Source organism: Noviherbaspirillum autotrophicum (assembly GCF_000818395.1).
Lineage (GTDB): Bacteria > Pseudomonadota > Gammaproteobacteria > Burkholderiales > Burkholderiaceae_D > Noviherbaspirillum > Noviherbaspirillum autotrophicum.
On record NZ_JWJG01000028.1, the window covers coordinates 1422414 to 1476499 of the forward strand.

General features: G+C 57.9%; 64 protein-coding genes (2 of these 64 cut by a window edge). 22 read left to right on the forward strand and 42 right to left on the reverse strand.

The genetic code is table 11. The features are described from left to right. Together TSA66_RS07780 and TSA66_RS07785 are read right to left on the reverse strand one after the other, a co-directional pair. Positions 1-1030 carry the 5' portion of a homoserine dehydrogenase gene (locus tag TSA66_RS07780; RefSeq protein WP_040039636.1) on the reverse strand. The gene continues 293 nt to the left of window position 1, outside the view, so the window shows 1030 of its 1323 coding nt (coding positions 1-1030); the start codon lies at positions 1028-1030; its stop codon lies beyond the left edge, outside the window. A gap of 73 nt (positions 1031-1103) precedes the next feature. Continuing rightward, positions 1104-2333, reverse strand: a complete 1230-nt coding sequence (locus TSA66_RS07785; RefSeq protein WP_040039637.1) for a pyridoxal phosphate-dependent aminotransferase — start codon at positions 2331-2333, stop codon at positions 1104-1106. 187 nt (positions 2334-2520) lie between these two features. Here TSA66_RS07785 and TSA66_RS07790 point away from each other — a divergent pair, with 187 nt between their 5' ends. The 10 genes from TSA66_RS07790 to TSA66_RS07835 all read left to right on the forward strand — a co-directional run bounded on the left by TSA66_RS07790 (position 2521) and on the right by TSA66_RS07835 (position 12386). Beyond that, positions 2521-2901 (forward strand): Mth938-like domain-containing protein, encoded by a 381-nt coding sequence (locus tag TSA66_RS07790; protein WP_040039638.1) that lies wholly within the window; start codon positions 2521-2523, stop codon positions 2899-2901. Continuing rightward, on the forward strand, positions 2898-4580 hold the full coding sequence (locus TSA66_RS07795) for a glycosyltransferase family 39 protein (RefSeq protein ID WP_040039639.1): 1683 nt from the start codon (positions 2898-2900) through the stop codon (positions 4578-4580). The genes TSA66_RS07790 and TSA66_RS07795 overlap by 4 nt, the downstream gene beginning before the upstream one ends. Continuing rightward, a complete protein-coding gene (locus TSA66_RS07800) occupies positions 4577-4948 on the forward strand; it encodes a DMT family transporter (protein WP_040039640.1) in 372 nt (123 codons plus the stop codon). Before TSA66_RS07795 ends, TSA66_RS07800 begins: the two co-directional genes overlap by 4 nt. A gap of 23 nt (positions 4949-4971) precedes the next feature. Then, positions 4972-6096, forward strand: coding sequence for a DegT/DnrJ/EryC1/StrS family aminotransferase (locus TSA66_RS07805; RefSeq protein ID WP_040039641.1), 1125 nt, complete (start codon positions 4972-4974; stop codon positions 6094-6096). Positions 6097-6108: 12 nt separating this feature from the next. Further along, positions 6109-7068: a glycosyltransferase gene (locus TSA66_RS07810; protein WP_040039642.1), complete on the forward strand. Its 960-nt coding sequence runs from the start codon at positions 6109-6111 to the stop codon at positions 7066-7068. Beyond that, complete coding sequence (locus TSA66_RS07815; protein WP_040039643.1) at positions 7068-7973, forward strand: formyltransferase; 906 nt, start codon at positions 7068-7070, stop codon at positions 7971-7973. Before TSA66_RS07810 ends, TSA66_RS07815 begins: the two co-directional genes overlap by 1 nt. Before the next feature lie 30 nt (positions 7974-8003). After that, the gene (locus tag TSA66_RS07820; protein ID WP_040039644.1) at positions 8004-9059 is read left to right on the forward strand and encodes a bifunctional UDP-4-keto-pentose/UDP-xylose synthase; all 1056 of its coding nucleotides are present in this window, start codon (positions 8004-8006) and stop codon (positions 9057-9059) included. Next, the gene (locus TSA66_RS07825; RefSeq protein WP_040039645.1) at positions 9060-10010 is read left to right on the forward strand and encodes a polysaccharide deacetylase family protein; all 951 of its coding nucleotides are present in this window, start codon (positions 9060-9062) and stop codon (positions 10008-10010) included. It begins immediately after the preceding gene. Positions 10011-10038: 28 nt separating this feature from the next. After that, complete coding sequence (locus tag TSA66_RS07830; RefSeq protein WP_198358741.1) at positions 10039-10527, forward strand: peroxiredoxin; 489 nt, start codon at positions 10039-10041, stop codon at positions 10525-10527. A 203-nt stretch (positions 10528-10730) separates the two neighbouring features. After that, positions 10731-12386 carry a PhoH family protein gene (locus TSA66_RS07835; protein ID WP_198358743.1) on the forward strand — a complete coding sequence of 552 codons (1656 nt, stop codon included), beginning with the start codon at positions 10731-10733 and terminating at the stop codon, positions 12384-12386. A gap of 65 nt (positions 12387-12451) precedes the next feature. On the opposite strand, the gene TSA66_RS07840 is transcribed toward TSA66_RS07835, so the two are convergent. From TSA66_RS07840 to TSA66_RS07850, 3 genes are all read right to left on the reverse strand, one after another. Continuing rightward, on the reverse strand, positions 12452-13459 hold the full coding sequence (locus TSA66_RS07840; RefSeq protein WP_040039647.1) for an inorganic phosphate transporter: 1008 nt from the start codon (positions 13457-13459) through the stop codon (positions 12452-12454). A 33-nt stretch (positions 13460-13492) separates the two neighbouring features. Continuing rightward, the gene (locus TSA66_RS07845) at positions 13493-14119 is read right to left on the reverse strand and encodes a DUF47 domain-containing protein (RefSeq protein ID WP_040039648.1); all 627 of its coding nucleotides are present in this window, start codon (positions 14117-14119) and stop codon (positions 13493-13495) included. A gap of 115 nt (positions 14120-14234) precedes the next feature. Then, entirely contained in the window at positions 14235-15659 is a 1425-nt protein-coding gene (locus tag TSA66_RS07850; protein WP_198358745.1) for a replicative DNA helicase, read from the reverse strand. 260 nt (positions 15660-15919) lie between these two features. Here TSA66_RS07850 and TSA66_RS07855 point away from each other — a divergent pair, with 260 nt between their 5' ends. From TSA66_RS07855 to TSA66_RS07870, 4 genes are read left to right on the forward strand one after another with little or no spacing between them, the layout of a single operon-like run. Further along, a complete protein-coding gene (locus TSA66_RS07855; RefSeq protein WP_052452177.1) occupies positions 15920-16279 on the forward strand; it encodes a MarR family winged helix-turn-helix transcriptional regulator in 360 nt (119 codons plus the stop codon). 30 nt (positions 16280-16309) lie between these two features. Then, on the forward strand, positions 16310-17794 hold the full coding sequence (locus TSA66_RS07860; protein WP_052452178.1) for an efflux transporter outer membrane subunit: 1485 nt from the start codon (positions 16310-16312) through the stop codon (positions 17792-17794). A 42-nt stretch (positions 17795-17836) separates the two neighbouring features. Beyond that, a complete protein-coding gene (locus TSA66_RS07865) occupies positions 17837-19012 on the forward strand; it encodes an HlyD family secretion protein (RefSeq protein WP_040039651.1) in 1176 nt (391 codons plus the stop codon). A gap of 9 nt (positions 19013-19021) precedes the next feature. Continuing rightward, positions 19022-20590 carry a DHA2 family efflux MFS transporter permease subunit gene (locus tag TSA66_RS07870; protein ID WP_040039652.1) on the forward strand — a complete coding sequence of 523 codons (1569 nt, stop codon included), beginning with the start codon at positions 19022-19024 and terminating at the stop codon, positions 20588-20590. Positions 20591-20659: 69 nt separating this feature from the next. Here TSA66_RS07870 and rplI read toward each other — a convergent pair whose 3' ends face one another. Genes rplI through rpsF form a run of 4 tightly spaced genes read right to left on the reverse strand, consistent with a single transcriptional unit; the run spans position 20660 to position 22128 of the window. Continuing rightward, entirely contained in the window at positions 20660-21112 is a 453-nt protein-coding gene (rplI, locus tag TSA66_RS07875) for a 50S ribosomal protein L9 (RefSeq protein WP_040039653.1), read from the reverse strand. Between the two features lie 27 nt (positions 21113-21139). Beyond that, positions 21140-21424: a 30S ribosomal protein S18 gene (rpsR, locus tag TSA66_RS07880; RefSeq protein ID WP_007882558.1), complete on the reverse strand. Its 285-nt coding sequence runs from the start codon at positions 21422-21424 to the stop codon at positions 21140-21142. 15 nt (positions 21425-21439) lie between these two features. Continuing rightward, positions 21440-21742 (reverse strand): primosomal replication protein N, encoded by a 303-nt coding sequence (gene priB, locus TSA66_RS07885; protein ID WP_040039654.1) that lies wholly within the window; start codon positions 21740-21742, stop codon positions 21440-21442. Between the two features lie 17 nt (positions 21743-21759). Further along, a complete protein-coding gene (gene rpsF, locus TSA66_RS07890) occupies positions 21760-22128 on the reverse strand; it encodes a 30S ribosomal protein S6 (protein WP_040039655.1) in 369 nt (122 codons plus the stop codon). Positions 22129-22377: 249 nt separating this feature from the next. Here rpsF and lexA point away from each other — a divergent pair, with 249 nt between their 5' ends. Then, positions 22378-23043: a transcriptional repressor LexA gene (lexA, locus tag TSA66_RS07895; RefSeq protein ID WP_040039656.1), complete on the forward strand. Its 666-nt coding sequence runs from the start codon at positions 22378-22380 to the stop codon at positions 23041-23043. A gap of 55 nt (positions 23044-23098) precedes the next feature. On the opposite strand, the gene TSA66_RS07900 is transcribed toward lexA, so the two are convergent. Next, complete coding sequence (locus tag TSA66_RS07900; RefSeq protein WP_040039657.1) at positions 23099-23866, reverse strand: RNA methyltransferase; 768 nt, start codon at positions 23864-23866, stop codon at positions 23099-23101. A gap of 109 nt (positions 23867-23975) precedes the next feature. On the opposite strand from TSA66_RS07900, the gene TSA66_RS07905 reads away from it, so the two are divergent. From TSA66_RS07905 to TSA66_RS07915, 3 genes are all read left to right on the forward strand, one after another. Further along, positions 23976-24770, forward strand: coding sequence for an inositol monophosphatase family protein (locus tag TSA66_RS07905; protein ID WP_040039658.1), 795 nt, complete (start codon positions 23976-23978; stop codon positions 24768-24770). Between the two features lie 456 nt (positions 24771-25226). After that, positions 25227-25403, forward strand: a complete 177-nt coding sequence (locus TSA66_RS07910) for a hypothetical protein (protein ID WP_157691541.1) — start codon at positions 25227-25229, stop codon at positions 25401-25403. Between the two features lie 47 nt (positions 25404-25450). Then, positions 25451-25738 (forward strand): hypothetical protein, encoded by a 288-nt coding sequence (locus TSA66_RS07915; protein ID WP_040038614.1) that lies wholly within the window; start codon positions 25451-25453, stop codon positions 25736-25738. Here TSA66_RS07915 and TSA66_RS07920 read toward each other — a convergent pair. Beyond that, positions 25735-26478 (reverse strand): GDSL-type esterase/lipase family protein, encoded by a 744-nt coding sequence (locus TSA66_RS07920; RefSeq protein WP_040038615.1) that lies wholly within the window; start codon positions 26476-26478, stop codon positions 25735-25737. The genes TSA66_RS07915 and TSA66_RS07920 overlap by 4 nt on opposite strands. A gap of 164 nt (positions 26479-26642) precedes the next feature. On the opposite strand from TSA66_RS07920, the gene TSA66_RS07925 reads away from it, so the two are divergent. After that, a complete protein-coding gene (locus TSA66_RS07925; protein ID WP_198358656.1) occupies positions 26643-27215 on the forward strand; it encodes a hypothetical protein in 573 nt (190 codons plus the stop codon). A 23-nt stretch (positions 27216-27238) separates the two neighbouring features. On the opposite strand, the gene TSA66_RS07930 is transcribed toward TSA66_RS07925, so the two are convergent. The 30 genes from TSA66_RS07930 to TSA66_RS26090 form a co-directional block, all read right to left on the reverse strand. Then, the gene (locus TSA66_RS07930) at positions 27239-27694 is read right to left on the reverse strand and encodes a DUF2514 family protein (protein ID WP_040038617.1); all 456 of its coding nucleotides are present in this window, start codon (positions 27692-27694) and stop codon (positions 27239-27241) included. Positions 27695-27779: 85 nt separating this feature from the next. Then, on the reverse strand, positions 27780-28295 hold the full coding sequence (locus TSA66_RS07935; protein ID WP_040038618.1) for a glycoside hydrolase family 19 protein: 516 nt from the start codon (positions 28293-28295) through the stop codon (positions 27780-27782). Then, the gene (locus TSA66_RS07940; RefSeq protein WP_052451979.1) at positions 28282-28563 is read right to left on the reverse strand and encodes a hypothetical protein; all 282 of its coding nucleotides are present in this window, start codon (positions 28561-28563) and stop codon (positions 28282-28284) included. Before TSA66_RS07940 ends, TSA66_RS07935 begins: the two co-directional genes overlap by 14 nt. Then, positions 28560-28922 (reverse strand): restriction endonuclease, encoded by a 363-nt coding sequence (locus TSA66_RS07945; protein ID WP_157691542.1) that lies wholly within the window; start codon positions 28920-28922, stop codon positions 28560-28562. The genes TSA66_RS07940 and TSA66_RS07945 overlap by 4 nt, the downstream gene beginning before the upstream one ends. A gap of 71 nt (positions 28923-28993) precedes the next feature. Further along, positions 28994-30922, reverse strand: a complete 1929-nt coding sequence (locus TSA66_RS07950) for an SGNH/GDSL hydrolase family protein (protein WP_040038619.1) — start codon at positions 30920-30922, stop codon at positions 28994-28996. 54 nt (positions 30923-30976) lie between these two features. Then, entirely contained in the window at positions 30977-33754 is a 2778-nt protein-coding gene (locus TSA66_RS07955; protein ID WP_157691543.1) for a host specificity factor TipJ family phage tail protein, read from the reverse strand. Further along, a complete protein-coding gene (locus TSA66_RS07960) occupies positions 33751-34116 on the reverse strand; it encodes a hypothetical protein (RefSeq protein WP_040038621.1) in 366 nt (121 codons plus the stop codon). The genes TSA66_RS07955 and TSA66_RS07960 overlap by 4 nt, the downstream gene beginning before the upstream one ends. Further along, on the reverse strand, positions 34116-34622 hold the full coding sequence (locus tag TSA66_RS07965; RefSeq protein WP_040038622.1) for a DUF1833 family protein: 507 nt from the start codon (positions 34620-34622) through the stop codon (positions 34116-34118). Before TSA66_RS07965 ends, TSA66_RS07960 begins: the two co-directional genes overlap by 1 nt. Next, entirely contained in the window at positions 34622-35113 is a 492-nt protein-coding gene (locus TSA66_RS07970) for a hypothetical protein (RefSeq protein ID WP_040038623.1), read from the reverse strand. Before TSA66_RS07970 ends, TSA66_RS07965 begins: the two co-directional genes overlap by 1 nt. Next, positions 35113-38100: a phage tail length tape measure family protein gene (locus tag TSA66_RS07975; protein ID WP_040038624.1), complete on the reverse strand. Its 2988-nt coding sequence runs from the start codon at positions 38098-38100 to the stop codon at positions 35113-35115. The genes TSA66_RS07970 and TSA66_RS07975 overlap by 1 nt, the downstream gene beginning before the upstream one ends. 44 nt (positions 38101-38144) lie before the next feature. Beyond that, complete coding sequence (locus TSA66_RS26540) at positions 38145-38435, reverse strand: DUF1799 domain-containing protein (protein WP_040039659.1); 291 nt, start codon at positions 38433-38435, stop codon at positions 38145-38147. Between the two features lie 17 nt (positions 38436-38452). After that, the gene (locus tag TSA66_RS07985; RefSeq protein ID WP_040038625.1) at positions 38453-38842 is read right to left on the reverse strand and encodes a phage tail assembly chaperone; all 390 of its coding nucleotides are present in this window, start codon (positions 38840-38842) and stop codon (positions 38453-38455) included. A 68-nt stretch (positions 38843-38910) separates the two neighbouring features. Next, complete coding sequence (locus TSA66_RS07990; protein WP_232429368.1) at positions 38911-39495, reverse strand: phage tail protein; 585 nt, start codon at positions 39493-39495, stop codon at positions 38911-38913. 189 nt (positions 39496-39684) lie between these two features. After that, positions 39685-40041 (reverse strand): DUF3168 domain-containing protein, encoded by a 357-nt coding sequence (locus TSA66_RS07995; RefSeq protein WP_040038627.1) that lies wholly within the window; start codon positions 40039-40041, stop codon positions 39685-39687. Continuing rightward, on the reverse strand, positions 40038-40517 hold the full coding sequence (locus TSA66_RS08000) for an HK97-gp10 family putative phage morphogenesis protein (protein ID WP_052451982.1): 480 nt from the start codon (positions 40515-40517) through the stop codon (positions 40038-40040). Before TSA66_RS08000 ends, TSA66_RS07995 begins: the two co-directional genes overlap by 4 nt. Further along, the gene (locus tag TSA66_RS08005) at positions 40510-40824 is read right to left on the reverse strand and encodes a phage head closure protein (RefSeq protein ID WP_040038628.1); all 315 of its coding nucleotides are present in this window, start codon (positions 40822-40824) and stop codon (positions 40510-40512) included. Before TSA66_RS08005 ends, TSA66_RS08000 begins: the two co-directional genes overlap by 8 nt. Before the next feature lie 14 nt (positions 40825-40838). Further along, positions 40839-41408, reverse strand: coding sequence for a head-tail connector protein (locus TSA66_RS08010; RefSeq protein ID WP_040038629.1), 570 nt, complete (start codon positions 41406-41408; stop codon positions 40839-40841). A 3-nt stretch (positions 41409-41411) separates the two neighbouring features. After that, positions 41412-41687 (reverse strand): hypothetical protein, encoded by a 276-nt coding sequence (locus tag TSA66_RS08015; RefSeq protein WP_040038630.1) that lies wholly within the window; start codon positions 41685-41687, stop codon positions 41412-41414. 81 nt (positions 41688-41768) lie between these two features. Next, positions 41769-42986, reverse strand: a complete 1218-nt coding sequence (locus TSA66_RS08020; RefSeq protein ID WP_040038631.1) for a phage major capsid protein — start codon at positions 42984-42986, stop codon at positions 41769-41771. Positions 42987-43057: 71 nt separating this feature from the next. Continuing rightward, complete coding sequence (locus TSA66_RS08025; RefSeq protein WP_040038632.1) at positions 43058-43753, reverse strand: head maturation protease, ClpP-related; 696 nt, start codon at positions 43751-43753, stop codon at positions 43058-43060. Continuing rightward, complete coding sequence (locus TSA66_RS08030) at positions 43722-44975, reverse strand: phage portal protein (protein ID WP_157691544.1); 1254 nt, start codon at positions 44973-44975, stop codon at positions 43722-43724. Before TSA66_RS08030 ends, TSA66_RS08025 begins: the two co-directional genes overlap by 32 nt. 74 nt (positions 44976-45049) lie before the next feature. Further along, entirely contained in the window at positions 45050-46717 is a 1668-nt protein-coding gene (locus TSA66_RS08035; protein ID WP_040038633.1) for a terminase large subunit, read from the reverse strand. Continuing rightward, a complete protein-coding gene (locus tag TSA66_RS08040; RefSeq protein ID WP_198358658.1) occupies positions 46714-47238 on the reverse strand; it encodes a P27 family phage terminase small subunit in 525 nt (174 codons plus the stop codon). The genes TSA66_RS08035 and TSA66_RS08040 overlap by 4 nt, the downstream gene beginning before the upstream one ends. Positions 47239-47387: 149 nt before the next feature. Continuing rightward, positions 47388-47798 (reverse strand): HNH endonuclease family protein, encoded by a 411-nt coding sequence (locus TSA66_RS08045; protein ID WP_040038634.1) that lies wholly within the window; start codon positions 47796-47798, stop codon positions 47388-47390. Between the two features lie 202 nt (positions 47799-48000). Next, on the reverse strand, positions 48001-48372 hold the full coding sequence (locus tag TSA66_RS08050; RefSeq protein WP_040038635.1) for an antiterminator Q family protein: 372 nt from the start codon (positions 48370-48372) through the stop codon (positions 48001-48003). Then, entirely contained in the window at positions 48369-48596 is a 228-nt protein-coding gene (locus TSA66_RS08055; RefSeq protein ID WP_052451984.1) for a hypothetical protein, read from the reverse strand. The genes TSA66_RS08050 and TSA66_RS08055 overlap by 4 nt, the downstream gene beginning before the upstream one ends. Before the next feature lie 286 nt (positions 48597-48882). Further along, positions 48883-51129, reverse strand: coding sequence for a VapE domain-containing protein (locus TSA66_RS25450; protein WP_052451985.1), 2247 nt, complete (start codon positions 51127-51129; stop codon positions 48883-48885). Continuing rightward, the gene (locus tag TSA66_RS08065) at positions 51119-51451 is read right to left on the reverse strand and encodes a hypothetical protein (protein WP_040038637.1); all 333 of its coding nucleotides are present in this window, start codon (positions 51449-51451) and stop codon (positions 51119-51121) included. Before TSA66_RS08065 ends, TSA66_RS25450 begins: the two co-directional genes overlap by 11 nt. Before the next feature lie 2 nt (positions 51452-51453). Beyond that, on the reverse strand, positions 51454-51996 hold the full coding sequence (locus tag TSA66_RS08070) for a phage regulatory CII family protein (protein ID WP_232429369.1): 543 nt from the start codon (positions 51994-51996) through the stop codon (positions 51454-51456). Between the two features lie 116 nt (positions 51997-52112). Continuing rightward, positions 52113-52388, reverse strand: coding sequence for a transcriptional regulator (locus TSA66_RS26090; RefSeq protein WP_084199166.1), 276 nt, complete (start codon positions 52386-52388; stop codon positions 52113-52115). Positions 52389-52470: 82 nt separating this feature from the next. Between TSA66_RS26090 and TSA66_RS08075 the strand changes: the two genes are divergently transcribed. After that, on the forward strand, positions 52471-53181 hold the full coding sequence (locus TSA66_RS08075; RefSeq protein WP_040038639.1) for a LexA family protein: 711 nt from the start codon (positions 52471-52473) through the stop codon (positions 53179-53181). 15 nt (positions 53182-53196) lie between these two features. Here TSA66_RS08075 and TSA66_RS25455 read toward each other — a convergent pair whose 3' ends face one another. Next, entirely contained in the window at positions 53197-53451 is a 255-nt protein-coding gene (locus TSA66_RS25455) for an Arc family DNA-binding protein (RefSeq protein WP_040038640.1), read from the reverse strand. A 78-nt stretch (positions 53452-53529) separates the two neighbouring features. Between TSA66_RS25455 and TSA66_RS08085 the strand changes: the two genes are divergently transcribed. Further along, positions 53530-53808 (forward strand): hypothetical protein, encoded by a 279-nt coding sequence (locus tag TSA66_RS08085; RefSeq protein ID WP_157691545.1) that lies wholly within the window; start codon positions 53530-53532, stop codon positions 53806-53808. A 190-nt stretch (positions 53809-53998) separates the two neighbouring features. Then, on the forward strand, positions 53999-54086 hold the 5' portion of the coding sequence (locus TSA66_RS08090; RefSeq protein WP_157691546.1) for a hypothetical protein. 137 nt of this gene lie beyond the right edge of the window; the window shows 88 of its 225 coding nt (coding positions 1-88); the start codon lies at positions 53999-54001; its stop codon lies beyond the right edge, outside the window.

A 54086-nucleotide genomic window follows, 5' to 3' on the forward strand; every position in this document is an offset into this window, starting at 1 on the left:
TCATCGCGTCCGGCTGGAACGCGAGATGCGGCACGCGGTGCTCCGGGTCGGCCGTCGCCAGGCGCGTAATGTCGACCAGGTCGGCAATCACGGCCGATGCAGTCGGCTCGGAACCTGCACCCTTGCCGTAATACAGCGTCGCGCCAACGGCGTCGCCCTGCACCAGCACCGCATTCATCGCGCCTTCGACATTGGCGATCAGGCGCTTGGCCGGGATCAGCGTCGGATGCACGCGCAATTCAATTCCTTCGCTGCCGTTGACCTTGGTCCGCTTGGCGATGCCCAGCAGCTTGATGCGGTAGCCCAGCTGCTCGGCGTATCGGATATCGGTTGCCTGCAGCTTGGTAATGCCTTCCACATGCGCCTTGTCGAACTGCACCGGGATGCCGAAGGCGATGGCCGACATGATGGTTGCCTTGTGCGCAGCGTCGACGCCTTCGATGTCGAAGGTCGGATCGGCCTCGGCGTAGCCCAGGCGCTGCGCCTCCTTCAGCACGACATCGAAATCCAGACCCTTGTCGCGCATTTCAGACAGGATGAAGTTGGTGGTGCCGTTGATGATGCCGGCGATCCACTCGATGCGGTTGGCGGTCAAGCCTTCGCGCAGCGCCTTGATGATCGGGATGCCGCCAGCCACTGCCGCCTCGAACGCCACCATCACGCCCTTTTCCTGCGCAGCCTTGAAGATTTCGGTGCCGTGCGTGGCCAGCAGCGCCTTGTTGGCGGTAACCACATGCTTGCCATTGGCAATCGCCTTCATCACCAGATCCTTGGCGATGCCGTAGCCGCCGATGAGTTCGATGACGATATCGATTTCCGGGTTGCTGACCACCAGGTTGGCGTCGCTGACCACTTCGCATTCGCCCTGGGTCAGCTCCTTCGCGCGGGCCGTGTTCAGGTCGGCCACCATCGTAATCTGGATCGAACGTCCTGCGCGGCGCGTAATCTCTTCCTGATTGCGCTTCAATACGTTGAACGTGCCGGAACCGACGGTACCGATGCCTAACAAGCCTACTTTGATGGGTTTCATAACGTGTGAAGTCAGTCTAAAAAATGGGTCTCGCGCCCTCCGGCATGCGGTAGGCGCGAGCGTGTTGATCGAACTAGGCTGCGCCGTGCCGGCGGCGGTAGCCGTCAAGGAAGCGGGCAATGCGTCCGACCGCTTCGGCCAGGTCATCCGAATTCGGCAGGAACACGACGCGGAAATGGTCGGGCGCGATCCAGTTGAAGCCGGTGCCCTGCACGATCAGCACCTTCTCTTCCGCCAGCAGCTCATACGCGAACTGCTGGTCGTTCTCTATCGGGTACATCTTGGGATCGAGCTTCGGGAACATGTAGAGCGCCGCACGCGGCTTGACGCAGGAAACACCGGGAATCTCGGTCAGCAGCCGGTGCGCCAGGTCGCGTTGTCGCGCCAGTCTTCCGCCGGGGGCGACCAGGTCGTTGATGCTCTGATACCCGCCCAGTGCGGTCTGGATCGCGAACTGCCCCGGCACGTTGGCGCACAAGCGCATCGAAGCGAGCATGTTCAGCCCTTCGATGTAATCCTTCGCATGCTTCTTCTGGCCCGACACCACCATCCAGCCGGCACGATAGCCGCACGAGCGATAGTTCTTCGACAAGCCATTCAAGGTCACGAACAGCACGTCATCCGCCAGCGAAGCGATCGAGGTATGCGTTGCACCGTCGTACAGCGTCTTGTCGTAGATTTCGTCGGCAAAGATGATCAGCTGGTGCTGGCGTGCCAGCTCGACGATCTGCTCCAGCAGTTCCACCGGATAAAGCGCCCCGGTCGGATTGTTCGGATTGATGACGACGATCGCCTTCGTATTGGTTGTAATCTTGCGCTTGATGTCCTCGATATCCGGATACCAGTCGGCCTGCTCGTCACAGACGTAATGCACCGGCGTACCACCGGACAGGCTGACCGCAGCCGTCCACAGCGGATAGTCAGGCGCCGGCACCAGCACCTCGTCGCCGCTGTTGAGCAGCGCATTCATGCCCATCACAATCAGTTCGGAGGCGCCGTTGCCGATATAAATGTCGTCGATCGTTACACCCGTGATCTTTTTTTCCTGGGTGTAATGCATGATCGACTTGCGAGGGGCGAACAATCCCTTGGAATCGGTGTAACCGGCCGAATTGGGCAAGTTCAGGATCATGTCCCGAACGATCTCATCGGGCGCATCGAAGCCGAATACAGCTAAGTTGCCGATATTCAACTTAATGATCTTGTGTCCTTCGTCTTCCATCTGCTTGGCCTTTTCCAAGACCGGGCCGCGGATGTCGTAACAGACGTCTGCCAGTTTTTTCGATTTTTGAATCGGTCGCACGGGTGCAATCCCTTACAGAAAATACAATAAATGGGATGCAATGCTGCACCGCCAAACTACCCATTTTGCCGAAAGCAATCTGTTTTATCAACGGATGGCGTAGCGTTTATTTTGGAAAACGCTACAATGCCGCATCTTTTTATTCCATTTGTCGGAAATCCAAGGCCGGCAGCCTGTCTATAGTGCCATGAAGCTGCATTCCACCCCGACCCAACATTATCAGACCGTCACTGCTTACGACGACACGGGCGTCGAGATCAATGCCGTGCGGTTTTCCCATAGCCTCGTGGTGCTGCCGGAAACGCCGCCCGTGCCATGGCCGCCCACCTCGTTCGACGCCTTGACGGCCGAGCATTTCGCGCAGATCGAGGCGACCGTGCCGGATGTGGTCATTCTCGGCACAGGCAAACGCCAGCGCTTCATCCATCCGAAGCTGGTCGCTGCGCTTTCCGCGCGACACATCGGTGTCGAGTGCATGGATAATCAGGCTGCCTGCCGCACTTACAACATTCTGATGGGCGAAGGCCGCAAGGTAGCCCTAGCCCTCATTTTCGACCAATCGGCATGACAGACCACTATAAATCACAACTGCCCATCTCCAAATCCGCCCTCTGGGTCCTGTTCCTGATTTTTTGCGCAGTCTGGTTTTATGCGCTCGCTGCCCGCACCCTAGTGCCGACCGATGAAGGCCGCTACGCCGAAATGGCGCGGGAAATGGTCGCCACCGGCGACTGGGTCACGCTGCGCCTAAACGGACTCAAGTACTTCGAAAAGCCTCCGCTGCAAACCTGGATGAATGCGCTTACCTTCGAGGTATTCGGACTGGGCGAGTGGCAGGCCCGGCTGTGGACGGGCCTGTGCGGCCTGTTCGGCATCCTGATCACCGCCTATGCGGGAACGCGGGTGTTCGGGCGGCGCATCGGATTCCATGCCGGACTGGTGCTCGCATCGAGCCTGTTCTGGGCCGCGCTCGGCCATGTCAATACGCTGGACATGGGGCTGGCAGGCATGATGACGCTCACGCTCGCCGCCCTGCTGCTGGCGCAACGCAATGACGCAAGCGAGCGCGCAGAGCGGAACTGGATGCTGGCATGCTGGGCCGGCATGGCGCTTGCTGTGCTGTCCAAAGGCTTGATCGGCGTCGTGCTGCCTGGCGCCGTGCTGGCGCTTTACACCTTGGCGTCACGCGACTGGGCGATCTGGAAGCGCCTGCATTTCGGTGGCGGCCTGCTGCTGTTCTTTGCGATTGCCACGCCCTGGTTTGTGCTGGTGTCGATAAAAAATCCGGAATTTCCGAATTTCTTCTTTATCCACGAGCATTTCCAGCGCTTTACCAGCAAGGTCCATCATCGTGCCGGTCCATGGTATTACTTCATCCCGATCCTGGTGCTTGGCATCGTGCCGTGGCTGGGCGTGCTTATGCAAAGCCTGTGGAACGCGCGTCGCGAACCGGCGCAAGGCTTTCAGCCGAAGAAAATGCTGCTGGTCTGGTCGGTATTCATTTTCTTTTTCTTCAGCATTTCCGGCTCCAAGCTACCTTCGTATATCTTGCCGATTTTCCCGGCGCTGGCCTTGCTGATCGCCTGCTACCTGGAAAAAGCTTCCGATAGAGTACTCACGCTGACGGCAGCCATGGTTGCGTTGTTTGCCGCCGTTGGCCTTGGATTCGTCGGGAAAATTCCGCAACTGGCCAGCAATGCATATGAACAGCCGATCTACCAAGCTTACCTGCCCTGGGTTGTGGCCGGGGCGGCCATAGCGCTAGCGGGCGGCTTGCTCTCCGCCTTCCTTGTACGCCGCCGGCGCGAGTGGGCGCTGATTGTCTTGGCCGCTACCACTTTTGCCAGCGGCCAGGTCTTGATGATCGGCCATGAGCCGCTCGGCCGTTACAAGGCGGGGCTCGATCATGTTCCGGCGGTTGCCGCGGAACTGACGCCGCAGACCCCAATTTTTCTGGTCCATTTGTACGAACAATCCTTGCCCTTTTACCTGCGGCGCACCATGACGCTGGTCGAGCACGCCGATGAAATGGAGTTCGGCGTGAAGCAGGAGCCCCAGTTATGGATTCCGACCCGCGCGGAGTTCGTGGCGAGATGGAATGCGCTGCATGCGGAAGGCAAGAAGGCGGTCGCGATCATTCATCCCGATTTCTTCGGCGACCTGAAAAAACAAGGCCTGCCGATGCGCGTCATTGCGCAAGACCCGCGCCGCATTATCGTGACCAACGACATCAAGACTGCTTCATGAATTTAACCACCTTCGGCTTCATCCTTACTGGCATCTGCCTCAATGCCGTTGCCCAACTCCTGCTAAAAGCCGGTACCAACGCCGTCGGCGTGATCCATTTAACGGCACAAAACTGGTTTTCCACCGGCCTGAAACTGGCAACCCAGGTGCCAATCATCGGCGGTCTCAGCTGCTACGTCATCTCGGTGCTGGTGTGGATCATCGGCCTGTCGCGCGTCGATGTCACGATCGCCTATCCGATGCTATCCATCGGTTACATCATCAATGCGCTCGGCGCATGGTATTTTCTTGGCGAAGCCGTTTCCGCACAGCGCATTCTGGCCATCGGCATTATCATCGTCGGCGTCGTGCTGCTGGCCCGCAGCTGAATTCAACTTTTTCATCATTCATCATGAGCGAATCCTTCCTGCCTTTCTCCCGCCCCACCATTGATGAAGCATCGATTGCCTCGGTCGCCGACGTACTTCGTTCCGGCTGGATCACCAGCGGCCCCAAGGTGCAAGCCTTCGAAGCAAAACTGTCGGAGTATTTCGGCGGGCGCCCCGTGCGCACGTTCAACTCCGGCACCTGCACCATGGAGATCGCGTTGCGCATTGCCGGAATCGGGCCGGGCGACGAAGTTATTACCACGCCGATTTCCTGGGTCGCAACGGCGAATGTCATCATCGAAGTCGGCGCGACCCCGGTGTTTGCCGATATCGACCCGGTGACCCGCAATATCGACCTCGACAAGCTCGAAGCTGCCATCACGCCGCGTACCAAGGCTGTCATTCCGGTCTACCTCGCGGGAAAGCCGGTCGACATGGATCGCCTGTACGAAATTGCAAGAAAACACAAGCTGCGCGTGATCGAGGACGCCGCGCAAGCTCTGGGCTCGTCGTGGCAAGGCAAGCCGATCGGTGCATTTGGCGATTTTGTATCGTTCAGCTTCCAGGCCAACAAGAACATCACCACGGCGGAAGGCGGCTGCCTGGTGCTCAACAATGCCGACGAAGCCAAGCTGGCAGAAAAATATCGACTGCAGGGTGTCACGCGCAGCGGACTCGACGGCATCGAAGTGGACGTGTTGGGCGGCAAATTCAACATGACCGACATTAATGCGGCGATCGGCCTTGGGCAATTCGCGCATCTCGCTGAAATCACGGCAAAGCGCCGCGCGCTGGCCAAACATTATTTCGCCTGCTTCGGTGTGGATTTCGAAGAAAAATTCGGCGCCCAGCTACCGGTGGCCGACTTCGAAGACACTAACTGGCATCTGTTTCAGCTGGTGCTACCGGAGCGCATCACGCGCGCCGACTTCATGGCAAAGATGTTGGAAAAGAACATTGGTGTCGGCTACCACTACGCGCCGATCCATCTGTTCAAACTCTACCGCGAGCGCGGCTTTAAAGAAGGGATGTTCCCGGTGGCCGAGCGTGTTGGACGCCAGATCGTCACGCTGCCGATGTTCTTTGCGCTCACAGAAACCGATGTCGAACGCACGGTCGGCGCGGTAAAATCCGTCCTTCAACAATAAGACCAGCGATTGATGAAACCAGAATTATCCGTCGTCATTCCCGTTTATAACGAAGAAGCCGGCCTGGCTAAGCTATTTGCGCGCCTGTATCCCGCGCTCGACAAGCTCGGCCTTCCATACGAGGTCGTGTTCGTCAACGATGGCAGCCGCGACAGTTCCGCCGCCATTCTCGCCGACCAGTTTCGCGCGCGCCCGGACGTGACGCGTGTCGTGCTGTTCAACGGGAATTACGGCCAGCACATGGCGATCCTCGCCGGCTTCAAGGCGACCCGCGGCGAAATCGTCGTCACGCTTGACGCCGACCTGCAGAACCCGCCGGAGGAAATCGGCAACCTGATCGCGAAGATGCGCGAGGGTTACGATTATGTCGGTTCGATCCGCCGCGAGCGCCAGGATTCTGCATGGCGCACCCACGCCTCCAAGGCGATGAACCGGCTGCGCGAGAACATCACGCATATCAAGATGACTGACCAGGGCAACATGCTGCGCGCCTACGGCCGCAATGTGATCGACCTGGTTAACCAGTGCAATGAAGTCAACACTTTCATTCCGGCGCTCGCCTACACCTTCTCCCGCAAGCCGACCGAAATCGTGGTCGAGCATGAGGAACGCGCGGCGGGCGAGTCCAAGTATTCGCTCTACAGCTTGATCCGACTGAACTTCGATCTGGTCACCGGCTTCTCGCTGATGCCGCTGCAGTTCTTCTCGATCCTCGGCATTGGCCTGTCGTTCGTATCGGCCGCTCTGTTCGTCGTGCTGCTGCTGCGCCGCTTTCTGTTCGGCTCCGAAGTCGAAGGCGTATTCACGCTGTTTGCAATCGCCTTCTTCCTGATGGGCGTGATCCTGTTCGGCATCGGCCTGGTCGGCGAATATGTCGGCCGCATCTACCAGCAGGTGCGCGGGCGTCCCCGTTTCGTGGTGCAGGCGATCCTGGAACAGAGTGCAGATACCACGATGAAGGAATTGCAGTAATGCGCGCCGTCGTTTTCGCCTATCACAATGTCGGCGTACGTTGCCTGAAGGTGCTGTTGGCACGCGGCGTCGACGTCGCGCTGGTCGTCACCCACCAGGACAATCCGTCGGAGACGATCTGGTTCGAATCGGTCGCCGCACTTTGCCGGGAAAAGGGCATTCGATTCGTAACGCCGGACGACCCCAAATCCGCCGAACTGTTTAAGCAGGTGCAAGCGGTTCAGCCGGATTTCATCTTCAGCTTTTACTACCGTCACATGCTGCCGGTCGAGCTGCTGGCGCTGGCAAAGCACGGCGCCTACAACATGCACGGCTCCCTGCTGCCGAAATATCGCGGCCGCGTGCCCGTCAATTGGGCGGTGCTGCACGGTGAAACGGAAACCGGTGCGACGCTGCATGAAATGGCTGCCAAACCGGATGCCGGCGCCATCGTCGCTCAGGCATCGGTCCCGATCCTTCCCGACGACACCGCGTATGAAGTATTCGGAAAAGTGACGGTAGCAGCCGAGCAAGCCTTATGGAATGCCTTGCCGGCAATGCTGGCTGGCCAAACTCCGAAATTGCCCAACGACTTGTCAAAAGGAAGTTATTTCGGCGGACGCAAGCCGGAAGACGGCCGCATCGATTGGTCGCAGCCGGCGCAGGCGGTCTACAACCTGCATCGCGCCGTCGCCCCGCCCTATCCGGGTGCATGGACCACCTTGGGCGATAGGACTTTCATTATTGTCAAGGCGCGCCTTGCCGATCAGGCAAAACCCGATTTGCAGCAAGGCTTGGCAGTAGTGGATAATTGCATATTTGGCGTCTGTGGCGATGGCCGCGCGCTTTTGATTCACGAGCTCATGGCGGACGGCAAGACGGTCTCGCCGCAAGAGTTACAACAATTCCTGTCGTCCCGTTCGTAAGACGGAGCGGCGGCTCAACAAGACACTCCTATGAAAAAAGTACTCATCCTCGGCGTCAACGGTTTCATCGGCCACCACCTGTCCAAGCGCATCCTCGAAACCACTGACTGGCACGTGTTCGGCATGGACATGATGACGGATCGCATCACCGACATCCTGGAAAACGAGGCGTACAAGAGCCGCATGCACTTCTTCGAAGGCGACATCACGATTAACAAGGAATGGGTCGAGTACCACGTCAAGAAATGTGACGTGATCCTGCCGCTGGTCGCGATTGCCACGCCGTCCACCTACGTGAAGCAGCCGCTGCGCGTGTTCGAACTCGACTTCGAAGCGAACCTGCCGATCGTGCGCTCCGCCGCCAAGTACGGCAAGCACCTGGTATTCCCGTCCACCTCCGAAGTCTACGGCATGTGCCACGACGAGGAATTCGATCCGGAAGAATCCGAGCTGATCTGCGGCCCGATCAACAAGCCGCGCTGGATCTATTCTTGCGCGAAACAGCTGATGGATCGTGTGATCTGGGGCTACGGCATGCAGGACAACCTGAACTTCACGCTGTTCCGCCCGTTTAACTGGATCGGCGCCGGTCTCGACTCGATCCACACGCCGAAGGAAGGCAGCTCGCGCGTCGTGACCCAGTTCTTCGGCCATATCGTTCGTGGCGAGAACATTTCGCTGGTTGACGGAGGCCAGCAGAAGCGCGCGTTCACCTATATCGATGACGGCATCGATGCCCTGATGCGCATCATCGCCAATGAAGGCGGCATTGCCAGCGGCAAGATCTACAACATCGGCAATCCGACCAACAATTATTCGATCCGCGAACTGGCCGACATGATGCTGAAACTCGCGGCCCAATATCCGGAGTACGCCGAGTCCGCCAAGAAGGTCAAGCTGATTGAAACCACCTCCGCCGCCTACTACGGTAAAGGCTACCAGGACGTGCAGAACCGCGTACCGAAGATCACCAACACCTGCGACGAGTTGAATTGGAAACCGACCACGTCGATGGAAGACACGCTGCGCAATATCTTCGACGCGTACCGTGGCCAAGTCGGCGAAGCCAAGGCGCTGATGGACTAAATGCCGGTTCTTGCCCTTAAAATCGACGTCGATACCTATCGCGGCACCCGGGAAGGCGCACTGAATCTGGTGCACCTCCTGCAAAAACACCAGGCCAACGCTACCTTCCTGTACTCGCTCGGGCCCGACCACACTGGTTGGGCCTTGCGGCGTGCTTTCCGCCCCGGCTTCTTCCAGAAAGTCTCGCGCACGTCGGTGGTCGAGCATTACGGCCTCAAGACGCTGATGTACGGCGTGCTGCTGCCCGCGCCCGACATTGGCAAGACATGCACCCAGCAGATGCGGGCGGCGCAAGCAGCCGGATTCGAGTGCGGCATCCACACCTGGGATCATGTCGTCTGGCAAGACAACGTTCGTCGGCGCGACGCGGCATGGACCAAAAAGCAGCTTCAACAATCGTTCGACCGCTTCCGCGAGATTTTCGGCCAGGCACCCAAGACCCACGGCGCCGCCGGCTGGCAGATGAACGAGCACGCCTTCGCCCAGCTCGATGCCTTCGGCTTTGCCTATGCATCGGACGGACGCTGCATGTTGACCGAGCGCGGCGAGCTGGCCAATCCCAGCGCGGGCCCGCATCGCCTGCAGGCCTTCGGCAAGACGTTGTCTTGCATACAATTGCCGACCACGCTGCCGACGCTGGACGAACTGCTCGGCCGCACACTCGACAGCGTTGTCATCGACGAGTCAAATATTGCGCGTACGATCCTCAAGCTCACCGCATCGCCGCGCGATCATGTCTTCACGCTGCATGCCGAACTTGAAGGGCAAAAGCTCGCCCCCATCTTTGAACAATTGCTGGAAGGATGGAAGGCGCAGGGTTACGATCTGGTCTCGATGGCGGATTACTACCAGAAGGTGAAAAACGACGCCTTGCCGACTTATCCGGTCAGCTGGGGAGAATTGCCCGGCCGATCGGGCGAACTGATTGTCCAGCCATCGTCAAGCCAATAACCAATCGTTGCCACAAGCGACAATAACTATGGAGAGTAGCGTGGACGACACCCCATCCGCACTGAATCTGGCCGTGCCGGAATTTTCCGCCGCAATGACTGGCGAAAAGACTTTCAAGCTGTCCGACTACAAGGGAAAGACCGTAGTGTTGTATTTTTACCCCAAGGACAACACTCCCGGCTGCACGACTGAAGGCATGCAATTCCGCGATCTTCACCCGCAATTCCAAGCAGCCAATACCGAAATTTTCGGCATCAGTCGCGACAGCATCCGCTCCCACGAAGGGTTCAAGGCGAAACTGGCGATGCCGTTCGACTTGATTTCCGATCCGGATGAAACTGTCTGTAACTTGTTCAACGTAATGAAAATAAAAGCTATGTATGGCAAGAAAGTGCGCGGCGTTGAACGCAGCACATTTGTGATTGACGGCAGCGGGAAATTGGTGAAAGAATGGCGTGGAGTCAAGGTGCCTGGGCACGTTGATGAAGTTCTGGAATTCGTCAAAACGCTCGCTTAATCGCGTCAAACGCAGAACACATTGAATTTAAAAGAATTTTCTTGCAGAAAGCCGTTTGCGGAAGAGGCGCCGAGCCTCCCCCCAAACGGCTTTTTTGCTTTCCAAACAGCTCACTCGACCAGTTTTCACCCCACCCTGCATCCTGCACGGCGCTGTTTGAATCTCATCGCAGTCAGTTCAACCCACTTTAGATTGAGGTCCTGATGCCACTACCTAAATTACCGACCAAACCCGCAGAACTGCTCTCCCCCGCAGACTATCCGAAGGCAGAGAAAGGCAAATCGGTAAAACCTTTGATGACGTTGGTGGAATCAATTCCGCATACGACCGAAACTGCTCCGAAGGCACGCGCCAAAACAACCGAGAAAGCACCGGCCGCGAAGCGCTCCACGAAGCCGAAAGACGTGGAAACCACGATCAAGTCCAACGTCAGCCGCACTGCCGACAAGCTGGGTGTCACCAAGATTTTCGTGCTCGACACGAATGTGCTGATGCACGATCCGACCTCGTTGTTCCGCTTCGAGGAGCACGACGTCTACCTGCCGATGATGACGCTCGAAGAGCTGGACAACCACAAGAAAGGCATGTCCGAAGTCGCCCGCAACGCGCGCCAGGTCTCGCGCTCGCTCGACGCGCTGGTCGCCGGCGTGGAAGAGAATGCAATCGAGGATGGCATTCCGCTATCCAAGCTGGGCAACAAGGACGCGAAGGGTCGCCTGTTCTTCCAGACCAAGCTGCAGACGGTGACATTGCCCGAAGGGCTGCCGATCGGCAAAGCCGACAACCAGATTCTCGGCGTGGTGCGCGCACTGGAAACGCAATACCCGGACCGCCCGATCGTACTGGTGTCCAAAGACATCAACATGCGCATCAAGGCGCGTGCGATGGGATTGCCGGCAGAAGAGTACTTCAATGACCATGTGCTGGAAGACACCGACCTGCTCTATTCCGGCATCCTGCAGCTCCCGGACGATTTCTGGAACAAGCATGGCAAGGGCATGGAATCGTGGCAGGAAAACAAGCACGGCACCGGCTACACGTTCTATCGCCTGACGGGGCCCAGCGTCGCCTCTTTCCTGGTCAACCAGTTCGTCTACCTGGAGCCGAAGACCGGAGAGGCGCCGCTCTACGGGCAGGTCAGGCAGATCAACGGCAAGACCTCGGTGATCCAGACACTGCGCGACTACACCCATGGCAAGAACAGCGTGTGGGGCATCACGGCACGCAACCGCGAGCAAAATTTCGCGCTCAACCTGCTGATGAACCCGGAATGCGATTTCGTCACCCTGCTCGGCCAGGCCGGCACCGGCAAGACCCTGCTCGCGCTGGCGGCAGGCCTGGCGCAAGTGCTGGAAACCAAGCTCTACAATGAAATCATCGTCACCCGCGTGACGGTGCCGGTCGGCGAAGACATCGGCTTCTTGCCCGGCACGGAGGAAGAAAAGATGTCGCCCTGGATGGGGGCGTTCGACGACAACCTGGAAGTGCTCAACAAGTCGGACAGCGATGCCGGAGAATGGGGGCGCGCAGCGACGCAGGACCTGATCCGCTCACGCATCAAGATCAAGTCGCTCAACTTCATGCGCGGCCGCACCTTCGTCAACAAGTTCCTGATCATCGACGAAGCGCAGAACCTGACGCCCAAGCAGATGAAGACCCTGGTCACACGCGCCGGTCCCGGTACAAAGATCGTGTGCCTGGGCAACATCGCGCAGATCGACACGCCGTACCTGACCGAAGGTTCGAGTGGCCTGACCTACGTGGTGGACCGCTTCAAGGGCTGGGCCCACAGCGGCCATGTGACGCTGGCGCGCGGCGAACGCTCGCGCCTGGCCGATCATGCCAGCGACGTGCTGTAAGACTCCTGGCCGACGCCAACAAAAAAGCCCGCACTGCGGGCTTTTTTGTTTATGGCGATTCCTGATTAAAGAATCTTGGTGCCGATCCACCATGCGATCGCCGCGACAAAGGCCGATGCCGGAATCGTCAGGATCCAGGCCCACACGATGTTGCCCGCAACGCCCCAGCGCACGGCCGACATCTTGCGCGCCGAGCCGACGCCGACGATGGCGCCGGTGATGGTATGCGTGGTCGACACCGGAATACCGAGCGCGGACGCCAGGAACAAGGTGATCGCCCCGCCTGTTTCGGCGCAAAATCCGCCGACGGGCTTCAGCTTGGTGATCTTCTGTCCCATGGTCTTGACGATGCGCCAGCCGCCGAACAGAGTGCCCAGGCCAATCGCGGTATAGCAGCAGATGATAACCCACCACGGCAGCGGATCCTGTGCGCTTGTGTAACCGGCAGCGATCAGCAGCATCCAGATGATGCCCATGGTTTTTTGCGCGTCGTTACCGCCGTGCCCCAGACTGTACATGGACGCCGAAACCAGTTGCATGCGGCGGAACCACTTGTCGATGCGCCGCGGCGTGGAACGCACGAAGAGCCACGACACCAGCACCATCATGATCGATCCGAACACGAAGCCGAGCAGCGGCGACAGCACGATGAACGAAATGGTCTTGATCAGGCCGGCCGAGATCAGCGATCCGGTGCCCGCTTTCGCCACGGCTGCACCGACCAGGCCGCCGATCAGCGCATGGGACGACGACGACGGGATGCCGTAGTACCAGGTCAGGACATTCCAGAAAATCGCCCCTACCAGCGCGCCAAACACGACGTAATGGTCGACGATCGCCGGATCCACCGTTCCCTTGCCTACCGTGGACGCCACCTTCAGCTGGAAGAAGAAGACCGCGATCACGTTGAACACTGCCGCCATTGCCACTGCAGTCTGCGGCTTGAGCACGCCTGTCGACACCACCGTCGCAATCGCATTGGCCGCGTCGTGAAAGCCGTTCATGAAGTCGAACAGCAGCGCCAATGCAATCAGGAAGGCGAGAACATAAATACTGATTTGAAGGGTGTGCATGAGATTATTGTTCTAGTCCGTCGGAATACTGCACTAAGCGTTTTCGACAATGATGCCTTCGATGATGTTGGCCACATCCTCGCAACGGTCAGTGACTGTTTCCAGAATTTCGTAAATCGCCTTCAGCTTGATCAGGTTGCGCACATCCGGTTCGTCGCGAAACAGCTTGGACATGGCGGCACGCATGACGTGGTCGGCATCCGATTCGAAACGGTCGATCTCTTCGCACAGAGCCAGGATCTGCTGCGAGTTATCCATGTTGTGCAGCAGCCCGACCGCAGCCTTGACCTTTTCCGTGCTGGCCAGGCATAACTCCGCCAGGCGTTTTGCTTCCGGCGTCACTGCCTTGATGTCGTACAGCGAGATGGTCTGTGCGGCATCTTCCAGCAGGTCGAGAATGTCGTCCATGCGCGTGATCAGCTGGTGAATGTCGTCGCGGTCGAGCGGCGTGATGAACGTTTTGTGCAGCAGTTCCAACGTGCCGTGAGTAACCTTGTCCGCCTGTTTTTCGATGCTTTCAATCGCATGCACACGATTTTCCAGGTCGTCGAAGTTGGTCATCACGCTAACCATTTCCTTCGCGCCCTTTACGCACAGGTCGGCATGCTGAACAAATAGTTCAAAAAATTTGCCCTCGCTGGGCATCAGTCGTCCAAACATAGTTCACTCTCTTAAGGTTAAAGCGTTAATTCGTCGTAACCGCGGGTTTGACCGTGCTGCCGCCTGACGCCCGCCGGGCCTTCCCAAGCATCAAGGCGCACTCTGCGCACCTTGGTTATTCGCTGTCAAAGATCGCGTTACCGCCGGTGTAGTTATCGAACTTCGTGTACTCACCATGGAAGGTCAGGCGCACGGCGCCAATCGGACCGTTACGCTGTTTACCGATGATGATTTCCGCAGTGCCCCGATCCGGAGAATCCGGGTTGTAAACCTGATCGCGGTAAATGAACATGATCACGTCGGCGTCCTGCTCGATGGCGCCGGATTCGCGCAAATCGGACATCACCGGGCGCTTGTTGGGGCGTTGCTCCAGCGAGCGGTTCAGCTGCGACAGGGCAATGAGGGGGCAATGCAGTTCCTTCGCCAAGCCTTTCAGACTTCGCGAAATTTCCGAGATCTCGGTCGCACGATTTTCACCGCCGCCGTTACCGGACATGAGCTGCAGGTAGTCGACGATGATCAGGCCGAGCTTGCCGCACTGACGCGAGAGGCGGCGGGCGCGCGCGCGCAACTCGACCGGGCTCAGCGCCGGTGTTTCATCAATATAGAGCTGGGCATCGTTCATCTTCTGGATCGCATGCGTCAGGCGCGGCCAATCCTCGTCGTTGAGCTTGCCGACGCGCAAACGGCTCTGATCCAGCCGCCCGACCGAACCGAGCATACGCATCGCCAGCTGCGCGCCGCCCATTTCCATCGAAAACACGGCAACCGGCAGTCCGGCATCGATTGCCACGTTTTCGCCAATATTGAGTGAGAAGGCAGTTTTACCCATCGATGGGCGGCCGGCGACAATGATCAGGTCGCCCGGCTGCAGCCCGGAAGTCATCCGGTCGAGATCGATAAAGCCAGTCGGCACGCCGGTAATGTCGTTCTGGTTGTCGCGGTTGTACAGCTCGTCGATACGCTCGACGACCTGCGTCAGGAGCGGCTGGATTCCCACCCAGCCGGAGGTGCCGCGCGAGCCCTCTTCCGCGATCGCAAAGATTTTCGATTCCGCCTCATCCAGAATCTGCTTGATTTCCTTACCTTGGGGATTGAGTGCGTTTGTCGCGATCTCGTCGGAAACTGTAATAAGTTTGCGCAGCACGCCGCGGTCGCGCACGATTTCCGCATAACGGCGGATGTTGGCAGCGGACGGCGTGTTCTGCGCCAGCGCGTTCAGGTAAGCCAGCCCGCCGACTTCCTCGGCCTTGCCGCTGATGCTGAGCGCCTCGAACACCGTGATGACGTCGGCCGGCTTGGTGGCATTGACCAGCTTGACGATGTGCTGAAAGATGATGCGATGGTCGTAACGATAAAAGTCGTCTTCATGGATGAAGTCCGCGATCCGATCCCATGCGCCATTATCCAGAAGCAAGCCACCGATGACCGATTGCTCTGCTTCAATGGAATGGGGAGGGACGCGGAGGGCGTCCAGTTGGGGATCGCTTTTGCGATCGTCCTTGCGATCGAAGTTGCGATCGGTGGTGCGTGTATTCATGGCGCGCATTATACCTGCTCGCCCAAAGCCGCAACACGCGGCATTCCGGAATATTCCGCTTGCTATCGTGCAATATTTTTCATATTTCCAACTTACTGACGCGATACTAACTGCCTTGACACTTACTGCCTAGGCAGCTATATTTCACGCTAATTGCTTCTATCCAGCGTGATGCCATGTCCGAACCATACAGCCTGAAAAATTACCAGCCCTGCGAAAGCATTGGTTTCCTGCTTAAACGTGCCGGTAGTCAACTTGCAATGACCGTTGACCGGGGGCTGGCCCCGTTCGATATGACACATGCGCAACTCGGCATCTTCCTGAAGTTGTTGCACGGTCAAGCCAAGACCGCCGCCGATTTGGCGCGCGAACTCATGGCTGATACCGGTGCCATGACGCGCATGCTCGACCGTCTGGAAGAAAAGGGCTTCATCCAGCGCATCCGCAGCAGCGCCGACCGGCGCGTGATTGAGGTGTCCCTGACCACCAAAGGGCAACAGCTCGGCGACCAGATGACGCAGGTCGTGGTCGACACCTTGAACCACCATTTACGCGGCTTCACGGAAACGGAAGTGGACCAGTTCAAGGATTTCCTGCGGCGCATGATCGGCAATGCCTGATTTCACCAATTCCAGTAAAACAAAGACAACATGACCCCTGCCCCCTCCTCGCTCAGGCACCGGATTGCCCGGCGTCACCTGCAAACGCTGTCTATCGCGTCCGCCGCCGCGCTGCTGGCGGCCTGCGCCGGCTTTCATCCAGTCGAACAAAACGCCAAGCAAATCGATGCCGTTTCATTCGCGCAGCCGAGCGCCATCGGTCAAGCTGTCGCCACATGGCCGACGGATGAATGGTGGCTCGCCTACCAAGACATGCAACTGAATCAATTGATGCAGCATGCGCTGGAAAACAGCCCGACGCTCGCCGCCGCCCAGGCCCGCATCGCGCGCGCGCAGGCATCGGCCAACCTCAGCCGCGCCGCAGAGCTGCCCCAGGTCGGCGTCGGCATCGACGCCAGCTACGGCCGGCAGTCGGAAAATTACCTGATCCCGCACCCGCCGCTCGGCCCCGCCGGACAATACATCAGCCAGGGACAGGCCGCGGTCAATTTCGGTTACGAGCTCGACGTCTGGGGCAAGAACGCGGCGTTGATCCGTGCCGCTGACGCCCAGGTGAAAGCGGCAAGTTTCGACCGCGATGCCGCCCGCCTGGCGCTCACCACCTCGATTGCCCGCGCCTATGCCCAGCTGGCTGCGCAATTCGAGATGCGGGATGTTCTCGATGCCACCCAGCAGCAACGGCGGGACATCCACAAGCTGATCGACCAGCGCGTGGCCAACGGTCTCGATACGAAGGTGGAAGTCAAGCAGGCGGAAACCAACGAAGCTGCGCTGCGCATCGAGCAAGAGCAGCTTGCCACCGCAATCAAGGTCACGCGCCTGCAGCTCGCCGTGCTCGCCGGCGACATGCCATCCGCTGCCGAGTCGATCAAGCGTCCGACAATGTACGGCGCTTCCTTCACGGTGCCGGCCAACCTGCCGCTCGACCTGCTGGGACGCCGGCCGGAACTGGCCGCGCAGCGCGCCCGCATTGCTGCGGCGATCGGCGACAAGGAAGCAGCCAGGGCACAGTTTTATCCGAACATTAACCTGAACGCGCTGATCGGCTTCCAGGCCATCGGGCTTGGCCAATTGTTCAATGCGGGCAGCCAGATCAGCAGCGTCGGGCCGGCGGTCCGGCTACCGCTCTTCGACGGCGGTCGCCTGCAGGCGAACTATGCGGCCAAAGCCAGCGACATCGACGCCGCCGTTGCGCAATACAACCAGTCGGTGCTGAGCGCCGCGCAGGACGTGGCGGAACAGCTGACGCGCGCCGCCGACCTTGCACGCGAAGAAGCGGCGACGCGCGAAGCCTTGGCCGCCGCCGAGGAAGCGCACCGGCTCGCCACCTTGCGCTACAAGGGCGGGCTATCGCCCTACCTGACCGTATTGACCGTCGAAACCCAGTTGCTGGCGCAACGCCGTGCGCTGGCCAGCCTGAAGGCGCGGCGTGACGACTTGCAGATCGCGCTGATACGCGCACTGGGTGGCGGCTTCGCCGAGACAAGCGCGGCACAAGCGCTCGCTCAGCACTGAGGCGCACAGCCAGTTCAAACATATACCAATCCAGGAAAAATCATGAGTGCAGCACCAATCGCATCGACGAACCAGGCCGCCCCATCTGGCGCGCCCAAGCGCAAGAAAATCCTTCTGACCATCGGCGCCGTGTTCGCGGCCGCCGCCGTCGGCTCCGGACTGTACTGGGCGCTCGTATCGCGCTACATCGAAGACACCGACAACGCTTACGTCCAGGGCAATGTCGTGCAGATCACGCCGCAGATCGCGGCCACGGTCGCGAAGATCTATGCGGACGACACCAGCATGGTCAAGGCCGGGCAGCCGCTTGTGGCGCTCGACACGGCGGATGCCGACGTCGCACTGGCGCAGGCCGAAGCGCAATTAGCCCAGACGGTGCGCGAGGTGCGCACGCTGTATGCAGCACAAGCGCAGGCCAGCGCCAACCTCGCCATGCGCGAGACAGAGCTGGCAAGAGCAAAGGATGATCTGGCGCGTCGCAAGGCGCTCGCGGGTTCCGGCGCCGTGTCGTCCGAGGAAATCCGGCATGCGGAAAGCGCCGTTTCCTCCGCCCAGGCCACGCTCGCCGCGGCAAAAGAGCAGCTCGCATCGGGCCGCGCTCTTACCGAGGGCACCAGCGTTGCCAATCACCCTAACGTGCAGCGCGCAGCGGCCCGCGTCCAGGAAGTGCTGCTGATGAAGTCACGATCCACGCTGTATGCACCGGTCGGAGGCGAAATCGCCAAGCGCAGCGTGCAGGTCGGACAACGCGTGACGCCAGGCGCGCCCCTGATGGCGATCGTGCCGCTCGATCAGTTGTGGGTCGACGCCAACTTCAAGGAATCGCAGCTGCGCGAGATGCGGGTCGGCCAGCCGGTGAAGCTGATCGCCGACATCTACGGCAGCAAGGTCGAATATGCCGGCAAGGTCGAAGGTCTTGGCGCCGGCACTGGATCGGCATTTGCCTTGCTGCCAGCGCAGAACGCGACCGGCAACTGGATCAAGGTAGTACAGCGCGTGCCGGTACGGATTGCACTCGATCCGAAGCAGCTGGCCGAGCATCCCTTGCGCGTCGGGTTGTCGATGCACGTCGAGGTCGACCTGCACGACCAGCAAGGCGTGCGCGTCGGCGAGGCCGCCGGCAACGCGAAGGCGCTGACTGCATCGGCCTCCGCCAATCCGATCGATGCCGCCGCGAAGGCGCGCATCGACACGATCATCGCAGCCAATCTGAAATAAGGACGCCGGATGCAATCGGAAGCGAACAACAACGCACCGCCCGCAGCCCCGCCGGCGCTGCAACCATTAAAAGGGCCGGCGCTCGTCCTGCTGACCTTTGCGGCGGCCTTGTCGACGTTCATGGAAATCCTGGACATCACCATCGCCAATGTATCGATCCCGACGATTGCCGGCGCCCTCGGCGTATCGACCAACCAGGGTACATGGATCATCAGCGCCTATTCGGTCGCGGCCGCCATTGCCGTGCCGCTGACCGGTTGGCTGGCGCGCCGTGTCGGCGAGGTGAAGCTGTTCGTGATATCGGTCCTCGCGTTTACGCTGATGTCGGCGCTGGCCGCGTTCTCGGTCAACCTGCCGATGCTGGTCGTGTTCCGCTTGCTGCAGGGCCTGGTGTCGGGGCCGATGGTGCCGCTGTCGCAAACCCTGCTGGTGCGGAACTTCCCGCCCGAAAAGCGCGGCGCGGCGATGGGGCTGTGGGCGATGACGGTGATTCTCGCGCCGATTGCCGGCCCGCTGCTTGGCGGCTATATCAGCGACAACTACCACTGGTCGTGGATTTTCCTGATCAATATCCCGATCGGCCTGTTCGGCGGCATCACCATCTGGACGCTGATGCGCAAGCGTGAATCGGCCACCGTGAAAATGCCGCTCGATGTCATTGGCCTGCTGCTGCTGGTGGTCGGCGTCGGCAGCCTGCAGCTGATGCTGGAAATCGGCAAGGACTACGACTGGTTCGCATCCCCCTTCATCGTAACCCTCGGCATTATCGCGGTCGTGGCGCTGACGTTCTTCATCGCCTGGGTGCTCACCTCGGATCATCCGATTGTCGAACTGCAGCTATTTAGGGACAAGAACTTCCGCTACGGCGTGATTCTGCTGTCGGTCGGCTTCATGACCTACTTCGGCTCGGTCGTGATCTTCCCGCTCTGGCTGCAGCTGGTGATGGGGTACACCTCGGCACAAGCCGGAGCAGCGATGGCGCCAATCGGAATTTTCACGCTGATCCTGTCTCCCATCATCGGCAAGAACATCGCCAAGCTCAATCTGCGCGCGCTGGCGACCTTCGCCTTTATCGTGATGGGCGCGGTGTCGCTATGGAATACACAGATGTCGCTCGACGTCGGGTTCTGGGATATCGTCAATCCGCGACTGGTGCAAGGCATCGGTATGGCCTGCTTCTTCCTTCCGGTGCAATCGCTGATGCTGTCCAACATCACGCCAGACCACATGGCGGGCGCATCCGGGCTGTCCAACTTCCTGCGCACGCTGGGCGCCGCCATGGGCACCGCGATCAGCGTGACGATGTGGGAACACCTGGCGACCGCTCACCATTCGCGGCTGGTGGAAAACGTTTCACGCTTTTCTCCTGCCAGCAATGAGTACCTCGGGATTCTGCAGGCTGGCGGACTGTCGCTCGAGCAGGCGTTTGCTGTCGTCGAACGCACCATCAACGCGCAAAGCTACATGCTGGCGACTGATGACTTCTTCCTGTATTGCTCGGTGGGGTTCTTCGCGCTGACGAGCCTGGTGTGGCTGACCAAGCCGAAGAAAGGCGCGGCTGCCGCAGTCGGGCATTGACGCCGCATAAAAGCAGCGCATAAAAAAAGCCGGCTTTGAAAGCCGGCTTTTTATTGACGACGATTTTGCTTACGCTTGCTCGCCCAGCACGGAAACGGTGATCTCCGTGACGACGTCGGTGTGCAGTGCAACCGAAATCGGATGGTCGCCGACGGTCTTCAGCGGGCCTTGCGGCATGCGGATCTGCGCCTTCTCGACCGGGAAGCCTTGCTTGGTCACGGCAGCGGCGATGTCGGCGTTGGTTACGGAACCGAACAGACGGCCATCGACGCCAGCCTTTTGCGCGATCTGAACGGTCATACCGCTCAGTTTTTCGCCTTGGGCTTGTGCTGCGGCCAGCTTCTCGGCTGCTGCCTTTTCCAGCTCGGCACGCTTGGCTTCGAATTCGGCAACAGCGGTTTGCGTTGCGCGGCGGGCCTTGCGCTGCGGGATCAGGAAGTTACGTGCGTAGCCGTCCTTGACCTTCACCACATCGCCGAGGTTGCCGAGATTGACGACTTTTTCCAACAGAATGACTTGCATGTTTTTCTCCTATTTCTCAGTCATCAATCAGGCGTTGTGCAGATCGGTGTACGGCAGCAGCGCGAGGTAGCGTGCGCGCTTGATCGCGGTATCGACCTGGCGCTGATAGTGCGCCTTGGTGCCGGTCAGGCGTGCCGGCATGATCTTGCCGTTTTCCTGGACGAAGTCCTTCAGGGTATCGACGTCCTTGTAGTCCACTTGCTCAACGCCGGCGGCGGTGAAGCGGCAGAATTTCTTGCGCTTGAACAGCGGGTTTTGCTGTTGGCGCTTTTGCTTGAGTTTGCTCTTATCGAATTTTTTACCGAATGCCATGTTTGGCTCCTGTATCTATTGATCTGGTGTATATACCTCGAAATCCGCGATGTGGAAGACGAGGCCTTTGCTGTTTCGATTCTTGCGTGCCAGGAATCCGGTGAAGCGATATGCCACTCCCAGTTCCGCCCGATTGACTCTTCCGGAAATTTCGCCAGCGGCGATCGCAGCGACTTCCAATTCAATCTGGCGTTTGATGCCTGCCTCAATTTGCTCCGACCGGTGCGATAACGTCGCCGACACGATCGGGATGCCTGCCGGCGTATATCGCAATGCGTCGCGCTCGGCAATAACGGCGACCAACTGAAGCTGATTCACGCTCCCGGTTAGCGCAATTACGATGCAGCAGCCTCGCTACGCTGGCTCTTGGCAGCGTCTTCCTTCTGAACCGCCTTCATCATCGGCGACGGTGCAGTCTCGGCCTTCTTCATCTTCACGGTGAGATGGCGCAGCACGGCATCGTTGAACTTGAAGCCGGTTTCGATTTCAGCCAGGGTTTCGTTGTCGCACTCGATGTTCATGCAAACATAGTGTGCCTTCGCGAGCTTCTGGATCATGTAAGCCATCTGGCGACGGCCCCAGTCTTCGACGCGATGGATCTTGCCGTTGCGGGCGGTCACGATGCCCTTGTAGCGCTCGATCATTGCGGGCACTTGCTCGCTCTGATCCGGATGGACAATAAATACGATTTCATAATGACGCATGTAATCTCCTTATGGACGGATTAAACAATCGCCCACCCCGGCGTCAAGACAGGTGTGGGAAGAGGAAAGCCGAAGATAATAACCCGAAAACAATGAAAACTCAATGCTTTCAAGCGCTTACGTCTTCAAGAGATTTTCGTCCTGCCAGCTGTTACAAATTAATGGCGTGAGTGCTTGCATTCACCCAAAACCTGTATAAAAATACAGTCTGTTTTTATGAACAGCGTTTACCAACGCTCAGGTGCTGCCATGATCAAACTTACCGCCCGTCAAGAGCAAATTCTGAATCTGATCAGGGAAGCGATCGAAAACACCGGATTCCCCCCGACCCGGGCCGAAATCGCCGCTGAATTGGGATTTCGCTCGGCAAATGCAGCCGAGGAACACTTACAGGCGTTGGCCCGCAAGGGAGCGATCGAAATCTCGCCCGGTACCTCGCGCGGCATTCGTCTGCGTGACTTGAACACTGACAGCGGGCTAGGTCGCTCCAGCGCAAGACAGATGGCACTGCCCCACCTCGCGCTGATGCAGCTGAGCCTGCCGCTGGTCGGCCGTGTCGCCGCAGGCTCGCCCATCCTTGCGCAGGAACATATCGAAGCCACGTACAGCGTCGATCCATCACTCTTTTCCTCCAAGCCCGATTACCTGCTGAAAGTGCGAGGCCTGTCGATGCGCGATGCCGGCATCATGGACGGCGACTTGTTGGCAGTGAAAAAGGTGGACAGCGCAAAGAATGGCCAAATCGTGGTCGCCCGGCTGGGCGACGACGTCACAGTGAAGCGCTACAAGAAATCTGGTTCGGTCATCGAACTCCTGCCCGAAAATCCGGATTTCAAGCCGATTCGCGTCGATTCCAGCCAGGAGGATTTTGCACTGGAAGGATTGGCGGTCGGCTTGTTGCGGGCATGGGGCTAAGACGTTGCATATTGAATAGCGCCATCTTGGCGCGCAATCCCGCGCGCCTTGCCCCCTAGCTTGCCTTGGGCGGCACTTTCCGCAAAATCTGGCGCGCAATGCCCCGCAAAATATTGACTTCCTCGGTTTCCAGCTGGGTTCGGGAAAACAGGCGCTTCAGTCTGGGCATTAATTTCTTTGGATTGTCGGGGTCAAGGAACTCGACCGCAACCAGCGCTTCTTCAAGGTGCTGATACATCCCTTCGATCTGCGCTATTCCGGCTGCCTCTCCCTGAAACCCGACATTCGTCGCCGGCGGCGCGTCTCCGATGGCCGCCTGGCGCATTTCATATGCCAGCACCTGCACGGCCTGCGCCAGGTTTAACGATGAATAGTCGGGATTGGCCGAAATATTGATCAGGACATTGCACTTTTCAACAATTTCGTTAGGCAAGCCATACCGCTCATTACCGAATACCAAGGCGGCGGACAGGCCGGCATCAACCGCCAGTTGTCCGGCCAGCGAGCGCGGCGTAACCACGGGCGGCGAAAATTCCCTCGGCCGGGCGCTCAATGCTGCGGCAAAATTGCAGCCCTCCAGCGCCTCGCCGATGGACCCGACGATCTTCGCATTCGCCAGAATATCCTGCGCACCGCTGGCGAACGCGATCGCTTCCTCCTGCCGGGGTGCATCCGGGAATCGTGGATTGACCAGCACAAGGCGCGAAAATCCCATGGTTTTCATGGCGCGAGCGACCGATCCGATATTGCCTGGACGGCTAGTTTCCACCAGCACGAAGCGCAGGCGGTCGAAAAGAGGAGTACTGGTTTGTTGCTGGTTCATTTAAAATAGCGGCATTGCGCGGCAATCGAATAACTATCCGATATTGCCGCATCGCTCATTAATTCATTTGTGGTCCGAACACCGGAACCGCAATTTTAACGGAACCTCTATGCATCCCATGCTGAATACGGCGGTGAAAGCCGCACGCCGCGCAGCCGCGGTCATTAATCGCGCCTCGTTCGACATTGACCGTGTCAAGGTCACGGAAAAAGGACACAACGATTTCGTCACCGAAGTCGACAAAGCCGCCGAAATGGCGATCATCGAGGTTCTGAAAAACGCCTATCCCGATCACGCGATCCTGGCAGAAGAATCGGGAGCCTCGGCCAATCTGCACGACGAAAACGAAAACGTCTGGATCATCGATCCGATCGACGGCACCACCAATTTCATCCACGGTTTTCCTCAGTACTGCGTATCGATCGCGCTCCAACAGCGCGGCCAGATCACGCAAGCAGTGGTCTACGACCCAACCCGCAACGACCTGTTTACGGCAACCAAGGGCGCAGGCGCCTACCTGAATGAAAAACGCATTCGCGTCAGCCGCCGCGACCGAATGGCAGACGCACTCATCGGCACCGGTTTTCCGTTCCGCGATACGAGCCATCTGGACGAATACATGAAGATGTTCCGCATCATGACGGAACGCTGCGAAGGCTTGCGCCGCCCGGGAGCCGCCGCGCTCGATCTGGCCTATGTGGCCGCCGGCCGGCTCGACGGCTTCTTCGAAAAAGGCCTGCAGCCCTGGGACGTGGCAGCCGGTTCGCTGCTGATCACGGAAGCCGGCGGCATCGTCGGTAACTTCTCGGGCGAATCCGATTATCTGTATAAGGGCGATGTCATCGCCGGCACGCCGAAGATTTTTGCCCAGATGATCGCGCAGCTGTCGCCATTCGCAAAGTAACGCGCCGCCGTTCCACGGCGGGACCGACTTCCCGCCCGCCCCGTCCCTCGCACGTCACCGGCCGCGCTAACGCCCAGCGCAGTTTCCTGGCCAGCCCCATCGTCTTTGACCGCATCCGCCATTAAAATGGCGGATTGCATTCACGCTCGCGCGTCGCATGCCCGTCAGACAGAAAGATAGGAATGGATTTGAAGCCCGCTGCACAACTCGACAAAGACGCCACCCCCGCACGACTGGAAGAAATACTGGCCAAGCATACGCCGATGATGCAGCAGGGTATTTCCCCTATGAGAACATAGGATCACTTTTTAAAAGTTACGCCAAAAACCACGCTAAAACTAACTCCTTGCAGGCAATGCGTAACGAAATATTAGAGACTTTTTGGACTGGCACTCGTCTGGATAAAATAACCAGATGAATACCCTACCCGTCATTAAGCAAGCATGTTTGGATGCCATGGAAGAATCGGAGGACAACGCCCCGGCATGGCGTGCGGCTTACGTGTCGATCGTTAATCCGCTTTCCGTGCTGGAAATGGCTGAGATCATCGAGGCCATGCTTGCCGAGCTGGAAACGCACCACGACGCCGGCCCGCTGATCGACAACATCAAAGCGAGGCTTGGCATCGCATAGCTTCGATACATATACTGTATACAAATACAGCATATTGAGCAGAAGAAATGCCAGACCTCCCGCCTCCGCTTACTAAGGAAGAACTCCACGCAATCGGAGTCCGCAACAAGGGAAACAAAGACGTTGTCCGGTTGCTATGGGAAATCCGGCGTTATCATTCGATCGTGTCGCGGGCGCATCAGCTCGCGCACAGTGTTACACCAGGCGTCGGTGCGCTCGGCATCATCGCCAAAGCGCTGCTCAACGAAATCAGGGGCGAGCCGGCTGTGCAGGCGAGAGAGCGACTGAACAACGAACTATTCGGACAGAAAGTCGAGCCCGGCGATGATGACTAACGCACTTCGCTCCCTCTCATTTTTTCATCAATCGCTTTGCGCCATAGGCTATATCCCTCGCCGTTGAGGTGTATGCCGTCGTTTGTCACGCTTTGCTTCAACCCATCCGCGTCGGACAACTGAGCGTTTAGATCGACGTAGGCGATCTTCGACTCAGCCGCGAACGCCGCAAGTCGTTGATTCAATTCTCTGATCTTGGCGTTGTACTTCTTGCTACCAGCTTGCTTCGGACTGGTGTAGATAGTGGACTGAATGACCGGCACCACTCCATTATCGATCAGGAGATGCACAAATTTTTTGTAGTCTGCGAATGCCGCATCCGCGCTGCGCCCGACGAGGACATCGTTGACGCCGACCATGATGAAAGCCGTCTTCGCCTTTGTAAGCAATATCCCGTCCAACCTCTGCAGTAGCCCATAAGTCGTATCGCTGCTGATCCCCCGATTCGCGATCCTCACTCCGGGGAACATCTCATCCCAGCGGGCCTCATCCGTGATGGAGTCTCCGATCATTACGACGTCAGCTGGTACGTGAAATGCTCGGAAGCTCGACGTTTTATCCTTCCAGCGCGGGTAATCGATAAGTCGGGAATCAGAACCCGGCGTCTCGCCTCTGCCAATTTGCTTAACCCACCCGTACACTTGGAACGGAAATAGCTGGTATTGCATCATAGCAACGCCGTAAAGGAAGGCTAAAATCAACGCTAGGCACGCCAATACGACCTTGGCAGCAGTTCTCATTTCTCTATTACCCCCACATTCTTTAAGGATGAGGCGTGCAGTATAGCGGAATTGTATTATGGAAATAGTCGCACTAGGAGCTCACTCGCCCAGAGAGTTTTATGACCGTTTTATATAAATATCTTCGGAAAGAGCATACCCACCTTCTGCTGACTAGGGGGAACATGCGAATCGGCACGCTTTACGAATATCGAAACACTGAAATACATGGTGAGGTTATTGGCGACAACACAGAAGGCTATAAGACCAGATTTATGGAATTGAATGGCGCCCACGTATGGACGTCGGAAACCCAGCCTGAATTCAGCAGGGGATTTCTTAAGATTGCCCCCGGCACAAAACTAACAGTTAGAGGTAATGGAACACTCACGGAACCACACGAAAGCGTTAACTACTACCTATTTTGCGCCACGAAGGTTTTCAACAAGGAAGCGATGGACGAATTCAAGTACGACGCATGCATTGTCATCGAACATCCCGAAAAATTCTTCAGGGCTATATCGCGGACCATCAGGCACCAAGCTGCATTTGAGGGTATCTTTAACTGTCAGTACATTGGCCGCCGGATTTCGCATGACGTTGATCCAGGGATTCCACCAGCAATCATCAAGGATCCGACTTACAAGAATCAGCAGGAAGTTCGTGGACTATGGAAGCCTTTGAAAGCCAACCCGTCACCGATGATCATCAATTGTCCTGACGCGGCTCGATATTGCAGCATGTATAAGCGACGGTGACAGCTGCATGATGGTGCCGGCGTTCATTTCGGCCAAGCGTCTATCAGGGTTTGTCGGTCATTGACGAGTCGATCAGCCGTTTCCGCCATGCCTGAATATCTTGCTGTGCACTGGCTGAGTACGTCTGCGAGGGTATCGGCTCGCTGACGGCAGGCATCGGCGGCAAGCTCGGGCAGTTGCCGGCGGAGGTCTGCAATGTCGCCCCGCAGGCCGTCAGCAGCATTGTGAGCGGCAGCAGCGTCAGCGCGAATAGTTGCTTCACGTTTCGTTGCTTCATTTCTGGCATCCTCCAGTTGTTTATTCCAGGCCCGCTCCTTCAGGCGCGCGGTTTCGCTGGCCGTTGCGGCTGCTTCGACCTGGTCGCGCTCGATCTTGGCTATCTGCTGTCCAAGCCGCCAGCCATTGACATACCAACCGACGCCAAAAGCGAACCCGGCTCCGACCAGCTGAGCAAGAATGCGGAGCGCGAGGGAATTCATCGCTCGCCTCCGCAGCTGATAACCCAATACGGCACGCCGAAGAACAGGCATACAACCGACAGGCAAAACAAATCGATGATCGTGATCATGCCAACACCTCCTTTGCAATTTGAAACAACGCCAGCCGGTTGGCCAGCCCATTGATCCCGCCATTGATGCGCTTCGTGATCCGCACCTGGTCACCGGCGTCGGCCAGCTCATTCAAGCCGTGCGTTTTCCAGAACCAGCCCGCCGACCGGCATGCATTGACCGGCTCCTCGAGCAGCTCGGGGCGATGCACGCAATCGATGTTGAGCGCCATCATGCAGGCGATGTAATTCGCCTTCCCGGTAATCTGGATCAGGCCGCGCCCCTTGTACTTCACGCCGTCGCCCGGCTCGGTGTTGCCTAGATCCGCGCGCCCCTCGTACGCCTTGCCGGAGGCGATTTCGCGCACGTAGAGCAGCTGCTCGGACTCGTGGCCGACCTGGGCGAGGAATGCCGCCTGCCGCGCCGGTGTGTTGATCTCGAATTCCTCCATGGCGGCGCACAGGGGCGAAAAAAAAGCCGCGATGCGCGGCTTGGCCAGGGGCATGATCTTCAGCAGTTCATCCGGCGTCATACGCGCTCCTTTTCTCGCAGAAGGGACAATTCCGCCGTCGGTTCGCGAGGACGAACAGCGCGACGCCAACATTGCGCAGGACTTCCATCGGTGATGGGCTCGTCTGCCCGTACAGCGGACTGACTAGGACGGCCAGCGCCGCCGTCACGAGGAACACCCAGGCGAGGCGGATACCGTGTCGCGTACATCTGGACATGCTGTTGATTGCGCCGAATAAGCCGCAGCCGAAAATGATCGCGGCAGCCAACATATTGATGGCGAGCATCATTGAGCGCCTCCCTTTGTCCGGATCCAGTTCAGTGCGACCGGAATGACGACTTGCGCGCTGACGCCGAGGCCCGCGGCCGATGCCAGCCGCATGAAATCGCCGACGCCCTCGAGGAAGCTGAAATAGTGCTGAACGGTGATGGCAATCACCGGCGCGAAGTAACCCGCCAGGATCGACGAGCTGGCGACGGTGCTAGCGATCTTCGACTTCGGCATGGACGGCAGGTAGGACAACGACACCAGGCCGCCGAAGAAGCCCGCGAGGAGCGCGTCGTAATGCACGCCGAGGAAGGTGCCGGACAGCGTGATCGTGCCGGCCGCAATTGCCAATCCAGCTGTCGGGCTTACTGGTTCTGCCATGAGACGCCTTTCTTTTTCTTGAAATAAAAAAGCCCGCCGAAGCGGGCTAGCTATTTAATGCGCAACCGAGGCTATGCAGCCAAGTACGAAATACCATCGAGGCTTAACAGACCGGCAATCGTAGTGCCCCCTGCAGTAATTTGGCCGTCAGCGTGAATCTCAATTTCGCCAAATGCATGATTAGCGGAGACCGCGAATATCAGGTGATTCTGCGGCCGGAACCCGGCCGGAATCGTTGCAATCAATGTGTAAGCCGCGGAACTTCCGCTCTGAATTGCCCCTGACAGATGCACCCTGCCCGTTGAATCCTTGCGCGCCTTCGGGCCGGCATAAGGTGTGCTAAGCCCGACCCATGATCCGGTAGGAACCAGTGACACGGTCGGCATGTGTCCAGTTGCAGTAGCCTTGTCATAATTCAGCCCGATGCAACGCATGATCTCATTCGCGATGAACTCATGTCCGGCATCGGTCGGGTGCACATTATCGGTATCCAGGAGCTTGGCAAATTTATTCGCCGTCTGATCACTGAACCACATGCGACCAAAGTCGAGATACGGAAAGCCATAGATATACGCGTAGTCACGCAGCGCCGACTTATACGCATTGGAAGACGGTTCGTTGAAGATAAAGTCGCAGATGACGCACTCGCCATTAATGGCCTTTACCCCGCTCAAATACCGCTTCAGTTTCGCCTTGAATGTGACAATAGGCTTTGCGAGAAGGTTGTCATTTACCCCAAGCGCGAGGATAGACATGCCAGTGGAACGTGCGTACATGTCCAGCAAATTGTTGTCCATATCGGACAGCGTTAACGACGAGCGCCCGAGATTAAATAAAACTGGTGACTTAACCGCACTTTCTTCCAAATAGACCATGCCGCACAAGGCAACATTTTTATTTTCGGTATTCGTCAATCGTATTGTATGACTTCCCCAGGCTGGAACAGCAATTACCGTTGAAAAGGAGCCATTGACGCCCGATCCGGCAATTGAAGTCGCCGACGCCGCTTTTGTATCAATAGTGCCAATTAGCACACCATCGAGAGTGACGTTGAGGATAGCACCCGCCGCATCCTGGCCATACACAACTACAACATCTTTCCCGGTGTATGAAACCTCAACCCAATCTCCAGCAGTTGCACTCTTAAGAACCGTCCCGCCGTAATAGGAGTCTGTAAATCCTCCGTATGCAGTTAGCGCAAAGCCCGAATGTGTAACTACATGAGGATATTTAGTAGCCGAGGGAGAGCCATCCTGCGCCGCCAAATTGAAGTTGGCAAAGCCAAAATTCGCATTCTGATATTTACGCTGGATCGCTTTTCGAATAATCGATGCATAGTTATCCTTCGTCCAGACAGCAGCGTTTGAGCCCTCCGAAATACTGTCGCCGATCACCAGAATTGGCTGAAAGCGATCGGTAACCTTCGCATAGGAGAAAAACCGGTCCGTTTTGAAATTGTCTGACTCCCGCGGCGCCTTCGGCAGCGGCAAGGTATTTCCATCGAAAAGAATCTTGCCGTCGCCCCAAAGGCCATGGAGGCCGGCAATATCCGTCACGGAGTACGTACCACTCGGCACGTAGGGTGATTCTCCCGATGCTTTAGCGCTCAACAGCTCAGCTGTATCATCTGCCGCACCGTCACCGGCCGCCCCAGCGTCTTTCACCAGGGTAAGCGAACCCAGTGCCGTTCTAACAGCGCCGCCAATCAATACCCACTTGCTTGCAAGATCGCCACTGAATGTCGATCCAGATACATGAGCGGTAATCGTCAAATACCTGTCGCCTGAAACAGTTACCGAGTCATACGTGGCATATGAGGTCGAAGGCGTCCAGGCACCGCGGTCCGTGTACGACTTTATCCGGCGAAGTGCTTCTGCCATCGTCAACTTGGTATTTCCCAAGCGGTCGGTAGCAGTCTGCCCGTTTGAAGTCGCCAGTTCCGCAATATGGTCAACGTCCTGCTTCGCATTGATAAGATCGGGGATGGTTAGTGCTGGCATGTTTTACCTTTCGTGCGGATATAAAAAAAGCGCCGGATATGGCGCTTTTCGTTGCTAGTTGATAACTGTATCTTTATCAGGAATGGGGGCGTTGTCGTATTGGTAGTAGTCATCAGAATAATTAATGGCCCGAATCGTGACATACTGACCATCCGACATGTCCAGCTCTTGCACCAGATATTCTTGCGCTCCACGCGCACTATCTGCCGCGAAAGAATAGATCGTGCGAATGCCGCCCTGCCCGTAAGTCGTTACGATTGCCTCACTTGGCATGTTTTGCAAAACCACCTTATTCGGCGTACTGCCGGCGGTGACCGCGATACTCTGGAGCGATCCGTCACGCCGCATCAGCACGATGCTGTGCGGCAGACTCGATGTGAATGCCACATCCTGACTGAGCGTCAGCTCCAGCCCATTCTGCGCGATCACTTCACCGTCATACGACTTGAATCGCGTGTTATCGACGATATCAACCCGGCTGTTCGGCAGGAGGGCACGCGCATCGAGCGTGGTTGTAGTCTCAATGGTGATGCGCTGGCCGATCAGCTTCTGGCATTCCCGATTGGCACGGAGCCAAGCCTGCGCGAACGACCGAATCCCTGGAATCTCGAACTTCTTCAGCTTCGTGAAGCTGCCATCGAGCGGGAGCTTGATCGTTTCCGACTGGTGCGTGTCCGGGTCGACATAGACGAATTCAACGCCATCATATTCCGAGTCGCTGGCGAACTTGCGCGTGATCGACTCGGAATTCGGCTTCTTGTTGCGGTGCGTGAACAGCGCTGTACTATTCGCCTGCGCACGGTCGAGCGCAAGCCTGATCTTTCCGTTCTGGCGATAGGCGATACAAAACCCGGCGTTGGCGATTGCGATGACCGTTTCCTCGAACGACATGTTGTCTGTATCGAAGGTGTAATTGAACTGGCCGCACTCCGGATTCCAGGCGTCGAGCTGCTGCTGGATGCCCCAGATCTGCGCCATGTCCACCTCGGTCGCTAAGTTGCGCCGGCCGATCTTCGGATCCGAAGCCACCGCAGCGACGATGTCGACCAGCTTGCTCGTCGCCGAGATGGTGCCGGAGACGTGCCGGCCTTCTGCATCGAATGCACCGGAAAATGCTGATCCGTTGTAAGTCGGCAGCCGGCGAGAGGCGATGCAATTCAGCTGGCGAGTTTTGACCGCCGTCGCGCGGGAGGTCGCTTGTGTGATGGTATGGATCGTGGTCTTATTGCCGAACTCGGTTTTTGTCACCGGTGATACGCTGTACAGGTCAGCCCACTTGATCTCGTCCATGACCGTGCCGTTGAAGCCATAGTCATAGTTCGATGTGCGACGCATCCGTACGCGTACCGGCCCAGTCCATGCCGTTGCATGCTCGATGGTGTCGGCTCGCTCGTCGCTCACGGCACCGGACAACGTACCAGTGACGGTCTCGACAATCCCAAGTGGTGCCAGGCTTCCATTCAATTTTTCGATTTCGATGGCGAAGTCGACGGCTGCGACTGACTTGCCGCCGTTGTCCTTGAACATACCACTCGGGGCAACTACATTGCACCAAACCTCGGTGCGATCGGCGTCTGGCAGCGTTACCCAGTCCGTGTACTCAGTTTTACCATTCACTGCTATCGAGCTAGTGATCGGAACGCCAAAGCCATTCGATGCCGGTATGACAGACTTCCATGTGGCCGTCGTCAGCGTTACCGAACCATCGTTGACAGCCGCAATCGTGTATGTCCCGGAATAGTTCCGCGTGACCGAAAACGTAGCCGACCCAGAAGATTCTGCTACCAGAGAACTACTGGAGACGGTGATCGTGTAGGCATTCGGTTTCGCTGTGACGGTGAAGGTTCCGTTGTTCGCAGATTGCGTGAATCCGGCGACTGTAACCGAGTCGCCTACCCTGATGTCCGTAAACTCAAAGCCGCCAGTGCCGACATACGAAGATGTTCCACTCGTGCTCACGGACCCGGAATCGCCACTCGGGCGCATGGTCGCAACGTAGTTCGACATCGACACGGTGAGCGTGTCTCCGACCGCCGCAACCGCATTGAAATTCGGCTGCTTGGCCACCTGGGTGATGATGTCACCATCCGCATTCGGCGTGTACGTATAGGACGCGCTCACCGGCAGTTGCACCTGGTTCAAGGCCTTGAGGGTTATCCCGTCCACCTCGATCGCGCGCGACGCCGTCAGAACGTTGTCAATGATCGCCGCGCCGACCAGCAGAGCCGGAGAATCTCCACTGTTCGGCGACGTAAACGGGTCGTAGACAGCAGCGCTCGCGCCATCGATATCCGCTATCAGGGTGTCTCCGTCCCGCAGTTCCGTAATGTCGTGGTAGCCACGCCCGACGCAGTAATATCCGTATTCGTATTTCCGGTGGCCGATGTACTTGATATAGGTCGGCATCATCAAGCTGGGAATTGCCTTTACCGTGCCGTAGATATCCTCCACACGCTCCAGCAGCCGGACCTTGTTCTCCCGGTTCGACAATGCGTTGTTCGGGCTTTGCTGGGTGCGGTTGACGTTGCCTGGCATGACAGGCTTCGGCATCAGAACAACAGCAGCGACCACTACTCCGACCAGAACGGCATACAAGAGCGTCTCGCCGCCGCCAGGGCTCTGCAGAACTACATACTCGTCACTGTCGCCAGCCAAAATTGCGTTCGCGTCATGGCTAATCTCCTTTTCCGCGCATGGCTCGCCCTTGAATATCTGCACACGCACCGACGGCTTCTCACCATAGCGCTCAAGCAACCAATGCGCGAGGCTTTCTACCTCGTACACCTGCGGCGTTGGAGAAAATGGGTGGTCAAACAGCTTGATCTTCATCATTTTGCCCAGAATTCCACCACTTCGAACCGGTCGCGGATTGCCGACAGCTCCTCATACATGGTCGCGTCAGGCATCGCGTGCAGCACCTTGCCCTGGTAATACACGCCGCAATGGTGAATGCCGATCTTGTCGCTCTTCCCGAGCAGCACGATGCAATAATCCACCGGCTCGTCGATCTTCGAGAAACCATGGGCTGACTTGTGGATCGCGATTCGAAACGCGCTCGCCATCTCACGGATCGACCGGTTCACGGTCTTATAGTCCACGGCGATCGCATCCAGCTCGGTCACGTACACGTCGGCGACCAGCTCCCAGCAAGGCTGGGGAGAATATTGCTTGGCCAGATAGGCATTAATGTCCATTACAGGAATCCTCGAAGCATAGGGATGTCTTTCGGCGAATACACCTCGCCGGTTCTTGTCATGTTCAGCCGCGGCGCCACCGCGCTGATGCTGGCGGCGCCGATGGCGTAGGAGATCGACTCGGCCTGCAGCGTCGCCGTCGCCTGGGGCGTCGTCAGGTCATCGCTGAGGTATTCGCGGTAGACGATCTTGATCTTTTCCGTCGTGGCTACCGGAATGCGGTCGAGTTCGTCGCGGAATACGTCCTCGATGTCAACCAGACCGATCCGGATGTCGAATTTCTGATCCAGGTTTCCTTCCGATCCAGCCAGCTTGATCTCGATGTTGCAGGGATCCATTGCCATAGCCACGCCGTCCACGTAGGTAGTTCCCGGGTACGGCTCGCGCCAAAGGTGGAATGTCCGGCTCATTGCCGAGTGGCTGATCTCCAACGTCTGGATCGGCCAGACCGTCTGTGGCGCCGAAGCCAGGAAGACTTTCAGGCGGCTTTCGAGGTCAAGGCTCATCAGAAGTCCAGAACATTGGTTTCGGCGTTGGCGAACTGCCCCAGCCTGTCCAGCAGCATGTTCGAATAGGCGCCGTATTGGTTGTACAGATCGACCAAGCTGGAAGCATCCGCCGTGGTCATGTCATAGACCTGGTTCTCCGTCTCCACGACGAACTGCACCACCATCATGATTCCCGAGGTGCGCGCCGCCGAGTAGGAGCCAGGCACGATATTGACTGCATGCGGCGACACGCCAAAACCGCTGTCCAGCGGCATATCGAACGTGACGGCGCCCTTGCGAATGGTGTGGTGATAGAACGCCGTCCACACCGAAAACTGCAACGCATCCAAGATCAGCGTCACGCTGAAGCGCTGTGCGCCGCGGTCCCAGTCCAGCCCGTATCGCGGCATACCGCCTGCGACGTCGGTACGGACTACTCCGCCCGGATCGTCGATAGAGTAGTTGGAGACGACCGGCTTGATGCCGGCCGGCATGACAGGATTCGGCATTATCTTGACCTTTGAATGCTGAAATTGCGGTTCATGGCGCGCGAGGTCTTGCTATTTGGATCGGCCAGCTGCGCCGCAACGAGATCGACCGCTTCTTCCAGGATCAGAGCCCTTTCACCGTTATCCAGCCGGCGCTCCGTCACCCGGCCGATCTTCGCGCTGGTCTGGTTGACGATCGTGATCGGGCTTGATCCACCGCTCTGACCGCCGTTGCGCGCCATATCGCGAATGACGTCCGCTTGCTTCGCCGGAAGCACCATTTCGCGCTCATGCAGCTGTGTCAGCGGGTTGACGCCGGCAGGAATGTCGAAACCATTGCGTGCGGACGCTACACTGAGTGTTGCTGCGGCTGTCGCAGCCGACGCAAATCCCTCCGCAATAGCCATCGCCGCCGCGGCCGCGGCCGGCGCCAACTCCGGACCGACAATCGGGATCGCTGCAGTCGACGCGAACGCATTGAGGCCAGCCATTGCCGACATCGCCTGCGCCTGCGCCGCGATCGTCGCCGCGTAGCCTGCCGCAGCCGTCTTGTCGATAAGGAGTTTCTGAATCTGGATCTTGATAAACGATGCGATGAACGTGTCTGCGACATTCAGTGCGACATTTTTCAAGCCATCCTCAAGACTCTGGCCGTAGACAAGCGCTCGCGATACGCTCGACGCGAATCCATCCGTCATGCCATTAAAGGCGCTGGTGAACGCCGCGGAGGACTGTCCCGCGACGTTTTCGGCATTGCTCCGGTAGTTCGCTAGCGCTTCGTTCGCCCCATTCAGCCAGTCGCCCTGCTTCTCCTTGATCGCCTTGGTCCGCTGCTCGTACGCCTGCAGCTCCTTGCTGTAGGTGTCCTGGGCGATCTGGAGGTAGGTATCGAACTGCTCCTGGTCGATCATGCCGTTGCGCTTGTCGCGCTCAAGCTCCTGCCGGCGACTGGTGAACTTGTCCTCGATCTTATTGCGACCGGCCTGATTCGCCCTGATCTCTTCCCCCCTACCGACTCCGGCGATCTCTGCCGCATTTTGGCGGGCGACCGTGTCCAGATAGGCTTGGGCGGCCTGTCGAGCATCCTCGTAGGACTGCGCAATCTTCTTGTTTGCCGCAGTCTCCTGGATGCTGTTGACTTCCAGCTTTGCCGACGTCGAAGCGCGCAGTGTCGCCAGTTTAGCTTCCGCCTCTGCGATTTTCTTGTCGTTTTCGAGCTTGTCCTTGCCGGTGAGCCGCTCCTGGCGATAACGATCTAGCTCCTTCCGAAGTGCATCCTCCTGCGCCCGTGCTTCCAGCTCAATAAAACCGCGCTTGGACTCGTAATATTGGCGGTCGCTGATCAATCTGGCCGCGTGCATGGCTTCGAGGATTGTCCCGGCATTTTGGTAGCTGCCGATCAGCTGCTCATTCGCGTTCTTGATGGCGTCGATATCTAGGCCGAGCTTCGCCTTGTCGACCTGAAGGCCGTTGCTCACCAGCCCCTTGTGGCTCGCGCGGATATCGGCAACGCGCCTCTCTATTTCTGCCTGCGTTGCTCCCGCTGCGGCGCCGTCCTCGCGCGCCTTCGCGATCTCGCGCTCCATCTTCACACGCTCGGATAGGAACTTCTCACCGTCCTTCTCGAACTGGATGCGAGCCTGAACCTTGTCAGCTGTCTCCTTCTGAAACGCAGCCGATTTCGCCTGCAGCCGGATGTTCTCCTGGGTGATCGACTGCTCCTGCAACAACCCAGCCAAACGGTCCTTCTCGTATGAAAGCAATGCATTGACCAGCAGCCCGCCGCCCGACTCGTTCAAGCGTGCAATACGCGCCCGCGATGCCTCGATTTGGGCTGAAATGCTCGACAGCTGCTCGGCGTTGGTTTTCTCACGCCCGACGTCCAGCATAGCATCCCATGCTTCCTTCGCGGCGCCGGTGATGCCGCGCCATGCGCGCTCCACGGTGCCGAGCCGTCCCTCCAGCTGCGACATGCGCGATTCCATCGCATCTGCGTAGGCTTTTTGCGCGAGCGCCGCGGCATCAGACGTCTTCCCCTGATCCTCCAGCGCCTTGATCTGCTGGTAGAGCCCGATTGTCAGAAAGTGCGTCGCTTCATTCAGCTTTGTCGCCGCCTCAACCGGAGATTTGCCGAGCTCCGCGAACTGCTTGATCGTCTCGTCGACCGCCTGTCCGGCATCGCGCTCCATCTTCAGGGCGACGGTCGTGAAGCGCTCCAGGCTGTCTGCCGAGATGTTCCCATTGGCAGCGAACTTCGCGAGCGCCTCGGCGGCCGCAGCTTGCGTCCCGACGATACCATCGATGCGCTTGGCCATCTCGCCCAAGTCGCTGACGGTCGTGCCGGCGGCGTTCCCGGACAGGATCAAGGCCTCCGCATAGACGTCAGCCTCTTCGCTTCCCTTCTTGTAGGCCACTGCCAGAGCCAATGCGGCGCCGCCGGCAATGGTGAACGGATTGATCAGGCTAGCCACATATCCGCCAAGCGCGCGCGCTGCCGGACCGATGCCGCCGAACATATCCTTGAGCTGGCCGCCCTGCTGCAGGAACACGGTTAACGGGGCCTGACCGGACGCCAGTGACGTGGCAATATCGGTGAACTGGGCGGGCACGCTGCGCAGCGCAGCCGACATTTGTGCGGCGGAGATTCCGGCCTTCGCCTGCTTGGCAACAGTCGCATCGAGCTGGTCGAGGTACGGCTGCAAGGCATTGACATCAATCCCGCGCTGTCCGGCGAGCGCCTTGTAATAATCCGAGCTGCTCTTAGACCCGGCTTGCATGGTCGCGATCTGCCGCTGGATCGAGCCGATCATGTTGCGAGTGGCCGCGTCTACCTTCTGCGCGGCCTGGTCGCCGCCGGCACCGATCTTATCCAGCCCTCCTGCGGCATTCTTGCCTGCCGTGGCGCCGGTTGCGCCGAGATCGGCAAGAGAACGTTTCGCTCGATTGACTCCGGTTTCAACGCCGGAGGCATCAACCGAGAGTTCAATCTGCTTTTTCAGGTCGGACATTGCTACCTCGATATTTTGTGCCCGCGCCGGCGGGCAGGGATGAGCTACTTTTCACGCATTTTTTCGAGCGCAGCGGCCTCCATCGCACGCACGCCATCGAAAACAAAGGGCCACTCATCCCGCCGTATGGATGACATGCGCATCACCAGATGCAACGCGTTGTAGTCAAGGCCAATAGGGCCGCCCATTCCGGTGCGCCACTGCGTCGACATTGCAATAAAAACGTCAACAGTCGTTTGGTTTTCCGGCAATATTTCAGCCGGCGGGCCGCTTGCCTCTTCGACGGTTAGACCCAACGCTGAAGCTTCTTCAGCAGACGGATCCTCCTCATACAAAGCGGCAGCGGCCTTCTTTAGTTTTTTTCGCGGTACTCGCGAAGGCCGGTGGCATACGCCTTGTGAATCGCGTCGGTAGCGCCCGCATGCATGTCCACCAGGGAAATGAGCGACTCGCGGCTGAATTCATCGGACAGATCCCATCCTTCGGCAAGCATCAGAATGAAATCCGCGTCTTCCTCGACGCTCTTACCGATAAACTTTTCCAAGGACCACTTCTCTTTTGGGGTGGCGGCGCCATCTTCCTGCGACGGTTTGGCTGCCAGCTCGTCCATCAACTTCCCGTATTCCGTCCTTGTGCGGTACTTGAAGACGAATTCGATTTCGTCCGTTCCGCCGTCGCACAGAGGGATATGGACGGTTTTCTTGAACGCGCCGGGGCGCTTGCCGAGTGTAAGTTTTGCCATGATTTTTCTGGATTGTGGGTGAAAAAAAAGCAGCCCGACGATCAACTCGGGCTGTGCCACATGGTCAGTTACGACGCGTAGCGAACCGGCTCCGCCAGCAGGGACAACGTGATTTCGCAAGCCATGATCTCGTTCACGGTCATGGACGGCGTCTTGTTCAGGCTGATGTAGGCGTTGTAGAGGATGATCGCCTGGTTCGGCAGGACGATTTTCACGGCGCGCGGCAGGCGGTCGTCGTTCGCCTGGGAGGCCAGGACGTAGCCAGCCAGCGTCGGGTCATCCGCGATCGAGATCGAAAGACCGGATGCGCTCTTGTTCGTCGGGATGCGCTTTTCAGCATCGTCTTCCAGGAACTGGTAGTTCAGGAACTGCTGCTCGCCGCCACTGGAACTAGTCTTCAGGATCTGCTGCAGCTGCGTCCAGCCCGTGATTTCGCGCACCGAGCCGATACCGGTTCCGGCCGGATAGAGGGAAGTCGACGTCGAATTGATGCCTTCCAGGCTCACGTCATTCGTTGCCACGGCAGACGCGCGAACGATCTTGTTGTTCAGTTTCGACCAGCCGGAGGTGACCTCAATGAAGTCGCCGACACCAACACCATGCGACGCTTCGAGCGTGCCAACGGCCGGATTCGCATTGGAAACAACAGACATGGCCTTGGAAGTTCCATATCCGGACGCGATGTAAATGGTTGCACCATTAGGCAGACGTACGCCCATTTTTTACCTTTCTTGCCCCTGTAGGGCACTAAAAAAATAGCCCTTCCGGGCAAGAAAAAAGCCGCCACGGGCTACCCCGAAGCGGCTTGCTGGTTTTGGCCGTATGGCCGAATTCGTTATGGTTTAGCGGTCACTCCACACGCTGAAATCCTGTTGAGTCCCGTACAGTTTCAGTTCATCTTCGTGCAGCGCGATGGGGCCTCCGAGCGGCACTGCCTGGATCGTGGTCGCCGTGATGAATGCGGATTCCGCCTGCAGTGCGAGAGCCGAAGCCGCGGTACGCCCATCCGCCCAGACATTCACCTGGAACCGGCCGTTCTTCTTGCTCGGAACGGCGCCCTCCATAAAGGACAGCGGAATGCCGCCGACCTGCTGAAAGGTGATGTAAGGCCGCGGCGTACCGGCGGGTGCCGTGTCGGGATAGACGTGATTGCTGACCAGCCCCTTGAGCAGGTTGAAAATGTCGGCTTCGACAGTCAATTCAGTTTCTCCAGTGTCTTGTCGATTGCTTCACTCATTACAGCGTTTGATGCCTCGATCGCATCGTCGATCTTCGTGTCGTATGCAGGCCGGATGAACGGATGTGCTGGCACGAAGACTGGCTGCAAGGGGCCGTATTTGCCCTGCTTCTTCGTCCAGTGGCCGTTCTCGATCAAGTGACCGTGAGGCGCCTTCGCGGCATTCCAGCTGACGTGATACGTTGCGACGCCGTCACCGCTGTTATCCACGCTGAACGCCTGGTAGATCGCGGCCTTCAGCGCGCCGGGCTCGTATAGCTTGCCCTTGTACATCCGCGCCGATTTTGCGACCGGGACCAGGCGCAACACCTCCTCATACAGCACCTGTGCACCGGCCTGGGCTGCCGGCCGCGCATTCTCCTTGATGACGTCCGTCAGGTGATCGAGCGATGATTTCAGATCATCGAAGTCGAATTTGACAGTGAACGAATCAGGCATTGACCGCCTCGCAAACCAAGTCGACGTGCTGCTTTCTCGCGACGTCGGGCAGCACGGCCTTGATGTTATAGATAATGCCGCCATGGATCACGCGCATGCCGGCATTGATGTCGTCGCGGTGCCGGATCCTGATGCTGACGCGCGTAATAGACGCTTCTGCACCGGCCTTCACCGTCTCCATTCCGGTCTGGTAGCGGATGTCCGCCCACAGATCGGCCACATCGGCCCATCCCGTGGGAAGCGGCTGCCCGATCTCGTCCCGCTCAGTTCCCAGTGCCTGCAGCTTCACCAGGGTGTTGAGTTGCATCGAAAACGCTGCCATTACAGCCCCCAGATTCGATACCGATCGAGCAAATGGTCGATGAACGACGCCTGGACGCTATCCTTTTCCGGAATACCCGAAGGATCGAACTGCTCGACCAGTTTCGCGAGGATGTACAGCTTGATCGCCGGCGGCGTATTCGTCTCGTCGTCGCCATAGCCACAGACAATATCGGCGACTACTGCATTCCTGCGCGCATATGTCGACGGCCAGGATGTTCCCGGTATCGCCAACAGCCGGCATGGCTCAGTCATGTTATCCAGCTCATACAGCGCCGGAGACAGTGTCTGCAGCACGTTATCAGCGTCGTAATACTTGACTGAAGTTACCGATGCGACCGGCGGACGAGGCAATTTGATCGCATCAGGGAAAGCATCCAAGGAGACGCGCCATGTCTGCGACACCAGCGCGCGCCCCATCAGATGCTCGGCGTATTCGATGATGCCCATCAGCCATGCCTGAATAACGGCATCCAGCGCCGTATCGCTCGCGGGAATGCGCAGATTCGCTTTCGCATCGGTGAGCGATACGGCCAGCTTAGCCGGCGGGCTAATGAGCTTCGCCGACATCGCTTACTCCGCCTGATTGGTGGCGCCGGCACCGCCTTCCGCCGTGGAAGCCGCCTTTGCTGCGGCTTCCAGTTCTTCCGGATCCAGATGCTCGATCAGCTCGGCGCCTTGACTGATCACGTACTTAACGGCGTCGGAATCGGTATCGATCTGGCCGGCTTTTTCCAAAGCCTTGGCCTTTCCGGCGGAGAATGTAACGGCCTGGTTCGGCTTGTACGCCACACCATCCACGGTTGTGTCGACAATGACGCGTGCCGGAACTTTGTTTGCTTTTGCCATGTTTTCCTCAAAAGGTGAATAAAGAAGGACGCACGAGCCGGACGGCCCGTGCAGACGTCTGCACTATGCTGCGGCGTGCGTTTAGGTCGCGGAGTGCTGGAAGGTCTTGACGGCGTTCACGTCCAGCAGATTGCCGCCGGCACGTGCCCATGCCAGGAAGCCGACTTGCCCCTTGGATGCGTAGGCGGAGTCTTCGAAGCGGAACAGCGTCAGATCCAAGACGTCGCGGATCATGTAGCGGTCGAAGCAGCCGTAGCCGATGGTCTTGGCATTGGCGCCAGGTTGAGCCATGTCGTTGTTGATGACGACATCGGAACCGAGCAACTGAGCCGGCGTTCCCGTCTTCATGCCGATTTCGTAGGCATCCGCCCAAACAGGACGGCCGGTAGTGTCCTTGATCTTGCGGACCACCTTGCGGGTTTGCTGATGCATCATGAACGCGCAGTTGCCCATCGCTTGATAGGCCGCGTCGATCGACTCTTGCAGATCCACCAGGTCATCGAAGCCGAGGGTCGTAGTATTGCCAGTCGCAGCAGTCTTGCCGACGCTTGCAGCAGTCACGAAGCCAGTCGGCTGACCGGTACCGGTACCCGTCGTAAAGCCGGCATTCATTGTGCGGCCGATACGGTCACGAATGCGCTTGTTCACCATTGCAACGATGTCGATGCTGGAGTCTGCAAGCAATTCAATCGGGATCGTGATGATCTTCGACGATGCCTTGAACGCATTCAGACTGACGGTACCGAAGGTAGGATCAGCGGAGGTTGCCTGAGTGTTTTCTGCAACCCATTCGCCAGTTTCGGAAGTGCCGTCCGAAGTCGGATAACCCATCGCATTGCCGGCTGCGGTCGTGATGGACGAAGCGACGGAGCGCATACCACCGTATGCCTTCAGGTAGTCGATCAGCTCTTGTGCCACATTGGTCTGCACCGCGTAGCCACCCTGCGAACCGGTGCCGGTGGACATCGTGTTACGAATCAGAAGGTGCTCTTCGCGTGACAGCGCATTGACGCCTTCGCGCAGCAGCTTGGCAAATGCCGAGCGCGTAACCGCCTCGCCTTTGTTTTCCGGCGCGCGGCGGAACTGATCGACGTCACGGTTATGAGCCTCGGTTTCGAGGGCAAGCACCTTCTCGACCGCAGCGATCTCTTGTTCCAGTGCTTCGATTTGATCGGCGCGGGCATCGAATGCTGCCTGGTCTTCTTTCGACCAGACGCGATCGCCTTTCTGCTCCAGTTGGTTACGGGCTTCGCGCGCGAGTTGCTGACGTTGCTCGCGCAATGCTTGAATTGATTTCATGGGAAATGTCCTTTCCAAAGGTCGAAAAAAAAGCCGCTCAAGGCGGCAGTAATCGGAGTTGCGCGAGCGCGTTAGCCGATTTCGTGCAGGCGCAGCCGGTTGAGGTTGCGCTGTCGGACCACCTCCCAGTTCGGAGAGTTGTCCTGCTTCTGTTCGATCTTCGGCGCGTTGCTGTATGCCGAAAGATCCCATCTGTTGTTGGCGGCGGGCGCGTCACCGATTGAATCAACGAAGCCGTTGTCGAGCGCTTCTTGCGCCGTGAACCATGTTTCCGCCTTCATCCAGGCCGCGATCTCCTCGACGGACTTGCCGGTTTTCTTGGCGTAGTCGTTGATGATCGAGCCGTCGATTTTGTCCAGAAGCGCGGCTGTTTCGGTCAAGTCATGCTTGTTACCGTAAGCCATCGTCCATGCCTCATGGATCATGAAGAAGGAACCCTCAGCCATGATGACGCTCTTTGCCGCGATCGCCACATAGGTAGCAGCGCTGGCGGCGAGCCCGTCGATATAGGCGGTGACGTTGCCATGCTGCGCGATCGCCGTCGCCATCGCCCGACCGTCGAACACGTCGCCGCCAGGAGAATTGATCCGCAGCGTTACCGCCTGGCCGCTCAGCTCGGCGAGCGTCTTGTTGAACTCGGCAGCGCCGATGCCCCAGTAGGGATCGATCACGTCATAGAGGTAGATCGTGGCGGCATCGCCCTCGGCGCGAATTTTCACCGGATCGCGGCTGGCGTTATTGCGAATCAGTTGAACGAGCTTTTTCATCGTGTTCTGTCCTTCTCGGAGGTTGCTGCGGTTGCGGCGGTTGGTCTGGGTGCGGCGGCTGTTCCGGCGGTCGTGGTTGCTGGCTTTGCTGCTTGGTCGGGTCGTAAAGCACGTCGCCGCCAGTAATCGGCGGCAGATTCTTCGCCTTTCGAAGTTCGTTCACCGTCATCCACCCCGGCCCCTGCGATCCTCCGAGGGCTTGCCGCATATACTCGCCCTCTGCTTTCGAGTCTCCGGCGAGCAGCGCCTCCATCTTGTGCTCGACAAAAGGCGAGGCACGCCGGAACAGTTTCCGGTTGAGCTCCTGCCGGAGTCGGGTGATGTACGGCTGAAGCGAGAACTTTACGAAGCCAATTGTCATCTGCTCGACGCCCGAACCCCATGAACTTGTCGTTTCCTGAGCACCGATCATGTGCGGCGGAACGCCAAACGCACGCGCGATATCGATGACCTGAAATTTGCGCGACTCCAGCAGCTGGGCATCGCCAGCCGTCATGCTCATTTCTTTGATTGTCAGCCCTTGCGTCAATACCATCGGCTTTGCCGCGTTATCGACCCCGGAATACTTTTTCTCGTACTCTTTCTTGAGCTGATCGATCTGCCCTTCGTCCATCTTATTGGGCGAAGTGATAATGTGCTTCGGCGCCGCGCCGTTGGCGAAGAACTTTCCGGAATAAGCGTCTGCGGCCAATGCAACGCCAATGGACTGAAATGCCGCCCATTGAATGACCGACATGCTGCGCATGCCATTGAAGCCGAATCCTGCAAAGTGCAGCATGTCATCCTGGTGCACCGCGCGAACTTCCCCGGTCTGGTAATCAGTGACGATGTACACCAGGGCATCGCCGATCTTGCGCACCTCGACGTAGTCGGGATGCAGCGGACGCATTGCCTTGATGCTGGCCATGCTACGTACGATCTCGACGAAGCCGTCACCACGCAGGCAGATCGACTTGATCACCCACTCCCACATTGAAGCCGCGGTCCAGTTCTCGATCGGCTGCTCGTTCAGAAGCCACCACAATGCCGGCTCAATTTCCTCGCGACCTGTATTCGACTCTTTGTACACGGAAACCGGAATCGCGGCGATCGCGCCGGCGAGTAACCGGACACAGGCATACACCGCAGATACCCGCATGGCAGTATCTGCGGTCACCGGGAAACCGGATGCCGATGGCGCACCACCGAGCAGTTCGATGACCTGCGGATCACTCGATCTCACAAGCGTCGCGTTTTGTATGGACGCAACTTCTCCGCTCCCCTTGCCGGAAAACCATTTTTTGATCGTGTTTAGCATTAGAGAGAGACAAACCCTTGGTCAATACTGTTGTCTTCGAACATGAGCGCACGCCCCATCGCCATCAGCATGGCGACCGGAGCATCGATCTTCTCGCCCGGCTTATCTTTCGTCGGATGCTTGAGCCCGGAGAACTTGGACTCGCGCATGATGACGTTACCTATCATCCACTCCACGCATGTGTTTCCTTCGTGCTGCAGGTCGCCGGTAAGCACCAGGTTCTCGACCTCGATGATCGGTAGCGTGAAGTGCGATGACGTCTGCGTGATCTCGACCATGGTCAGGCCGGCATCGATCAGCTTCGTCACGAAGTAGGCTGCAAACTTCGGGTCATAGGCGGCCTCCTTCAGCTCGAACTTCTTGTAGAAGGACTCCAGGTCGCTGCGGATCACATCGAAGTCCGTCGCATTGCCGTCTGTGACGATCAATTCGCCGAGCCCTTGATAGCGCCGGAAGTGATCGTTTTCCGGCTTCGCAACCTCCGCCTCGTTCAAGTACAAACGGAAGAACACGTAGTGCTTGCGGCCACGCTTGAACACCAGGCAGACGGCTGCAATATCGCTTTTCTCAGCCAGGTCAAGGCCGATCCAGCATTCCTCGCCGGCGAAGTCGTCCAGCGTCAGGTTCGCATCGCCACACTTGCGCCAGTCGTCGACCGGGATCCACTTCTCTCCGCCAGCAAGCCAGATATTCAGGCGCTTGGTCTTGAAGTTCGGCTGCTCGGTCGGCTGCCGCTTTGCCCGCTCGCAAGCATCCCGCAGGCCGCTGAGATACACCGACACGCCCAGATTCGGGTTTGCCTTGGCCCACTCGATCGGATCGTCCCACTTCTTCGGATCATCAACCGTGTAGACCACGGCGAGGAAGTCATCATCCTGGACTATCCCTTCGAGCACCTTCTCGGCATAGCAATGCTGCTCGTACCCGAAGCTGCTCAGATCGAAGCCGGCGGTCGTGATCTCCCAGATCAACGGCTGCCGGCGCGCACCCTGCCCCGACTTGATGACGTCGTAGATTTCGCGATTCGGATGGGCGTGCACCTCATCCAGGATCGCGCCGTGCGGGTTCAAGCCATCCATCGACTTGGAGTCCCGGCCCAGCGGCACGAACTTATCGGCCTTCCCCCTTACGTACAGCTCGCTGCGTCGCTCCGCGATATGCCGGCGCAAGTGTGGGCTTGCCTGCCGCATGCGCACGGCTTCGTCGTGCGTAATGCGCGCCTGTTCCAGCTTGGTCGCAGCCGTATAGACCTCGGAGCCGCCCTCACCGTCGAACACGAACAGGTACAGGCCGACGCCGGCCAGCTTCGTACTCTTGCCGTTTTTACGCGGAACCTCCTCCCATACCTCGCGGAAGCGGCGAGTGCCGTCTGCCCGCATCCAGCCGAAGGCCAGCGCCACCCAGAACTGCTGCCAGGGCGACGGTACAAACATCTGCCCGGCCCACTCGCCCTTTGAATGACGGAGGAACAGGAATGACTCCAGCGCGTGCTGGGCATGAGCCTCGGAAAACCACAGGCCTCGCTCGTGCCCGGTTTCGAGGTCGCGATAATGCCGCTCAACGCCGAGCCGCGTCCAGCGGCAAACCGGAATCTCGCCGGCGAGCACCGCTCTGCCGTAGGCGTCCCAGTCGAAGGTGGCGGTGCGCGCCTGCTTCGGCGCGCTCACTTCTTGCCGACGATCCGCATCCCGATCGCGGCCTTCTGCGAACGGAACTTTTCGATTGGATCGTCGAAGAGTGAGCCCTGCGGACCATCGCCGATGGCCTCGCCCTTGATCTTGTGGAAGCTGGGGATGGTGAGCGCCGCCTCGGGCAACCAGGCGAGCAGCTGTTTCTTGTAGTCCCGTGCCATGTAGTAGGCTGGATCCGGCGCCCGGTATCCGTTCTTGCTTTCGCGGATATGGCTGCCGCCATTGTCACGCTTGACGCGGTCCAGCTCGTCCTCCGCATCCACCCAGTTGACGAACGTGCGACAGATGATGGTCAGCATCATCGCGTCAGTGCGATGGATCAGTCCGTACTCATGCAGCGCCTGGGTGACGTGCCTCCAGATTTTCTTTTCCTTGGCGGACAGCTTGGTGATCTGGTCCGGAATTTCCGAAAGAATTGCCGCGACAGCAGGCGGCACGGACGTAGCCATGTCATCGTCAACCGATGGCAACGCCGTTAAATGGCTCTCTGCGCTCATGATTCTTCAGATCCAAGAAAAAAGAAGTCCTGCAGGATGGAGGGCTGATTTCCTTACCCCCCCCCTACTCCAAAAATATAGCTACGCGAAAATTGACGAACCGGACGGTCTACGTCGATTTTCGGCAGACTTTTGACCACCCCCGGGGGTCAGCGTCCGAAGCCGCCGTCCTCGCGCGCGGTCTTGCGATCGTGGCATGGCTTCGACATCGCCTGCCAGTTCTTCCTGTCCCAGAACAGGGACTGTGCGCGAGTGACCGCTGCCGGATCGCCACTGTCCTTCGCTTCCTTCAGCTTGTGCGGAACGATGTGGTCAACCACAGTAGACGGAATGATCAGCCCTTCGCGCCGGCATTCGTCGCACTCGCACAGCGGATGCTCGCGCAGGTATGTCTCGCGTGCGTTCTGCCACTTGCGGCCATACCCGCGCTCGTTCGCATTGCCACGCCGCTCATCACTTTGTCGCCGGTACAGCGCAGAGTGCTTGTCACAATAGCCCGGCGCATCAACGAGCTTCCCGCACGCTGGATGTCGGCAAACTGTCTTTGCTCGTGTGGCCATGGCGTTTGAAGTAAAAAAGCCGCAGCGCCGTAGGATATTGACGACGTTGCGGCGAGGCCGATGGGGAGTTTCACCGGAGGAGATTACCGAGCACTTAGCTGCGAATTCGTCATTCCGAACGCGCTGCAAAGCGTAGCTGAATCCTACGTATTTTCTCCAATGGTTTCTAGGGTATGCATACACGTCACAAAAGGAAAAAGTTTCACGCGTTAGTATCTGCTATCGCGGATTTGCGCTCTGCCATGCGCTTTTCCACCAGTTTGTGCAGCGATTCCATGCGCGCATAAACGGTGTTCACATGGCAGCGCATGCGCCCGGCAATGGTCTGATTGGACATGCCTTGCACATAGCGCTGATAGCCGGTCTCGTACAGTTCCTTCTTTGACGCCTTGACGCCGGCCATAACGGTGTCGATCTCCATCTCATCAGCGTCCGCGCACAGGTCAGGACCGGCGGTCCCACGGATATGCACGGGCTGGTAGGCCGGATAGCTGCCACCAGCGCCACCGCTTCGACGCAGCCCGTTCATCCACTCGCCCCACCGTTCCAGCCTTTCATCGACCCATTTGATCACTTGTCGCTCTCCCTTTTGATTTCTTCTGACACCGCACGTCCGGTTACCGCGTCCCACGTCACGCGCACGGCTGCGCCGCTATTCACCTTGGTCCCGATCTCGACGCCGTTTTCGCAGGCGTAAAACACCGGTTCTCCTCGTATCCCCCTGCGAATCTGTCCGTCGATCATTTCCTTGCCAAATGCTTCTCGCAGGTCATCGATGAACGCTGTTACCGTCGGCATCTTTTCTCTCAGATTGCTCTTCGACACTCTGTCTAACCTCCTAACCTGCAAAAAATGGTTGGACGATGAAAAACCGCATCAAATAAGGCTCCGTCTAACCTCCTAACCATCCTAACCACATTCAAATTCTCATAAGATATTGATCTTCACTCCCGTGCGTATGCGCACGTAAAACAGGTTGGACGGGTTAGGAGGTTGGACGAAGCCTTGCGCCATCAGGGGGTTAGGCGTCCAACCTTTTGCCATGCGGTTAGACGACCCGGACGGGTTGGACGAACCTATCCTGCTAGATCGGCAGGTCGTCGAGCTCGTCGACTTCACCCCTGACCACGGCTTGCGCAGGCGCCGGCTTTGACGGGCGCAGGTAATACCATTCCCGACCGCCGGTACTTCGCCGCTTCTTTTCCCACCCCATGCGCTTCATACACGACGCGATACGCATCGTCTCGGTCTTCGCGCCGCTAATCTTGCCGATATCGATCTCCAGGGCTTTTGTAAGCAATTCTTCGGACGTCACCTCATCGATCCTGCCGCCAGGGCGCGGCGTCCCACCCACATGCAACGCCTCGCCATCCACATACCGCTGGATTCGCGGCTCCCACGGATCGGCCAGCTCCCGCGCCTCCTGCTCAGGCTCGATCAGCTCGCGCTGCTCTTCCCGCGTCGGATGCCATTTCTCTCCCTGCTCGATCAATACAACCGCCTCCGCAAACAGCTGGTCGCGGACCGCTGCCAACATCTCGGTATCGATCTTCCCGCAGCGCACCGGCCATGAACGCCGGTTGCCCGTGGAGTCCTTCAGGTATTCATCCTGGTTGGTGGTCGCAGCAAAGCAGGTTCGCCGCAGCACATTCACCATGCGCCGGCCATATGGAGCACGGAACCGATCTGTCTTGTTGGTGATAAAGGCCTTGATCGACGTCGAGTCCGCCTTGTTGAAGGAATCAAGCTCGGCGATCTCGTAGAGCCAGACGCCCTGGATCGCCAGATACGCATCCTTGTCGCCGACCTTGAACGGCGTTTCGCTGTACCAGTCGCCGCCGAGCACGCGCAGAGCAGATGACTTACCAGCACCCTGCCCGCCCTCAAACACCGGCATGTAATCCATCTGACAGCCCGGATAGAACGCCCGCGCCACCATCGACATGAGGAACAGCGTGCCCACCAGCGCGTGGTATTTCGTCGGCTCGGCGCCCATCACATCGGTTAGCCAGGTGTGCAACCGCTGTTCGCCGTCCCATGTCAATGATCGGAGATACTCCGTTACAGGGTTGAACTGGTTTTCTCTCGCAGCCTGCGCGACGGCTTTCTCGATTGCGCCATCTGATTTGATGATGATGCTGTAGTTGCGCGCCAGGTACAGGCCCAGGCTGAAATCATCGCCCTCGGTCCACTCGCCGAGCTCGCCGCCCCATGGTGGCACCCGCCGCTTCACCTGCTGCATGGAGAACTCGTTCAGCGCGACCAGCCCCTTCAGAGCCTCGTCGTTCATCAGGATGATGTGGACATTCTCCCGACAGTCTTCGAGTCCACCGCGCGGCTTGGCTATTAGGGTATCGCGCCAATGAGGCTGCTCTCTGTCCGGAGCGGCAACTGGCGACGCGCTAGCCGGGCCAGGGGTAGACGCTGTTTTTTTCGCCGCAGCCGGGGTTAGCCGGGGTGATTTTGGCGGCCGCCACCCTCGGTCGACAGCCATCTTGTAGACACTGGCAACCGTGATGCTGCCATTGCCGAATGATTTCCAGTGCGATTCGAGATCCTTCAGCCCGCCGTACTTGCCAGACTTTTGGGACCACCAATCCCACACGCCGATGCCACCCTCACCCAAGGCATCGTAAATACCCATGCCAACGCGTATCCATTCGTCATAGCCGCAGTCAGCCGGAATGACCGCCAACGCTGATTCCAGCTTGGCACGCTCGTCCACCGGACCGGCAACGGGCGGCGTCGCAGAACGCACCAGGTTCTTTGCTCCTTTCACCGTCACCCGCAGCCGGTTCAATACCGCATCGGATATTGGCGTGATTCCCCTGCTACACCCCATGTACGGCTTCGCGGTGAACGTAAAATATTGCCGTCCACAAAACACCTCGAGCCCGATCTCATTGGATTTAAATGTCTCGGATTCGCCGGCAACGATGATGTGCACACCGGTGCCCGAGGGCGAGTATTCCGTGTAGGAGTCACAAGCGTCGATGATGTTCTGCGCACGCTCGGTAATCGCGCCGTCCTCACGATTAATGCAGCCATCGATGTCAATGCCGATCAACCCATCATTGGGAAGAAAAGCAAATCCGACACCGGAATAACGTCCATTCGTGGACCGCACCACCTCCAGAGCCTTGTCGAGTGTGACAAGCGCAGCGCGGTCAGCCTCGTCGCCCTGCTTGCCAACGCGCCGCGCGCCGCTCGCATAGTAGGGCATCTTCTTCGGCTTTTTCTCACCCGGCTCGAAGCGCCATATAAGCCACTGTGCGCGCTCACGTAAAGACACAGGAACCAGGCTCGGATCAATGCCCGGATCATGTGCCATCGGCCACCTCATCAGTGAAATGCTCGCACAGATCCTCTAGCGCATCCGCAATGCGCAGGCCGGGACCGTACATGCCGATGAAGGCCTCGGGTGCTCGGCGTTGCAACGCCTTGAAGCGATCGGTATTGGCGTTCGATATCACCAGGCGCCCGCTGATGGCGAACACGCCGAACGGCTGTGCATTGGTATGCGTACGTGACAGCACGCGATGAATTGCCTCGGTGAGCGACGTCGCTGCTTTAACGTTGCGCCGGAATTTCGGCATTGCGACGCGCTTTGGCGCACGAGCTGCCGATAGCTTCGGTATCTTCAGTGCGGTCATGACTACGCCTCCGCATCATTTCCGGCACGAGCACGCACGCGGGCCCGCAGTTCGGTCATCGCGCCAATCGCCTCGCGAAATTCCTTTTCGAGCTTCTCAAGCTCGTCGGACTTGATCTTGCCGTCGTTATTTAACGCGTCGTAAATGCCCGAGGCCACATCACCGAATTCCTTCATGGCCCGGCACACGGTCTGCGTCAGATCCTCATCGCGCACATTGTCCAGGCTCGGAACCGGAACCAGCACTTGCCCGAGACGCCAGGCGAACGCCTGTGCAGGTAGCAATGCATCCGGCACACCGGCGTCAATGCACAGCTCAATCACTTCCGTGGCCTCCTCGAACGTCATGTGATGGGTCATGATCCCAGGCCGCAGCTTGTTGTACATGACGGGAACTGTCTTCCCCATGCGTTGCGCCACCGATTCGATACCGCCTTTGAACGAGCGCGCAATCTTATAAAGCGCGTCGTGCTGATTGATCTCCGAATATTTACAGGTCACGGTAAACCTCCCTTTTATTACCGATGTGGAATGTGTTTTTTTCAACTATCGTTCCATCAACAGAGCTTTATCCGCGAGGAAACGATGATTGATATTTCTCAAAAACTGATTTCAGGCCAAAAAAAAGGCGGCGAGCCGAAGCCCACCGCCTGGACGTTGGTCTATCCCTTCTTGTCGCATGCGTGCCGCCCACTTTCTGGAGCAGCGCAGGAGAAACGCAGCACAGCCCATTCAACATCTGGGCGCAGTTGTTCGCATGTCACCTCGCGATCAGTAATTCGCTCAATTGAAGGGCAATAGTCAGCCGGAACGCGATTGATCAGCCATTGCTGAACAACCTGATAAGAAACAGGACGTTCCATAGTGCTGAGGGCATCTGCAAACGCCTTCAGAGTTTTGAATCTGCCAATCGCGAGGTTCAGCGCTTCGTTCTTCATGCGCTTTATTCTACTAGTTTTTCTAGTGCGCGCAAGAAACTTTTGCATTGCCACTATAAATACTTGTGCTTATGGTTCCACCATGACGACAATCCACGAACGAATTAAGACAAAGCGGCTTGAACTCGGCTTGACCATGGACGAACTGGCCAAACGGGTCGGCGTCTCCAGTTGGCAAACGGTTCAGCAATGGGAGAAAGAAGGCGGGACGGCACCTAAGCGATCCCGGTTAGATGCCGTTGCCCAAGCACTTAATGTGACGGTGGATTGGCTGCTTTCCGGACCTGATATTGTCGTAAGAAGTGGCAACACCATTATGGTCGCGGAGATCAAAACTACAGGTCGCAAGCCAGACTTCAATGTCCAGGACATTGAATCCAATCAAAAGCCCATTCCTCTGATCTCATGGGTCCAGGCAGGAGACTGGTGCGAAGCTCAAGATCAATACAACGTCGGCGATGCCGAAGAATGGATTGCGTGCCCTGTTAAACATGGCCCACGCACTTATGCCCTACGGGTTAGAGGCGAAAGCATGCGGAATCCTGGCAGCAAACCATCCTTTGACGATGGAGACGTTATCTTTGTCGACCCGGATCGCGCCGCAGAGCACAAGTCGCTCGTGATTACAAAACTCGAAGAAACTAATGAAGCTACTTTTAAGAGGCTTCTCATCGATGGAAAGAGCTGGTATTTGGAGGCGCTAAATCCCTCTTGGCCCAATCGCATCATGCCAATTAAGGCAGATGCTCATGTCTGCGGAGTGGTGATAGCTCGCCTTGAGAGCTTTGTCTAGCACCAAATAGCACCTTTACCGCGCTATTTCTTGGCCAAATCCACCGATACTTATCTCGATTCTGCCAGGGTCATTTCTTCTGATCAGCTCTTGTACTAACTCACCTGTCGTAAAGTCAGCCAATTTTTTTTGATCTGCGGCAAAGCTCTCTATCAATCGCGCCAAGATTTCGGCATTCAATGATCTCTGTGACTTCGCCACAGATTGATCAAGCTGCTCTTTTATATCCGTTGGAATTCTTAAACCGAACGGCACGATGTCTTTTTTCATCGCCGTAGTTTAATAATCCGATACTTCACAGAATAGGTGCAAAGTGCAACTATTCCCGTGTGGCAATCATGCCGCAATGTGAAAAACAATCAAGAAGGTATTGAAATGGATATGGGATTTGACATTCTGCACCAGGAGATGACCGCTACCGAGGACTTGACACTTCGAGCAGGTGAACTTGCAGCGCTCGGGTGCCTCATTCAAACAGAATCATTTAACGGCATGGCGCCAGAAATAAGGGCGAGCACAGCCCGACTTCTAGGGAAAATCATCACTGAGGTGAATGACCTTATCCCCCGAGCGCTCAACGAAAGCTGCCCCGAGCCTATCTGCCGCAAAATTAAGCGCCCTTCTTAATTCACCACTCGCCCGGTTTCCATCGGGCATTCTTTATGCGAATTTCAGAATAAAAACATTTCCACATATAACAGCAATGTCTAAGAAAAGCCGGTAGCTCCACACTAGTTTTCCTTGTCTTACTAGTTTTTCTAGCGCACAATATCTCCGTCGCGCAACACTTCGTTGCGGAAACACGATGGAGGCAGAGATGGCGCAGCAGAAGCCAACCCCGAAGGAAGTCGTCAGCCGCATTCAGCGCGCAATTGATTCCGGCATTGATCATGTCCAGGGCGAAG

Bases quoted from the DNA above. Each gene is read 5' to 3' on its own strand.
- TSA66_RS07920 (WP_040038615.1), bottom strand. From the start codon at position 26,478: ATGAGAACTGCTGCCAAGGTCGTATTGGCGTGCCTAGCGTTGATTTTA.
- rpsR (WP_007882558.1), bottom strand. From the start codon at position 21,424: ATGGCATTCGGTAAAAAATTCGATAAGAGCAAACTCAAGCAAAAGCGC.
- TSA66_RS07935 (WP_040038618.1), bottom strand. From the start codon at position 28,295: ATGACGCCGGATGAACTGCTGAAGATCATGCCCCTGGCCAAGCCGCGC.
- TSA66_RS25455 (WP_040038640.1), bottom strand. From the start codon at position 53,451: ATGAAAAAAGACATCGTGCCGTTCGGTTTAAGAATTCCAACGGATATA.
- TSA66_RS07990 (WP_232429368.1), bottom strand. From the start codon at position 39,495: ATGTCTGTTGTTTCCAATGCGAATCCGGCCGTTGGCACGCTCGAAGCG.
- TSA66_RS07975 (WP_040038624.1), bottom strand. From the start codon at position 38,100: ATGTCCGACCTGAAAAAGCAGATTGAACTCTCGGTTGATGCCTCCGGC.
- TSA66_RS08005 (WP_040038628.1), bottom strand. From the start codon at position 40,824: ATGCAACTCAACACCCTGGTGAAGCTGCAGGCACTGGGAACTGAGCGG.
- TSA66_RS07900 (WP_040039657.1), bottom strand. From the start codon at position 23,866: ATGAACCAGCAACAAACCAGTACTCCTCTTTTCGACCGCCTGCGCTTC.
- rplI (WP_040039653.1), bottom strand. From the start codon at position 21,112: ATGCAAGTCATTCTGTTGGAAAAAGTCGTCAATCTCGGCAACCTCGGC.
- TSA66_RS07985 (WP_040038625.1), bottom strand. From the start codon at position 38,842: ATGGCAAAACTTACACTCGGCAAGCGCCCCGGCGCGTTCAAGAAAACC.
- TSA66_RS07955 (WP_157691543.1), bottom strand. From the start codon at position 33,754: ATGATGAAGATCAAGCTGTTTGACCACCCATTTTCTCCAACGCCGCAG.
- TSA66_RS25450 (WP_052451985.1), bottom strand. From the start codon at position 51,129: ATGGCACATGATCCGGGCATTGATCCGAGCCTGGTTCCTGTGTCTTTA.
- TSA66_RS07905 (WP_040039658.1), top strand. From the start codon at position 23,976: ATGCATCCCATGCTGAATACGGCGGTGAAAGCCGCACGCCGCGCAGCC.
- TSA66_RS08065 (WP_040038637.1), bottom strand. From the start codon at position 51,451: ATGACCGCACTGAAGATACCGAAGCTATCGGCAGCTCGTGCGCCAAAG.
- lexA (WP_040039656.1), top strand. From the start codon at position 22,378: ATGATCAAACTTACCGCCCGTCAAGAGCAAATTCTGAATCTGATCAGG.
- TSA66_RS08040 (WP_198358658.1), bottom strand. From the start codon at position 47,238: ATGAGCGCAGAGAGCCATTTAACGGCGTTGCCATCGGTTGACGATGAC.
- TSA66_RS07840 (WP_040039647.1), bottom strand. From the start codon at position 13,459: ATGCACACCCTTCAAATCAGTATTTATGTTCTCGCCTTCCTGATTGCA.
- TSA66_RS07915 (WP_040038614.1), top strand. From the start codon at position 25,451: ATGCCAGACCTCCCGCCTCCGCTTACTAAGGAAGAACTCCACGCAATC.
- TSA66_RS07950 (WP_040038619.1), bottom strand. From the start codon at position 30,922: ATGCCAGCACTAACCATCCCCGATCTTATCAATGCGAAGCAGGACGTT.
- TSA66_RS08055 (WP_052451984.1), bottom strand. From the start codon at position 48,596: ATGCCGACGGTAACAGCGTTCATCGATGACCTGCGAGAAGCATTTGGC.
- TSA66_RS07940 (WP_052451979.1), bottom strand. From the start codon at position 28,563: ATGATGCTCGCCATCAATATGTTGGCTGCCGCGATCATTTTCGGCTGC.
- TSA66_RS07835 (WP_198358743.1), top strand. From the start codon at position 10,731: ATGCCACTACCTAAATTACCGACCAAACCCGCAGAACTGCTCTCCCCC.
- TSA66_RS07945 (WP_157691542.1), bottom strand. From the start codon at position 28,922: ATGGCAGAACCAGTAAGCCCGACAGCTGGATTGGCAATTGCGGCCGGC.
- TSA66_RS07815 (WP_040039643.1), top strand. From the start codon at position 7,068: ATGCGCGCCGTCGTTTTCGCCTATCACAATGTCGGCGTACGTTGCCTG.
- TSA66_RS07925 (WP_198358656.1), top strand. From the start codon at position 26,643: ATGCGAATCGGCACGCTTTACGAATATCGAAACACTGAAATACATGGT.
- TSA66_RS08075 (WP_040038639.1), top strand. From the start codon at position 52,471: ATGACGACAATCCACGAACGAATTAAGACAAAGCGGCTTGAACTCGGC.
- TSA66_RS07830 (WP_198358741.1), top strand. From the start codon at position 10,039: ATGGAGAGTAGCGTGGACGACACCCCATCCGCACTGAATCTGGCCGTG.
- TSA66_RS07870 (WP_040039652.1), top strand. From the start codon at position 19,022: ATGCAATCGGAAGCGAACAACAACGCACCGCCCGCAGCCCCGCCGGCG.
- TSA66_RS07910 (WP_157691541.1), top strand. From the start codon at position 25,227: ATGGAAGAATCGGAGGACAACGCCCCGGCATGGCGTGCGGCTTACGTG.
- TSA66_RS08010 (WP_040038629.1), bottom strand. From the start codon at position 41,408: ATGTCGGCGAAGCTCATTAGCCCGCCGGCTAAGCTGGCCGTATCGCTC.
- TSA66_RS08045 (WP_040038634.1), bottom strand. From the start codon at position 47,798: ATGGCCACACGAGCAAAGACAGTTTGCCGACATCCAGCGTGCGGGAAG.
- TSA66_RS07820 (WP_040039644.1), top strand. From the start codon at position 8,004: ATGAAAAAAGTACTCATCCTCGGCGTCAACGGTTTCATCGGCCACCAC.
- TSA66_RS07970 (WP_040038623.1), bottom strand. From the start codon at position 35,113: ATGCCGAATCCTGTCATGCCGGCCGGCATCAAGCCGGTCGTCTCCAAC.
- TSA66_RS07800 (WP_040039640.1), top strand. From the start codon at position 4,577: ATGAATTTAACCACCTTCGGCTTCATCCTTACTGGCATCTGCCTCAAT.
- TSA66_RS07960 (WP_040038621.1), bottom strand. From the start codon at position 34,116: ATGGACATTAATGCCTATCTGGCCAAGCAATATTCTCCCCAGCCTTGC.
- rpsF (WP_040039655.1), bottom strand. From the start codon at position 22,128: ATGCGTCATTATGAAATCGTATTTATTGTCCATCCGGATCAGAGCGAG.
- TSA66_RS07930 (WP_040038617.1), bottom strand. From the start codon at position 27,694: ATGAATTCCCTCGCGCTCCGCATTCTTGCTCAGCTGGTCGGAGCCGGG.
- TSA66_RS08025 (WP_040038632.1), bottom strand. From the start codon at position 43,753: ATGAAAAAGCTCGTTCAACTGATTCGCAATAACGCCAGCCGCGATCCG.
- TSA66_RS08000 (WP_052451982.1), bottom strand. From the start codon at position 40,517: ATGCCTGATTCGTTCACTGTCAAATTCGACTTCGATGATCTGAAATCA.
- TSA66_RS08020 (WP_040038631.1), bottom strand. From the start codon at position 42,986: ATGAAATCAATTCAAGCATTGCGCGAGCAACGTCAGCAACTCGCGCGC.
- TSA66_RS26090 (WP_084199166.1), bottom strand. From the start codon at position 52,388: ATGAAGAACGAAGCGCTGAACCTCGCGATTGGCAGATTCAAAACTCTG.
- TSA66_RS07810 (WP_040039642.1), top strand. From the start codon at position 6,109: ATGAAACCAGAATTATCCGTCGTCATTCCCGTTTATAACGAAGAAGCC.
- TSA66_RS07805 (WP_040039641.1), top strand. From the start codon at position 4,972: ATGAGCGAATCCTTCCTGCCTTTCTCCCGCCCCACCATTGATGAAGCA.
- TSA66_RS07860 (WP_052452178.1), top strand. From the start codon at position 16,310: ATGACCCCTGCCCCCTCCTCGCTCAGGCACCGGATTGCCCGGCGTCAC.
- TSA66_RS07825 (WP_040039645.1), top strand. From the start codon at position 9,060: ATGCCGGTTCTTGCCCTTAAAATCGACGTCGATACCTATCGCGGCACC.
- TSA66_RS07790 (WP_040039638.1), top strand. From the start codon at position 2,521: ATGAAGCTGCATTCCACCCCGACCCAACATTATCAGACCGTCACTGCT.
- TSA66_RS07845 (WP_040039648.1), bottom strand. From the start codon at position 14,119: ATGTTTGGACGACTGATGCCCAGCGAGGGCAAATTTTTTGAACTATTT.
- TSA66_RS08015 (WP_040038630.1), bottom strand. From the start codon at position 41,687: ATGGCAAAAGCAAACAAAGTTCCGGCACGCGTCATTGTCGACACAACC.
- TSA66_RS07865 (WP_040039651.1), top strand. From the start codon at position 17,837: ATGAGTGCAGCACCAATCGCATCGACGAACCAGGCCGCCCCATCTGGC.
- TSA66_RS07795 (WP_040039639.1), top strand. From the start codon at position 2,898: ATGACAGACCACTATAAATCACAACTGCCCATCTCCAAATCCGCCCTC.
- TSA66_RS07855 (WP_052452177.1), top strand. From the start codon at position 15,920: ATGACCGTTGACCGGGGGCTGGCCCCGTTCGATATGACACATGCGCAA.
- TSA66_RS07850 (WP_198358745.1), bottom strand. From the start codon at position 15,659: ATGAATACACGCACCACCGATCGCAACTTCGATCGCAAGGACGATCGC.
- TSA66_RS07965 (WP_040038622.1), bottom strand. From the start codon at position 34,622: ATGAGCCTTGACCTCGAAAGCCGCCTGAAAGTCTTCCTGGCTTCGGCG.